The sequence below is a fragment of the bacterium genome (assembly GCA_035945995.1).
Classification (GTDB): Bacteria; Sysuimicrobiota; Sysuimicrobiia; order Sysuimicrobiales; family Segetimicrobiaceae; genus DASSJF01.
Map to the genome: position 1 here is coordinate 56,895 of DASYZR010000143.1, position 47,392 is coordinate 104,286.

Here is a 47,392-nt window from a genome sequence, read left to right on the forward strand (position 1 = left end):
GCCTGGCGCGCGGCCTCGCGGGCCCGCGCCGCCTGGATCGCCTTCGCCACCATCCGGCGCGCGTCGCCGGGGTGCGTCTCGAGGTACTCGCCGAGGGCCTCGCCGACCACCGATTCGACGATCCCCTTCACCTCGGGGTTGCCGAGCTTGGTCTTCGTCTGTCCCTCGAACTGGGGCTCGGGCAGCTTCACCGACAGCGCGGCCGTCAGTCCCTCCCGGACATCCTCGCCCTGGATGGTGATCTCGCCGTTCTTGATCAGCCCCTGGCGGCGCGCGTAGTCGTTGATCATGCGCGTCAGCGCCGAGCGAAAGCCGACGAGATGCGTGCCGCCTTCCGTCGTGTTGATCGTATTGACGTACGTGTAGACGTGCTCGAGATACCCGGCGTTGTACTGGATCGCGGCCTCGACCTCGACGCCTTCGCGCGTACCGCGGATGGCGATCGGCCTGCTGAGTCCTTCCTTGTTCTTGTTCTGCGCCGCCACCAGCTCGGCGATGCCGCCCTTGTGCACGAACTCCTGGCGGTCGCCCGACCGCTCGTCGAGCAGCGTGAGCACGAGCCCGGCATTCAGGTAGGCCAGTTCGTCGAGGCGTTCGGCGATGATCTTCGCTTCGTACTCAGTCTCGTCGAAGATGTCGGGATCGGCCTTGAACGTCACGCTCGTCCCGGTCTTCGCCGACTTGCCGGTCACGCGCAAGGGCGTGACGCGGCGTCCCCGCTCGAACCGCTGACTGTACTTGTGTCCCTCCCGCTGGACCTCGACCTCCAGCCACTCGGACAGGGCGTTGACCACCGAGACGCCGACACCGTGCAGGCCGCCGGAGATCTTGTAGCCGCCGCCGCCGAACTTACCGCCGGCGTGCAGCATCGTCATCACGACCTCGACCGCGGGCCGGCCGACCTTCGGGACGTTGTCGACCGGAATGCCGCGCCCATCGTCGGAGACGGTGACGCTGCCCTCCTTGCGGATGACGACGTCGATCCGGCCGCAGAAGCCGGCCAGCGCTTCGTCGACGCTGTTGTCGACGACTTCGAACACCAGGTGGTGCAGCCCGCGACTGCCGGTGCTGCCGACATACATGCCGGGGCGCCGGCGGACCCCCTCCAGCCCCTCGAGAACCTGAATCTGCTGCGCGTCGTATGTGCTGTGATCCATGCGGCGTCTGCTCCCTGGGTCCGGCCGGGTCCCACCAAACGGGACGTGGCAGACCGCCACGCCCCGAAAAGTTTCTACAATTTATTGTACTGGAAAAGCCCGGCTGGGTCAATTGGCTGAAACCAGCGCCACGACTGGGTTTCAGGCCTCGGATGGCCCGGTATCCAAACCCGGTTGGGTTCACCCATCGGGGCGGCGCAGCTCCTCCCCGGCATTGGTAACCCGCCGCACGAGGGTTACGGGGGAGATCGCAGACTGGTAGACGCCTCCCGTGGTCACGACGATCGCCTTGCGGTCGCGGTGCGGCACCTCGACCCGCATCCGGCCCTGGGCTCGCGCGCGCTCCATAAATCGCTCGTTGTCGGCGCTTCCCTCCATCATCCGCGCGTCGAAAATGCCGACGATATCCGGTATCAGGAGTACGACGTCACCGCCGACGTGGACGTACACCGCTCAACCCCCGGCGGGCGGCGGTCCCTCGCCGCCGGCGGCCGGCTCACCGCCCGAAGCACCCAGCGGCCGCATCGTCAGGTGAATCTCGGTAATGACTCGATCGCCGGCCCGAGCGTTGAGCGCCTCGATCAGCGACGCCCGCTGCATACCGAGCTCGTAATAGACGGCCGAATGGTCCGTCGCAACGATCAGCGTGTGGCCGCGAACGCCGAGCGCCCGGGCGTGACAGGCCCGCACCTCTCCAATGACCTCGGGCCACGCATCCAGAACTCCGCCCAGCCGCGCGCGCCGCGGCCCGATCAGCGCCGACAACGCGTCGCCGAGCAACTCCTTAAGCGCGTACATCGGCGCCGGCGGCGACTGTTCCACCGCGGACGATCAAGGTCCGGAGGGAAACACCGGCGGGGAGCGGAGCGACGGTGTGCGTCAGCAGCACCTGCGGTTCTGCGAGTTCGCGCAGCAGCGTGATCTGCCGGGCAGGATCGAGATCGGCCAGCACGTCGTCCAGCAGCAGAACGGGCCAGGTCCCGAGTTCGTCGCGCAGCAACTCCGCCTCGCCGAGTCGCAGGCTCAACGCGGCGGTATGCTGCTGGCCGCGCGACCCGAAAACACGGAGATCGATGCCGTTGACGGTGATGCGGAGGTCGTCGCGGTGCGGTCCGATCAGGCTGGTCCGCCGGCGCAGCTCCTCCCCTCGGCGTGCCGCCAGCGCCCGCGCCAACGCCTTCGCGTCGGCGGCACGCGGGACGGGCCCGCCGCTTTCGTTCGCGCCGGCCCCCGCAGGGTGGTCGTCGGCGGTGCAGACATACACCGCGTCCAGCCGCTCCGCGCCGGCCGCGATGCGCGCGTGCCGCGACGCGGCCCGCGCGGCGAGCGCCCGCACGAACCCGCGCCGGCGCTCCACTACCGTCGCGCCCAGCGCGACGAACTGCTCGTCCCACGGCTCGAGCGCCGCACTCCCGGCGCCCTCGGCCAACAGCCGGTTGCGCTGCCGCACGACGCGCAGGTACCGGGTCAGCGTAAAGTAATACGATGGGCTCGCCTGGCTCAACGCCGCGTCCAACAAGCGGCGTCTCGCACCGGGCGCTCCCCGAACCACGTCATCGTCCAACGGACCGGCAAACACGACGCCCAACCGCCCAAGTAATTGCCCCCGCTGCACGGCCACACCGTTCACCTTCGTCCGTTTCTCGCCGGTGGTGCGGTCGACCGCGATTTCGAGCGTGTCCGCACGCGGACCGCGCACCTCGGCCCGGACGTACGCCCGGTCCTGCCCAAATCGGATCAGATCGGTGTCGGCCGACGCACGCGGACTCCGGCCCATCGCGGCGGTATACACGCTCTCCAGAAGATTGCTCTTCCCCTGCGCGTTCGCTCCGATGAGTACCGTCATGCCGGAGTCGAACACCAGGTCGGCGCGGCCGTAGTTGCGGAAATCGCGAAGCCTGAGTTCAGCGAGCCACAACCAGATACTCCTTCCCGGCCACGGCGACGCGGTCGCCGGACGCGAGTTGCCGCCCGCGCCGGCGCTCCACGGCGCCGTTGACCTTCACGGCGCCGCCCTGAACCATCTGCTTCGCCCGGCCGCCCGTGTCGGCGGCCCCGGCCCATTTGAGAAAATCGCCGAGGCCAATCCGGCCGGTCTCGATCGCGATCGCCTGCGGACCGGCGCTACGAGTAGACGCGGACCGGCGCGAGAACGTAGACATACTCCGAGGTGTCCGTCGGGTGAAGCGCGCCGGGACTGAGCGGTCCGGTCAGATCGAAGTGAACATCGGCCGCATCGATATTCGCGAGAGCGTCCATCAGAAACTTGGCGTTGAAGGCGACCGGGATCGCGTCGCCTTCAACGCGGACTTCGATATCCTCTTGGGCCTTGCCGACATCCGGCGTGTTGGACGAGATCGTGAGCGTTCCTTCGGCCGCGTTCAGCCTGACCACATTGGCCGAATCTCTGGCTGTAATACTGGCCCGGCGGACGCCACGGAGGAGCCGCTCCGTGCCGACCGTGATTCGTTGCTTGAACTCCTTGGGGATCACCTGCTCGTAATTCGGGAACTGGCCGGCGATCAGCCGTGATACAAACCGTATTTCGGGCAGCGAAAAGATGAGCTGGTTCTCGTGCGACGCCACGGTAACGTCGCCTTCCACCGTTCCGAGTACCCGGACCAACTCCGCCATCGTCTTGCTCGGGACGATCGCACCGATCTTGGCGCGGCTCCCCGCCATCTTTGCTCGGCGGACGGCAAGCCGTCCCCCGTCGGTGGCAACCAGATGTCCCTGCGCACCGTCTACAACGAGATATACTCCGGTCAAAAACGGCCGTGTTTCATCCGTTGAAACGGCGAAACTCGTTTGCCGAATCATTGTTCGAAGCAGTCCGGCATCCAACTTGACAACGACATCACCTTCTCCGGACGGCATGAGAGGGAAATCTGCGGCAGGAAGTCCCAGGATCTCGAACCGTACGTTTTCGGACGTTATTATAGCTTTTGATTCCCCCTCGGCTACGACCACCTCAACGGGACCTTCAGGAAGATTGGTTACAATATCCATCAAAATACGGGCTGGAAGAGTAACGGCACCACCTTCCGTGGTGGTTCCGTTTACATACGCCTCGATTCCGAGTTCTAGATCTGTCGCAGCCAATTTTGCGCCGTTTTTCGTTGTTTCAAGAAGCACGTTACCAAGAATTGGCATGCTGGCTCGAGGAGAAATAGCCCGACCAACCGTTTGAACAGCTCTGAGCAGGTGATCCTGGGAGCAGCGGAGGTGCATTCAGCCCTCCTTAAAGAGAACTTTTCATATATAAAATTCGTCGTAATAGTAATAGAACCTGTGGATTATGTGAATATCGGCAGGAATCCCCGCCTCAACGAGATTTCGGCCTGTGGATAAGCAGATTGCCAGGATTTGAGGGAAATGCACCTTATCCGGACGATTCCGCTCTCGACGCTGGGGATCCGTGGACAGTTCCAGTTTGATACACACGCTATCCGCGGCCGGCCCCCCGTTCAATCCGGAAGCTCTCCACAAGACTCTGGATCCCGGCGTTGAGATGGCTGTCTTCGAGCAGCGCATGCTTTACCCGGTCGCATGCGTGCATGACCGTCGTGTGGTCGCGGCCGCCGAACTCTTCTCCGATTCGGGGAAGCGAAGCATCGGTAAGTTCACGGCTCAGGTACATGGCGACTTGGCGAGGGAATGCGACGCCCTTCGTGCGACGTTTCGCTTTCATTTCTTCGATCCGGATCCCGAAGAACTCCGCGACGGCCCGCTGGATCGCCGGAATCGTCACCGGGCGGATCCGCGCCTGCGGGAGAAGCTCCTTGAGCACGTCGGCCGCAAGGTCCACCGAAATGGGGGTGCGCGTCATCTCCGCATGAGCCCGGAGCCTGCTGAGCGCCCCCTCGAGTTCCCGGATGTTGGAGGAAATGTGCTGGGCGATGTACTGCGCGACCTCGTCCGGCACGGCGATGTGGTCCTTTTCGGCCTTCTTTCTGAGAATCGCCACCCGCGTTTCGAAGTCCGGCGGTTGAATGTCGGCGATGAGGCCCCACTCGAAGCGGGAGCGCAGGCGGTCTTCCAGGGTCGGAATCTCGCGGGGAGCCCGATCGCTGCTGATGATGAGTTGCCGGCTCGACTCGTGTAGGGTGTTGAACGTATGGAAGAATTCTTCTTGCGTCCGCTCTTTGCCGGCCAGAAACTGAATGTCATCGATGGCCAGGACATCGACGTTTCGGTAGCGTTGCCGGAATTCGACCATCTTGTCGTCGCGGATGGCGTTGATCAGATCGTTCGTGAATCGCTCCGAGGAGACGTACATCACGCGCGCCGCGGGCGAATGCGCGAGGACGTGGTGGCCGATGGCTTGGAGGAGGTGCGTCTTGCCCAGTCCGACGCCGCCGTAGATGAACAGCGGATTGTAGTTGCGGGCCGGCGCTTCCGCGACCGCCTTGGCGGCCGCGTGCGCAAAGCGGTTGCCGGCTCCCACGACGAAGGTGTCGAACGTGTATTTGCCGGTCAGGGCCTGCCGGGCATCGGCCACGGTTGTGTGGGCGCCGCTGTCCGGTCTGGCCGTTGATTGCGCGGCCGCGGCCGTCCGGGGCGCTTGCGCGACCCCGTCGCCTTCCGAGACGATGAAACGGATGTCGACGCCCCGTGTCAGGACTTCCCGAAGCGTTTCCGCGATGAGGCCGCGGTAGCGGCCCTCAAGCCAGTCCTTGGCGAAGGTGCTCGGCACGGAAAACACAAAGACGTCCTGTTCCAACGCGAGCGGCCGCATGGCCTTGACGAACGCCTCGAAACTCGGCTTGCTGAGCTGGCTTTCAATCCTGGCTAGGGCTTCCTGCCACACCTGGCCGATCGTAATACTCTGCACGTCCATTCGTTGAGCCCCTCCAGCCGGTCGTTCACGCCGGGTTGTCGGTCTTGACTATGCCTTGAACACCGAGCCAAGGAACGCGATGCCTTCTTCCGTGAGCGTGCGCTTGCCGGGATCGGCCGTACCGACGGTGAGGAGGCGCAGGCGCTGCAGCGACTGGAGTTCGCGGAACGCAGTGCTTTGACTCATCCCGAGCTCCTTGGCGATCGTGGACGGGCCCGCCGCCCCGATCTCGGCGATCAGCAGCAGGATCTTCTTCTCCCGATCGGTCAGGCGGACGGCGGCGGCCGCCGCCTGGTCCGCGGTGGGTTGGTCCGGGACCGGCGCCGGCGGGGTCACCGCCGGCGGGGCACCGACCCGCAGGGTGACCACGGTGCCGCTTTTCAAGTTGTCTTCGATCGTAATCATGCCGCCCAGGAACGCCAGTTGTTCGCGCGCCACCGGCAGGCCGGATCCGACGCCTTTGATGAGCCGCCGCATCTCGCGCGTCGCCGTCGTGAACCCCGGTTCAAATGCCCGCTCTTTGTCACGAATTCCCGGCCCTTGATCCGAGATCCGGATCGTATTGCCGTCGTCCATGATCGTGACGACGGCGTCCTTGAAGTACGCGTGGATCAGATTTTCCAGAATCTCCTTGATGACGACGAAGGGAATGCGCCCGCCGCGTTCGCGTGCGTACCCGTGGGTGCGTGCCGACAGCTCGCCGATGAGTTGGTTGAAGTCGTCCGACGAAAGCGAGATGACCTGCGGCGGTGCAAGCGGAGAGTCGTAGATCGCCACGCGAACCTCAGGCGCCTGCGCCTCGCTCGGCGTCTCATCCCCCTGTTGAGACACAAGCCGCAGGAAGAAGTCCTGCATCGAGACGAGCCCCCCGCATGCGCCAAGAGAAATTTGGCTGCATGCGGAGGCCCTCCTTTGTTTGCGCCTGACGTCCCAGGCTTTTCGAACGTGCCAGTGACGTGCCGGGGTGCGGTCAACTCTGTGGAGAGAAGACGGCCGCGTTTTCAGCGATTGCCCGCGCGGTCCCTCACTGCCGGTGTGTGCCGACGTTGTCCCATACGGGTAACGGCGAGTGGACGGTGTTATCCACAGGTATGGAAGATGTTGTGGATAATCCCGTCCGACTCCTGCCGGGATGCCAAAAAACTCCACGATCTGCATGAAAAGGGAAGCGGTGTCCGTTGTTGACCTGCTGGCTACCGTGAAAACTGTGGGTAATATGCGTTAATATTCACAAGTTATCACCAATTTGGCGAAATTCTCCCACGAATCGGCCGGCAGGGTTTCAGTTGCGCAGTGGTGCCGGGTGGGCCTTCTGATTCCCGCGGCATAGGGCGTCTTGCGGCTCGCTTCCGTGGACGGTGCTCAGGCTGTGTGCTATATTCATTTGGTCTCCGAGCCCCGGTTGGGGCCCGTACTCACCGTAGAGGGTACTATCGTGAAGCGTACGTTTCAGCCCAACCGCCGGCGCCGCGCCCGGACGCATGGGTTCCGGGTGAGAATGCGGACGCCGGGAGGGCGCAATGTGCTGCGGCGGCGGCGGCAGCGCGGCCGGCGCCGGCTTTCGCCCGCGTAGCGGGCCGGCAGCGTCCCCCGAGCCGATGGCCGCCAGGGCCGGCCGGCTGGTCTCGCATGCGGACTTTTCCCGGGTGTATCGCGAAGGCCGCCGCTATCCTGGCGAGACGCTTGTCCTCTACCTTCGGGCTACGGCGGCGGAACGCCGCGTCGGGGTGACCGCGGGACGCCGGCTCGGCGGCGCGGTCGTCAGAAATCGAGCCAAGCGCCGGTTGCGGGAGGCGTTTCGCCGCGTGGAGCCGCGGTTGTGCGGCCGCGGCGATATCGTGCTGGTCGCGCGCTCCGGGATTGCGCAGGCCGGGTTTGCGGAGATCGTGCAGGAGATGAACGCGTTGTGCGCCGCTGGGCGGCTCATATGCGGGGATGCCGGGTAGGGCGTATGATTGCGGTCGGGGTGATCCGCTGGTACCAGCGTTGGATCTCGCCGTACCTGCCGCCGTCGTGCCGGTTCACACCGTCATGCTCCGAGTACGCCGCGCAGGCGGTCGAACACCACGGGCTCGTCCGGGGCGGTTGGCTGGCCGTACGCCGGGTGCTCCGGTGCCATCCACTTCATCCGGGGGGCTACGATCCCGTCCCGGGGCGCCCTGCCGAAGCGCGGAGGCCTGAGGTTGTTTAAGCTGCTCAGTCCGGTCATCAACGTCCTGGCCGCGGTGCTCGCGGCACTCCACGGACTGACGCATGACTACACCCTGTCGGTCGTGCTGCTGACGCTGATCGTCAAGGCCGTGATCCATCCGCTGACGCGCGTTCAGCTGCGGTCGATGAAGGCGATGCAGGTGCTGGCGCCGCACATGGAGACGCTCCGCCGCAAGCACAAGGAAGATCCCAAGACGCTCAATCAAGAGATGATGGCGCTCTACCGCGCCCACAACGTGAATCCGATGATGGGCTGCCTGCCGATGCTCGTGCAGATGCCCGTGCTCTACGGACTCTTCGGCCTGCTGTCGCGCCGAGATCTGTTCGGGACCGCCACCGTCACTGGAATGCCGTGGCTCGGCATGGCCGACCGGCCGATGATGTACGTGCTGCGGGCGCTGCCGAACCATCCCGTGTACCTCGTGGCGCTGATCTTCCCCGTGCTGGTCGGCCTGACCACCTGGTACCAGCAGAAGATGAGCGTGACCGATCCGACCCAGGCCAAGCTGTTCGTTTTCATGCCGATCATGTTCGGGTACTTCGCGCTGAATTACGCGGTGGGGCTGTCCATCTACTGGACCGTGTCCACCACCGCCTACATCGGCGAATACTTCCTCGTCGTGGGCCCGCCGCATCCGAAGGCGGTTGAGCCGACGAAGTCACAGGCGATCGCGCAGTCCCGAGCCACCGCGGCGCCGGCACAGCCCGCCGCCAAGCCCATCGATCGCCGCGGCCGCGCCCAAGGCGGCCGGAAGGGGGCGAAACAGGCGTGAACTCGGCCGAGGGCTCCGGACGCACGGTCGAGGAGGCGATCCGGAACGCCCTTCGCACGCTCGGGGCCAAGCGTGAAGACGTGGATCTCATGGTGCTCGATGAGGGCAGCCGGGGGGTGCTCGGGCTCGGCTCCCGGGAGGCCCGGGTGCGCGTGACTCTCCTTTCGGCGATCGAAGCCGGCGACGCGGACGAAGCCGTCGCGGCGCCCCTCGTCGCGACCGACGATCCCGTGGCCGTGGCGCGCCGGGTGACGGCGTCGCTGGTCGACGCGATGGGCATGAGCGTCTCGGTGACGGCGCGGGAGGAGGAAGGCGCGGTGCACGTCACGGTCGCCGGGCCCCAGCTCGCCCCGCTGATCGGCCGGCACGGACAGACGCTCGAGGCGCTGGACCTGTTGGTCAACCTGATCACGATGCGGCGCGTGGGCCGGCGGGTGCCGGTCGTCGTGGACGCGGAACGGTATCGTGAGCGGCGCCGCGAGACGCTGCAGGCGCTGGTGCAGCGCGTCGCCGGCCGCGTTCGCCGGAGCGGCGAGGCGGTGCCGCTCGACCCGATGCCCGCATCGGAGCGGCGCTTCATCCACACGATGATGGCCGAGGATTCCAACGTGACGACATACAGCGAGGGCGATGGCGCGGAGCGGCACATCGTCATCGCGCCTCGGGGGAGCGTGCCGGCCGGAGTCGGCCCACGGCGTGCGCCGGAGGCGCGACGCGGCGAGCCGAACGCGGCCGACGAAGACGCCGTGGAGGACGCCGAGGGCTAACGCCACCGGTGGCGGCGCCTCACGGACCGGGCACGGTCCTCGCGGCGGGGGCCGCGGAGCTCGATCTGACGATTTCCCCCGACCGGTATACGTGCCTCGAACGCTTCCTCGCGCTGGTCGACGAGTGGCGCCCGCGCGTGCAACTGACCGGCGTGGACTCGACCGAGGCCGCGGCGGTGCTCGTCGTCGGTGCTTTCTGCATCCTGCCCTTCGTGCCGGAGTCCGGGCGCCTGGTCGATCTCGGCAGCGGCGCCGGCGTGCCCGGCGTGCCGCTCGCGATTCTGCGTCCGGGTCTGCGCGTCGTGCTCGTCGACGCGGCCAGGAAGAAGACGGCATTCCTCGAGATCGTCGCCCGGGAGCTCGCGTTGTCAAACGTCGATGTCGTGCAGATGCGCGCGGAGGCCCTGGGCCGGGATCCGGCGCATCGCGGGCAGTACGACGTCGTGACGGCGAGAGCACTCGCGCCGGTGCGCGTCCTCGCTGAGTACACGTTGCCGCTGCTCCGGGCCGGCGGCATGGCGGTCCTGCCGAAGGGCCCCGGCGCGGCGCACGAGGTCGGCGAAGCAGCTCGGGCGCTCACGCTGCTCGGCGGTGAGGCCGCGGTCCGTGCCGCGGGGTCCCAGCTGTGCTCCCCCACCGTGCTGCTGAAGAAGGTCGTCGAGGCGCCGGCCCGATATCCGAGGCGGGCGGGAGTTCCGGCGCGCCGGCCGTTGTAGGGAACCCGGCCCCGGCGTGGCGGACCGGCGCGATCGGGGGCCGTGCGTTCAGGCGAGCATCTGACCGTGTATACATCTATATATATACCCTTCCGGCGTGACGGCCGGGTGGCGGCCGGCCGCCCCGGGCCGGCGGCGGTCCGGCCGGGGGCGCCGGAGGATTTGCCGGACGATTGCGGGAACACGTCCCCGATCGCATCGACGCCGATCGGGGCAGGCATCGCACTTTCGACGCAGCACAAAGGAGTCGCAGCAACGCCGCACGCGTTCGCGATCGTGAATCAGAAAGGCGGCGTGGGCAAGTCGACCACCGCCGTCAACCTCGGCGCCTCCCTCGCGTCGTTCGGCCACCGCATCCTCCTCGTGGACATGGATCCGCAGGGCAACTGCACCAGCGGCGCCGGTATCGACAAGCGCGCGCTCGCATCGAGCACGTACGACGCGGTTGTCATGGGCGCGCCGCTCGACGGCGTGATCATCCCCACGCCCACGGCACGGCTGGAGATCGCGCCGGCCGACCCGCGCCTGGCGGCCGCGGAAGTCGAGCTGGTGCCGCAGATCGCGCGCGAGTCGAAACTGCGGTCGGCGCTGGCGCGGGTCGGCGATCGCTACGACCTGATCCTCGTGGACTGTCCCCCGTCGCTCGGTCTCCTCACGGTCAACGCGCTGGCGGCCGCCGAGGCCTGCCTGATTCCTGTCCAGTGCGAGTACTACGCGTTGGAGGGCCTGACACAGCTTCTGGACACGATCGGTCTCGTGCGGCGCCATCTCAATCCCCGCCTGCGGGTGGCCGGGGTGCTTCTGACCATGGTCGATCCCCGGACCAAGTTGTCCGATCAGGTGGGCGCCGAAGTCCGGCGGCACTTCGCGGATCTCGTGTTCAAGATCGAGATTCCGAGGAGCGTGCGGTTGGCCGAGGCCCCCAGTTACGGCCAGCCGGTGGGCGAGTACGCGCCGGGGTCGCGCGGAGCCGCCGCGTACCTTGCCCTCGCACTCGAACTTGCGGAGCGTGTCGGGCTGGCATCCCCTCCATCCGCAGTTCCCGGCCCACGAGCGATGGACCACATCCCTGCGCTGCGAGGTGACGGCGATGATTAGACGCGGACTCGGTCGTGGCCTCGATGCCCTCATCCCGGGGGCGTCGGCTGAAGCCGTCGGTGCCGCTTCGGAGATCGACGTTTTTCGCGTGATGCCAAACCCCTTCCAGCCGCGCCGGGACATCGCCGGCCAGGAGTTCGACGAGTTGGTGGCGTCTGTCCGGAAGCACGGTGTGCTCCAGCCCATCGTGGTGCGGGTCCAAGACGGAGGGTACCAGCTTGTGGCGGGCGAGCGGCGGTGGCGGGCGGCCAAGGAGGCCGGCCTCGTCACGATTCCTGCGGTCGTGAAGGAACTCGGCGACCGGGAGATGCTTGAGATCGCGCTGGTTGAGAACCTACGGCGGGAGGATCTCAATGCGATCGAGCGGGCGCTGGCCTACCGGCGGCTCGCCGAAGAATTCCAAATGAAACAGGACGAGGTCGCGGACGCTGTGGGCTCGAGCCGGCCGGCCGTGGCGAACACTCTCCGGCTGCTGGATCTTCCGGCGGAGGTTCAAGCATCAATCGGCCATGGCCGGATCACCGAAGGGCACGGCCGGGCGCTCCTCGCGCTTCTGGACCCGAATACGCTGCTCGACGTCTGGAAGGTGGTCGAGGAACGCTCCCTGTCGGTCAGAGAGACGGAGGCCGTGGTACGGGCGAGGACGCGTCGTGTTTCACGTGAAACATCGTCTCGCTCGGGGCGCCGCCGCGATCCACAGATTGTCGATCTCGAGCGGCAATTGCGGGAGCGCTATACGACCGGCGCGGCCATTCACGGAAGGGGTGGTCGCGGGACGATCGAGCTTCAGTACTACTCGTCCCAGGACCTGGAGCGGCTGATCGACCTGCTGCTCCGGTAACCGCTCACCACCCGCCGGCCGCTACACCGTGGTCATGTACTCCGATTGGTCGGGGGCGGGGACCGCCCTGCCCGCCATGAGCCTTCGAAGGGCGACCGACAACCGTCTGATGCCCTCGGTCAAGATGTCTTCCGATTTGTCCGCGAACGAAAGCCGTAACCCCGACGGCGGTGGAGTGTGCGGAAGAAACAGATCACCGAGCCCACAGGCGACGCCTTCCTTCAGCGCTTCGGCGAAGGCCTCCCGAGCCGGAATTTCAGCCGGCAGCGTGATCCAGAGATTGAACCCGGCGGCCGGCCGCGTCCACTCAATGCCCGGGGGCATCGACGCTTCCAGGACCCTGAGTACGGTATCCCGCCGGCGCCGGTACGTGTCCGTTGCGATTCGCAGATCGCGCGCGTACTGCTTCGATGACAGATAGCGCCAGAGTGTCCGCTGAATCAGCGGCGAAGTGAACCTGTCCATAACCAGCTTCGCCTCGATCAGCCGGGCCATCAACGGACCCTGGCCGACGACGCACCCGACGCGAAGTCCCGGGATGACCGTCTTGGAAAAGCTCCGGGCAAACAGGACGTGCCCGCCGGAGTCATAGGCTTTGATTCCCGGCGGGGGCTCGTTGTCATAGGTGAACTCACTGCAGGAGTCGTCCTCAAGGACGAGCAGATTATGTTGGCGCGCCATGGCCACGAGCCGCCGCCGGCGCTCGTCGCTCATGACCGTTCCCGTTGGATTCTGAGCGGTCGGAACCGTATAGATCAGCCTGGGTTGAAACCGGTCGATCAGCGACGCGGCGAGGTCGACGCGCATGCCGTCGGCGTCCACGGGTACACCGATCACCTTCGCGCCGCGGCCCTCGAGGATATCCAGCGCGGTCAGGAACGTTGGGCTTTCGACGAGCACGTGGTCGCCAGGCGCCACTAGGGTCCTGGTCACCAGGTCGATCGCCTGCTGTGATCCGGACGTAATCAGCACGTCTTCGGGCCTCGCCGTGATCCCTAGCGCTCCGCAATGGTCCGCGACCCACCCTCGCAGGTTTTGATCTCCCTGAGGAGAGCCGTACTGTAGGAACCTCGGGTCTTCGATCGCAAGGGCCCGATGCCACAGGCGGCCAAGCGCTCTCACCGGAAACAGCGTCGGGTCCGGAATCCCGCCGGCCAGAGGGATTACGTTGGACCGTACGGCGGGTTTCAGTAGCGCCTCCATCGCCGCAACGCGGGGCGCGCGCAGGTGAACGGGCAACGATGATTGCCAGGCCAACGCGTCTTGATCATGGACTGTTTCACGTGAAACGTTGCCGGCTGCAGCTGGCGTCGCAGGGATAACGGCGAACGTTCCGCGGCCGACAGTGGCCTGCACGAGCCCATCCGCGGCCAACACCTGATAGGCCTGCACGACCGTGATGAGACTTACGGCGAGCTCACGTGCGAGTTCGCGGACCGACGGGAGACGCTCACCAGGGGCTATCCGGCCCGATCGGATCAGCGCCGCGAGCTCGGCGTGTAGCTGGCGGTAAATCGGCACATCCGAATCCCGCGCCAGTTGGATTGAGCTCACGTTTGCCTCCAATCCTGTCCTTCTCGATGGTGCGTGCGTTGCGATATCGCGAACCCTTAACAGGCTAAGCCGCCAATATGGACTGTAGATAATAATATTGACTAAACTGGCAGCGTAGATTATAGATATGTTACTATGTTTGAAGAGGAAGTCAACTAGTGTTATTAATAATAAATAGCAACTGACGAATCGTTTGCTATGTCTGAGCCGAGGAAGGTGCTCGTAACGTGACGCGAGACGCGGCATGGGCGCTTCTGGTCGCCGAGACGCCCTCGGTCAATCTGCAAAAGCATATGCTGGCGGTCGAGGCAGTGATGCGCGCGTACGCCCGCCGGTTCGGGGAGGATGAGGACGCCTGGGGCCTCGCCGGTCTCCTGCACGATCTCGACTATGAGAAGCACCCGTCCGAGGAGGCGGGTCATCCCTTCGCCGGTGTCGAGATGCTGCGGGAGCGCGGGCTGGCCGAACCGCTGTGCCGGGCGATTTTGTCGCACGCCGACTACAGCGGCGTGCCGCGGGAGACGCGCATGGAGCACGCCCTGTTCGCCGCGGACGAATTGTGCGGCTTCGTGATCGCCGTGGCCCTCGTCCGGCCCTCCCGCGCGATCGCCGAAGTCGACGTCGCCTCGGTGCGCAAGAAGATGAAGGACAAGGCGTTTGCCCGCGCGGTGCGGCGGGACGACATCGTGCGGGGAGCCGAGGAGTTGGGCGTCCCGGTGGACGAGCACATCGGGGTCGTGATCGGGGCGCTGCAGGGAATCGCGTCACCACTTGGTCTGGACGGGGCTTCGGCCGGGAATGCGGCCGGCAACGCGTAAACCGCGCGGAGGGAGGCACGGAGATGGCAGAGGTCGGAACGGTCAAGCTGAAGCGGGGCCTGGCGCAGATGCTGAAGGGCGGCGTGATCATGGACGTGACGACGGCGGAGCAGGCGAAGATCGCCGAAGACGCCGGCGCCTGCGCCGTCATGGCGCTCGAGCGGGTGCCGGCCGACATTCGGGCCGAGGGGGGCGTCGCCCGAATGGCGGATCCGCTCAAGGTCAAGGAGATCATGGAGGTCGTCACGATTCCGGTGATGGCCAAAGTGCGGATCGGCCACTTCGTGGAGGCGCAGGTGCTCGAGGCCCTGGGCGTCGACTTCATCGACGAGAGCGAAGTCCTCACGCCGGCCGACGAGCGGTATCATATCAACAAGCACGTGTTCAAAGTCCCGTTCGTGTGCGGCTGCCGCGATCTCGGCGAGGCCCTCCGGCGCATCGGCGAGGGCGCCGCGATGATCCGCACGAAGGGCGAAGCCGGAACGGGGAACGTCGTGGAGGCGGTCCGTCACATGCGCGCGGTCATGGACGGCATCCGCATGCTCCAGGCGGCGCCGGAAGAAGAGCTCATGACGGTGGCCAAGGAACTCGGCGCACCGTACGAGCTCGTGCTCGAAACGCGCTCACTCGGGCGGCTCCCCGTCGTGAACTTCTCGGCGGGCGGGATCGCGACGCCGGCGGACGCGGCGCTCATGATGCAGCTGGGGTGCGACGGCAACTTCGTCGGCTCGGGGATCTTCAAATCCAAGGATCCGGCGCGGCGGGCGAAGGCGATCGTCGAGGCCACCACGCACTTCAAGGACGCGGACGTCGTGGCACGGGTGTCCGAGGGCATCGGCGAGCCGATGAAGGGTCTGGACGTCCGGAAACTCCCGGAGGGCGAGCTTCTTCAAACCCGTGGCTGGTAACGAGACACCGAAGGTCGGCGTGCTGGCGCTCCAAGGCGACGTCGTCGAACACGTGAAGATGCTCGAATCCCTCGGCGTCGAGGCCGTCGAGGTGCGGACGCCCGAGGACCTGGCCCGTGTCGACGCGCTGATCATCCCGGGGGGCGAATCCACCACGATCGGCAAGCTGGCCGTGGAGTACGGGCTGGACCGGGCGATTCCCGAACGGGTCCGGGAAGGCATGCCGGTGTACGGCACCTGCGCCGGCATGATCATGCTCTCCGAGACGGCGCGCGGCGGCGAGCCGCCGCTCCTCAGGGTGATGAACATCGAGGTGCGGCGGAACGCCTACGGCCGGCAGGCGGACTCGTTCGAAACGGACCTCGCGGTGCCGGCGCTCGGCGAGCGGCCGCTCCACGCCGTGTTCATCCGCGCTCCGGTCATCGACCGGGTGGGACCGGAGGCGAGCGTGCTGGCGTCCCTCGACGGAAAGCCGGTGTTGGTGCGCCAGGGCAACATGCTGGTCTCCGCGTTTCACCCGGAGCTCACGTCCGACGATCGCGTGCATCGCTATTTTCTGACGATGCTCCGGGACGGGCGCGAACGGGGAGAAAGGCGGTGTCGGTGATGCGGACCGGCGTTGGGCGCCGCATTCTGGCGGCGGCGGTGGTTCCGGTACTCCTGTGGACGGCATCCGGCGGCGCGGCCTCGGGCCAGGCCCAGGCCGGCGGCGCGATCCGCGTGGCGACCAACGCGGAGCCGAATACGTTCGACTGGACGTCCTCGACGGCAACGGCGACGCGCCTCGTCGCCTGGCACGTCTTCGAGGGGCTCTTTGCGATCGACCAGCAGTACACGGTGCGGCCGTTGCTCGCGGCGGGTTACACCGTGAGCCCGGACGGGCGGCGCTACACGATCAGGCTCCGCCGGGGCCTCACGTTCCACAACGGCCAGCCGGTGACGGCCGACGACGTGATCGCGTCGTTGCAGCGCTGGGGCAGGCTCAGCGGCGGCGGCCAGGAGACGTTCAAGTTCATCACGGCGCTGCGCGCGGTCGATTCGTCGACGGTCGAGATCGCGCTCTCCGCGCCCTTCACCCCGCTCATCACCAACCTCGGCGACCCGAAGCAGTCCGCCGTGATCATGCCGAAGGCGATCGCGGAACGGGCGGGATTACAACCGCTCGCCGAGCTGGTCGGCACCGGGCCCTACATCTTCAAGCAGTGGACGCGGGGACAGAAGATCGTGCTCGCGCGCAACCCGGGCTACATCTCGCGCACGGAGAACTGGGGCGGGCTCACCGGCCGCAAAGTTGCCTACGCGGACGAGATCGACTTCTACCCGGTCACGGACCCCCAGGTGCGGCTGGCCGGCGTGTCGACGGCACAGTACGACCTGGCCCTCGAACTGCCGCAGGATCTGTACCCGAAGGTCAAATCGAACGGCCGCCTGACCGCGGACATCGTCAAGGTGTTCAGCTGGCCCGGCGTGGTGTTCAACAAGGCGCACGGGCCGTTCACCGACGTGCGGCTCCGCCAGGCCGTGCAGGACGCGATGAAGGACTCGGACCTCATGGCCGCCGCCGCCGGGCCGAAGGCCTTCTGGCAGCTGGACCCGGGGCTCTTCTTTCCCGAGCAGCGCGACGTGCACAGCGCCGCGGGGGCGGACGTCTACAACCATCAGAATCTCGACAAGGCCCGCGAGTTGATGCGCGAGGCCGGCTACAAGGGCCAGAAGATCGTGCTGATGTCGACCAAAGACTATACCTGGATGTACAACATGGCCCAGGTGCTCACGCCGGAACTCCAGGCGGTGGGCTTCAACGTCGATTCACAGGTCTACGATTGGGCGACCCTCTTGAGCCGGCGGACCAAGCCGGAGCTCTATGACATGTTCATCACCGGCTTCTCGCCGTCGATCGACCCGACCGGCGTCATCTTCTTCGGCCAGAAGTGGCCGGGTTGGTACAAGAGCGCCGCACTGGACCGGCTGCTGGAAGAGTGGAGCCGCACGCCCGTCACCGCGGCGGGCGCGCGGAGCAGGGTCATGGATCAGATTCAAACCCTCTTCTATGCCGAGGTGCCGGTGGCCAAGGTCGGCAACGAGTTCGGCCTCGAGGTCTACAACAACGGCCGCCTGCACGGCTACACCGGCTATTTCGACGTCAGGTTTTGGAACACGTGGGTGACGCACTGAGAGTCCCCGCCCGGATCTGACCGCGCATGGCGCGCTACGCGGCCGGACGCGCGCTGGCGCTGGTCCCGGTGCTCGCCGTCGTCGGCGTCGCCGTGTTCCTGCTGATCCATCTCATTCCGGGCGACCCGGCCTCGGTGATCCTGGGCCCGGAAGCCTCGCCCGCGCAGATCGCGCAGCTGCGGACCGCCCTCGGACTGGACCGGCCGCTCTACGTGCAGTTTGCGGTGTGGCTGGAGCGCGTGCTGCGCGGCGATCTGGGCGACTCGATCTTCCTGCGGCAGTCCGTCACGCGCGCGATCTGGACTCACCTCGGGCCCACGATGAGCCTGACGGGACTGGCGGAGTTGCTGGCGCTCGCGGTCGCGATCCCGTCTGGCATCCTGGCCGCCTGGAAGCGTCACACCCGGTTCGACCAGGGCTTCATGATATTCGTGCTGCTCGGCGTTTCGATTCCGTCGTTCTGGACGGGGCTCAACCTGATCGCGTTGCTCGCGGTCGCGGTGCGGCTCTTTCCGGTCGCCGGCTACGTCTCGCCGGCGCACGGCATCGGGCCCTGGCTCGGCAGCCTGATCCTGCCCGCGGTGGCGCTCGGATTCACCCAGGCCGGCCTGGTCGCGCGGATGGCGCGGGACGCGACGATCGACGTCCTCGACGAGGACTACATCCGGACCGCGCGGAGCAAGGGCGTCCGCGAGCCGCGGGTCTTGACCCGCCACGCGTTCCGCAACGCGCTCATCCCGACGCTGACCGTCGTCGGCACGAGTCTCGCCAATCTCCTCTCCGGCGCGGTGGTCGTCGAGACGGTCTTCGTGCTGCCGGGCATCGGGAACCTCATCGTGCAGTCGATCGGCCGGCGGGACTACCCGGTCATCGAGGGCGTCGTGCTGTTCGTCGCGCTCGTCTACGTCGCCGTCAACCTCGCGGTCGACCTGCTGTACGCGGCGCTCGACCCGCGCATCACGTACTAGGGACGACGGATCGATGAACGCGTTCCTGAGGGCGCTCGTCCGCAGGCGCCCGATCGCCGCCGCCTCGCTCGCGGTGCTGGGGGTGATCGCGCTGGCGGCCCTGCTCGCGCCGGTGCTCGGCCTGCCGGCTCCGAACGGCATCGACATGTCGGCGCGGCTGGCGCCGCCCGGACCCGCCCACCTCTTCGGCACCGACAACTTCGGGCGGGATGTGCTGAGCCGCGTCGTGTACAGCGGCCGCGTCTCGCTGCTCATCGGCCTCGGCGTCATGGTGATGAGCACCGCGGCCGGCACGGTCACCGGATTGGCCGCCGGCTACTATCGGGGCGTCGATGCGCCTGTGATGCGGATCCTCGACGGCCTCATGTCGTTTCCCGCGATCCTGCTCGCGATCGCACTCGTCGCCGCCCTCGGCGTCGGCGCGCGCAACGAGATCATCGCCATCGCGCTCGTGTACTTTCCGCGGACCGCCCGCATCGTGCGTGCCTCCACTCTGCAGCTCAAGCAGCGCGCGTTCGTCGAGGCCGCCGTGGCGCTCGGTGAGGGCGACGCCCGGATCCTCGGCGTGCACATTCTCCGCAACGCGCTGACGCCGCTGATCGTCCAGTCGACATTCGTCTTTGCGGAAGCGATCCTCGCGGACGCCGCGCTCTCGTTTCTCGGGCTCGGGGTGCGGCCGCCGGCGCCGACGTGGGGCAATATGCTCGACGACGCGCACATCTACATCGACACCGCGCCGTGGTTCGTGGTGTTTCCGGGCGTGGCGATCGTGCTGACGGTGCTCTCCCTGAACCTGGTCGGCGACGCCGTGCGCGAGCTCGCCGACCCGCACGCCGCGGCCGGCCGGCGCGCGGCCCGAGGACTTCCCCGGGCCGCGCAAGAATAGGCCGGACACATGCCCCGTCCGCTCACCGTGTCCGCCGCCGGCGACGCCCTCGTCACGCAGCGCATCGCCTCCCGCGATTCCGCGCATCGGCGGCTCGGCGATCTCATCCGCGCCGCCGATGCGCGGTTCGTGAATCTCGAGGGGACGCTCCACGACTTCCAGGGCTATCCGCAGGCCGCCAGCGGCGGCACGTATGTCTGCGGCGCCCCGGCGATCATCGACGATCTCGTGGCGATGGGGTTTAACCTCTACTCCGCGGCCAACAACCACATGCTCGACTGGGGTGAGGGAGGGCTCTTCGGCACCCTCGCGACGCTCGACCGCGCCGGCGTCGTGTACGCCGGCCTCGGCCGGCACCTCGCGGAGGCGCGGATGCCGCGGTACCTTGAAACGCCCGCCGGCCGCGTCGCCCTGCTCGCCGTGACGAGCACGTTCCCGCCGGGCGCGCCCGCGGGCGAGCAGCGTCCCGATTGCCAGGGGCGGCCCGGCGTCAACCCGCTGCGGTTCGAGACGACGATCGTCGTGGACCGCGCGACGCTCGAGACCGTCCGCGGCATCGACCGGCGGCTTCGCCTGAGCGCAGCGCGGGAGCATTCCATCCAGCTGGGGTTTCAACGGCCCGATCCGGAAGGCATCACGACGGCGTTCGGACAGCGGTTTCGCGTGGGCGAGCCGCAGGGCGTCCGGACCGAGCCGCACGCGGGCGATCTCACCGGCAACCTCGCGTGGATTCGCGACGCGCGGCGCCAGGCCGAGTGGGTGCTCGTGAGCGTCCACGCGCACGAGCAGCAAGACGGCGTGCGCGAGCAGCCGGCGGAGTTCATTCCCGCGTTCTGCCGCGCGGCCGTGGACGCCGGGGCCGATCTCGTGCTGGGCCACGGGCCGCACGTGGTGCGCGGGATGGAGGTGCACCGGGGCCGGCCGATCTTCTACAGCCTCGGCAACTTCATCTTCCAGAATGAGACGCCGTGGCGGCAGCCCCAGGACTTCTACGACCGCCTCGGCCTGCCGGTCACGGCGACCCCGGCCGATCTGTTCGACGCGCGGGGCGCCCGGGGCGGGTTCGCGGCGGATCCGGCGTACTGGGAGAGCGTGGTCCCGATCATGCGGTTCGACGGCGACCGGCTCCTCGAAATCCGGCTCTATCCGGTGACGTTGGGGCACGGGCTGCCGCGGTCGCAGCGCGGGAGTCCCGTGCTGGCCGGGCCCGACCAGGGACGCGCCGTGATCGAGCGGGTGGCGCGCCTGTCACCGTCCTGCCGCATCGCGTGGGACGACGACGGCTTCGGGGTGGTGCGCTGGCCGGGAGGCTGACGGGCGCCCCCGGGTTCCGCCGTCCGTTCAGGCGCTGTGCTGCGCCCCCCGACCGATCCGGCCGCTGCGAATTTCTCCGCACACGTCAGCACCGCGCGAACGCGCGGCTGGACGGAAGCGTCTCCCGGTTCGATCTGCAGGCGCTGATACAGCTGGTTGATCTGGTTCTCGATGAACTTGCCGCGCAGGCGCAGCATGTCGGCGATCGCCGTGTTCGTGAAGCCGGCGGCCATCAGGGCCAGGATTTCCCCCTGCCGGGGCGTGACCTCGAAGCCGTCGCGCCGCCGCTCGGGGACCCCGTGCGCGAAGTGGGAATCGAGCACGACGAGACCGCGGGCTGTGCTTTCGATGGCCCGCGCGAGTCCCGCGAACGTCGTCGATTGCCTCAGGAGGTAGCTCTATCCGAGGGTGACCGTCCGGTCGAGATACGCGGGGTGTGAAACGGGTCACAGGGCGCGGCGTGTGGCCGCCGTGGGGGGGCCGGTTACCGCCGGGCGGACGCGGTGATGCGGGGCGACGCTAGTGGAGCAATCCGGCCGCGGCGCCGGCCAGCAGGGCGATGCCGAGGAGGACCCGGTACCACGCGAACACCCAGCTGGTGTGGTCCCGCAGATAGCGGACGAGCGCCCACAGTGCGGCGTACGAAGCCGCGGACCCGGACGCGAGCCCCAAGGCGAGGAGGCCCCAGCCGTGGCCGGTGAGCCCCGCCTTTCTCAGGTGCGCCAGTTCGTAGAGTCCCGCCAGCACGATCGCCGGGACCCCCAACAGGAACGAAAACCACGCGGCCGTGGCGCGCTCCATTCCGAGGGCCAGCCCGGCGGTCAGCGTCGAGCCGGAGCGCGAGACGCCGGGGATGAGGGCGAAGGCCTGCGCGATGCCGACGTACAGGCCGTCCGCAAAGGACAGGTCGTTCCAGCGCCGCCGTCCGCCCGCCCGGTCGTGCTGCCCGTAACGCTCCGCCAGGGCGAGCAGCACGCCCATGATCACGCAGGCCCACCCGATTACCGCAATCCCCCGGAGGGGCGAGTCGCACTGGTTGAGCCGCCGCTGCAGGAGGAGCCCCGCGACGCCGATCGGGATCGTGCCGACCACGATGCCGGCGCTCATCCGCAGCGAGTGATCGCGCCAATTGCCGGTGCCGAGCGCCTCGGCCGTCTGCCGTCCGATCCGCCTCAGATCGGGCCACAGAAACGTGACGACCGCGACCAGACTCGCCAGCTGCATCGCGGCCGAAAACGCGGATCCGGGATCCGGCCAGCCGAGCAGGGCCGGCACGATGCGCAGGTGTGCCGTGCTGCTGATCGGCAGCAGCTCGGTGATGCCCTGCACGATGCCGAGGACGAATACTTTCCACGCGCCGAGGTTCACGAAGTTGATGCTGACCTGAGCGGCCTGCGCGCAGGCGGTGTTGCTGAGTGGGGTCATCGCGGTCGTGCGCAGGTGGATGCAGACATGAGCATCTCAGTTCGCGCCGGTCGCGACCCCGCCCTCCACGTAGGGCTTCATCCGCGGGGCGACGAACGGCACGGCGCAGCGCACCGCAAGTGACGCCACGCCGTGACATCCAGGAGGGGCGCATGTCCGAGTTCGTCGCGTCGCGTCAAGTCGGAGAGGCCGTGGTGACGGTGATTTCGGACGGCACGCTCTGTTGGACGCCGAGGTTCCCGATCTCCGACGCGGAACGCCGCCGGGCGATGCCGGATGCGGACGAGACCGGCACGGTGACGCTGGGCCTCAACCTGGCCCACATCCGGCTCGGGGAGGCGTCGATCGTCATCGATCCCGGGTGCGACGATCCCGCCTCGGCGTGGGCGGGCGGGTTCTCCGCCAAATGGCCGGGGCTCACTCGGACCCCCGGGCTCGCCGCCGCGCTGCGCCGGATCGAGGTCGCACCCGATTCCGTGACCCACGTGCTGATCACCCACGTGCACGAGGATCATTTCGCCGGCGTGGCCATGGAGCGCGGACCGGATCTTGTGTTGCGCTTCCCCAACGCGCGGCACGTCATCGGCCGGCGCGATTGGGAGGAGCATCCGGCGCGGCGCGATCCGGAGAGCGCCCTCGTGCGGCGCCTGGGGCTCGCGGAAGGCCTCGGCCTGCTTGACCCCGTCGACGCCGCGCGTGAGGTGGCTCCCGGCGTGACGATCGTCCCCGCGCCCGGCGAGACGGCCGGCCACTGCATCGTCCGCGTCGCGTCGGCGGGGCGCCGATTCTACTATCTGGGCGATTTGTTTCATCTGCCGTGCGAGGTCGAGCACGTCGAGTGGGCGCCTCCCAACCGCGACGTCGCTTCACTCGCCGCGTCGCGCCGGCGCCTGCTCGCCGAGGCGGCCGGCCGCGACAATGTGCTGGTGTTTTCACACGATCGCTTCCCGGCCTGGGGCCGCGTGGTGCGGACCGCCACCGGTTACGCGTGGGAGCGGACGTGATGCGCGACGCCTACGGCCGGGAGCGCCCGGCTGAGCGGATCGCCTGCCACACGCGGTCCGGCGTCATCGGCATGTCGAGGGCGCGCACGCCGAGCGGCCGCAGCGCATCGTGCACCGCGTTCACGAGAGCCGGGGGCGCGCCGATTGTGCCCGACTCGCCGATGCCTTTCGCGCCCAGCGGATTGAGCGGCGAGGGCGTCTCGAGTATGTCCGACACGATCGGCGGAAGGTCGGCGGCCGTCGGGGCGGTGTAGTCCAGCAACGACGCCGTCAGCGGCTGCCCGTCGTCGCCGTAGCCGACGTGCTCGAGAAACGCCTGCGCGTACCCCTGCGCCAGGCTGCCGTGCACCTGCCCTTCAACCAACAGCGGATTGACCACCCGGCCGCAGTCGTTGACCGCGACGTACGCGAGGACGTTGACGACGCCCGTGTCGGGGTCCACTTCGACCACGGCGACGTGGGCGCCCGACGGCGTCATCACCCGCTCGGATTCGAACCGGGCGCTCGCGTCGAGCGGCTCGCCGGTTCGGGCCGCGATGTCACGAAACGTCAGCGACCGCTTCGGAACGCCCCGCACCCCGGCCCGGCCGCGCTCGAGGACGATATCGCGCGGCGCGGCCTCGAGGAGTCTCGCCGCCGCGGCCACGATGCGCGTCCGCAGCTGGGACGCCGCCACCGCCATCGCGGAGCCGCCGAGCGACAGCGACCGGCTCCCGAATGTGCCGACGCCCTCGGGGATCGCGCCGGTGTCGCCGTGGAGCACCGTGACGTCCTTGGGTGTAAGATCGAGCGCGTCGGCCAGGATCTGGCTCAGCGCGGTCGCGAGTCCCTGGCCGTGCGGCGACGATCCGGTCACGGCCGTCACGCGGCCGGACCGTTCGAGCCGTGCGATCGCGGTCTCCCACGTCTCGCCGCCGCCCGCGGTCTCGATCCACGTGCTGAGTCCGATTCCCAGCGGCAGCCCGGCCTCGCGCCGGCGCGCCTGTTCCCGCCGCCACCGGTCGTAGTCCGCCAGGCGCAGCGCCCGATCGAGCAGCGCCGGATAATTTCCTGAGTCGTAGACGAGTCCGGTCGCCCCCTTGTACGGGAACGTCTCGATGAAGTTGCGCCGGCGGACCTCGGCGGGGTCGAGGTCGAGGCGCGCCGCCACGAGATCCATCAGCCGCTCGATATAGTAGGCGCCCTCCGGACGCCCCGCGCCGCGGTAGGGGCCGCTCGGCGCCTTCGTCGTCGCGACCCCCCGCGTTCGCAGCCGCACGTTCCGGATCCGGTATGCGCCGAGCCCCACGAGTGTTGTGAGGGTCGGGATGATCGCGGTGACCGAATAGCAGTACGCCCCGAGGTCGGCCAGGATGTCGCCCTCGACCGCCGTAACGGTGCCGTCGGCGGCGGCCGCCGCGCGGAGGCGCGCCCGCTGTCCCCGCCCCTGGATCGTCGCCTTCAAGTTTTCGAGCCGGTCCTCGGCCCAGGCGACCGGGCGTTCCAGGCGCCGGGCGAGATACGCGGCGAGCGCCTCTTCCGGATAGTCGATGCCCTTGACCCCGAATCCACCGCCGACGTCCGGGGCGATCACACGGATCCGTCCCCGGTCGGCGCCCAGGATTTCGGCGAGGGTCTCCCGCGCGCCGTGCGGCGACTGCGTCGACAGCGCGATCTCAAACCGGCGGGACGCCGGGTCGTACTGCGCGACCACGCCGCGGCATTCGAGCGGCATCCCCGCGAGGCGGGGCTGCTCGAACGTGGCTTCGATCACCACGGCCGCCTCACGAAACGCCCCCTCTGGATCGCCCGCCCGCACCTCGCGGGAGAAAACAGCATTCCCCCCAAGGGACGCGTGAAGCACCGGAGCGCCCGGCGCCAGCGCGGCGTCGACGTCCACCACGGCGGGCAGCGCCTCGTACTCAACCCGCACCGCCTCCGCCGCGTCCTCCGCGGTATAGCGGTTGTCCGCGACGACCACCGCGACCGGCTGGCCGACGTAGCGGACGGTCTGATCGGCCAGGAGCGGATGAGTCGTCGGTGCGACGCCCGGGAACACGGGTGCAGCCGGAATCCGCGGCACCGGCGAGCCAAGATCGTGCGCGGTGAGCACCGCGACCACCCCGGGCATCGCCCGCGCCGTCTCCGCGTCGAGGCGCACGACGCGGGCGTGAGCGTATGGCGACCGGACGATCGCCGCGTGAACCATTCCGGGCAGCCGGATGTCGTCGAGAAAGCGCGAGGCGCCGGTCAGGAGGCGGTGGTCTTCCCGCCGCCGGAGCGGAGTGCCGACGTACGCCATGTGAGCGAGGTTCGTCCGCTCACGCGCCGAAGCCTCCGCGGCTCAGCGCGCGCGGGCGCGCGCCGCCGTGCGTAGGGAGCGAATTTGCGCGGCGGCCTGCGCGACCGCGTCGCCGAGGGCGTTCCGGTCGCCCGTCGCCACGGCGATCGGGTCTCCGACGTAGACCGTGATCGGCCGCGCGCGCGGGATGACGCGGCCGAGGGGGAGAGCGTCGTCCGTTCCAACGAGGGCGATCGGGACGATCGGCGCGCCCGTCCGCGCCGCGAGCATCGAGGCGCCTCGATGAAACGGCCGCACTTCCCCGGCCGGCGGAATCCCGCCCTCCGGAAAGACGATCAGCCATGCGCCGTGGCGGAGGGCCTCCGTCGCCCGGCGCAGCGCCGAGGCGTCGATCCCCTGGCGCCGGATCGGGATCGCGAGCGGGCCGTAGAGCCGCATCACCCACGCGACGCCCGGCATCCGCCAGAGTTCCTCCATGGCAAGGAACGCCGGCTTGCGCGGCAGCACCAGCGGCAGAATAATCGGATCGAGCCAGCTGACGTGGTTGGCGACGAGGACCGCGGGTCCCGGCGTCGCGAGGCGTTCCAGGCCGACGGCCCGAAGCCGGAACAACACGCGCGCCATGCCGCGCACCGCCCAGCGGATCAGTCGGTAGATCGGCCCGTTCAATCTCCGATCAGCATACGCGCCCCCGCCCCGCCCCGCAAGCGGCCGGATCACCGCAGTGGCCGGCGGCACCGGCCGGCGCGCGGCTGTTCGGCAGGGAGGCCGCGCCGCCGCCGAAGAAGAGGGGGCGGCGCGCGGACGCCGGCGGTGCACGCCCGCCGTGTCCGGCCAGCAAAAGGGGTGAGACTCGTGCCGGCGTGGGATCTGAGTGTTGCGGGGAAGGCGGCCATCGTCACGGGGGCGGGCAGCGGCATCGGCCGGGCTACGGCGCACGCGCTCGCCGCCGGGGGCGCGGCGGTCTGCGTCGCCGACCTCAGACCCGACGCGGCGGGCGTGGTCGCGTCGGAGATCGAACGGGCGGGAGGCCGCGCGGTCTCACTCGCGGCCGACGTGAGCCGGCCGGACGACGTGCGGCGGTTCATCGGCGAAGCCGTGCGGGCCTTCGGCCGGCTCGACATCCTGGTCAACAACGCCGGCCTGCAGTACATCGCGCCGATCCACGAATACCCGGAAGAGAAGTGGCGCCTGCTCATCGACGTGATGCTGACCGGCACGTTTTTGTGCACCAAGTACGCGCTGCCGCACATGATGGCCAATCGCTGGGGACGCGTCGTCAACATCGCCTCCATCCACGGCTTGGTGGCGTCGCCGTTCAAGAGCGCATATACCGCCGCCAAGCACGGGATCGTGGGATTCACCCGCGTCCTCGCGCTCGAGGTGGCGGAGCACGGCATCACCGCGAACGCCATCTGCCCGGGCTACGTGCGCACGCCGCTCGTGGAAGGCCAGATCGCGGATCAGGCGAGGGTGCACGGGATCCCGGTCCAGGAGGTCGTGGAGAAGGTCATGCTCGAGCCCGCGGCGATCAAGCGGCTGCTCGAGCCCGACGAGATCGCCGGGGCGGTGCGGTACCTGTGCAGCGACCTCGCGGCCGGCATCACCGGCACGACGCTCGCCGCGGATCAGGGATGGACCGCGCGCTGAGGGGGCGGCCGGCGTCCTGGGGTCCTGCGCCCCCGCGGCGATGAGCAAAATTGCGTTCCGGGACGCGACCAAGGCGTACCCTGGCGCCCCCCGCCCGGTGGTCGACGGGGTGACGTTCGATGTTCCCGAGGGCGCCGTGTGCATGATCGTGGGGACCTCCGGCGCCGGCAAGACCACGCTTCTCCGGATGGTCAACCGCCTCGTCGAGGCGTCCTCCGGCGCTATCCTGATCGACGGGCGCGACGTGCTCGAGGAAGATCCGATCGCGCTGCGGCGCCGCATCGGCTACGTCATCCAGCAGGCCGGGCTCTTTCCCCACATGACCGCGGCGGAGAACGTTCGCGTGACCGGCGAAGTCGCGGGGTGGGCGAAGGACCGCATGATCCGGCGGGCCGACGAGCTGCTCACGCTGGTGGGGCTCGATCCGGCGGAGTACCGGTCGCGGTACCCGCGCCAGCTGTCCGGCGGGGAGCAGCAGCGCGTGGGGCTGGCCCGCGCGCTGGCGACGGATCCGGGGATCCTCCTGATGGACGAGCCGTTCGGCGCGCTGGACGCGATCACGCGGAGCCGGATGCAGGCCGAGCTGCTTCGGATCCAGCAGGGGGTGCGCAAGACCATCCTGTTTGTGACCCACGACGTCGACGAGGCGTTCCGGCTCGGCTCCCTGATCGCCATCATGTCGGAGGGCCGGCTCGTCCAGGCCGGCACGCCCGTCGAGCTGCTGACGCGGCCCGCCGACGACTTCGTCCGGCGGCTCATCGGCGCCGACACGATCCTCCGCCAGCTCGAATACCTTCCGGTTTCCGCGGCCCTTGAACCGGTCCCGGGCGGCGATCGGCGGCCGGCGGCGCCGCTCGGGCCGGACGCCACGTTGCTCGAGGCACTGCTCGTCTTGCTCGAGACCGGAGCGCCCGCGCTGGCGGTGGTCGCCAACGGGACGCAGGAGCCGCTCGGGTACGCCACGCTGGCGGGCATTGGGCACGAAATCAACCGACTGAGGGCGGGGGGCGGCTGACCCGCGCGCCGTGCGCTTCCTCCTGAATCCGTCGAGCTACGCCCTCGGCGATCCGTCGAGCCTGCCGAACCTCCTGCTTCAGCACCTGGTGATCGTTGGGATCAGCATGGGGATCTCGGTCCTGATCGCGCTGCCGCTCGGCGTGCTGGTCGCCCGCTCCAGCCGCCTGTACTACCCGGTGGTCGGACTCGCCGGTCTCCTGTACACGATCCCGGGGTTGGCGCTCCTCGCGCTGCTGGTGCCTGCCACCGGGCTCGGCACCACGACGATCGTGATCCCGCTCGTGCTCTACGCGCAGCTGGTCCTGATTCGGAACACCGCGGCGGCGATTCAGGCCGTCGATCCGCTCCTGCTCGACGTCGGGCTGGCGATGGGCATGAACCGGCGGCAGCTGCTCGCCCGTGTCGTGACGCCGCTGGCGCTGCCCATCGTGCTGGCAGGCGTCCGGGTGGCCACGGTGACGACGATCGGCATCGCCTCCCTCGCGTCGCTGGTCGGCGCAGGGGGATTGGGCGACCTGATCTTCGGCAGCATCCAGAACGCCAACTACGACGAGGTGCTGGCCGGGGGCATCGTGATCGCCCTGCTGGCGGTGGCCGCGGATTTCCTCCTCCTCGCGGTTGAGACGGCCGCGGGCCGCTGGCGGGAGGCCGGGTCGTACCGATGACGGCGGCGCTGCTCCGGTTCGTGACCAATCCCAGCAACGACTACGCGGGGCACAGCGCGCAGTACCTCACGTTGTGCGCCGCCTCGTTCGTCGCGGCGACCGTGATCGGCGCGGTGCTCGGGGCGGTGATCGTGCGGCGGCCGGTCCTGGCCTTTCTCGCCGTCAACCTGAGCGGGCTCATGCGCGCGGTCCCGATCATCGCGTTCCTGGCCCTGGCGATTCCGTACCTCGGCCTGGGCTTCACCCCGGCGTTCGTGGCCCTGACCGTCCTAGGGGTCCCCCCGGTGCTGTTGAATACATTCGCCGGTCTTCGCGGCGTCGATCCCGCCGTCGTCGACGCGGCCCGCGGGATGGGGATGACCGGCCGGCAGATTGCCCTGCGCATTCAGGCGCCGCTGGTGCTCCCCGTGGTCGCCTCGGGGGCCCGAACGGCCGCCGTCCAGATCATCGCCACGGCCACACTCGCCGCCATCATCGGCGCGGGCGGGTACGGGGATTACATTCTGTCGGGACTCTACCAGGTCGACATCACGCAGATTCTGGCCGGCACGGTGCCGGTGTCGGTCCTGGCGATCCTCGCCGAGGTCGGACTCGGGGCGGCGCAGCGGGGGCTGACGCCGCGGGGACTGCGAACGTGGTCGCTCCAGCGTGGAATGCCATGATATCGGGAGGAGGATGTGCGTCATGTTGAAGCGTGGCGGTTCGTTCCGAGGTCAGATCCTGGCCCTGGTGATGGTCGGGGCGATGATGAGCGCGGTGGTGCCGGGCATCAGCCCGGGGGTCGCGGCCGCCCCCGGCAAGGGACACCTGACCGTGGGCGGCAAGCTCGACACCGAGGCCCAGCTGTTGACCAAACTGTACGTCCTCGTGCTCCGCAAGGCCGGATTCGACGTCACGGAAAAGTCCAAGCTCGGGACCAACGATATCGTCTTCAACGCGATTACGAGCGGCCAGATCGACCTGTACCCCGAGTTCACCGCGACCGGCCTGGCCCGCTTGAAGCTTCAGACGACCCACGACGACCAGCAGGACTACGCCCTCGTCAAGGCCGGCTACGAGAAGCAGTTTCACATTACCTGGCTCGCGATGTCCCCGCTCAACGACACGTACGGGATCTGCACCACGTCGGCCGGGGCCGGCCGGCTGGGGACCAAGGTGTCGCAGCTGGCGCAGGCGGCCCCCAAGCTCACCGTCGCGTCGCCGCCGGACGGCACCAGCGATCCGAACGTGCTTCCGGGGATGAAGGCGGCGTACGGGTTCACCTTCGGGAAGGTCATCGTCCTCGATGAGGCGCTGACGTTTCCCGCCGTCCAGCAGCGGAAGGCCGACGTGAACGTCTGCTACACGACGAGCGCCCTCATCGCGAAAGATCACTTCGTCCTGCTCGAGGACGACCGCCACCTGTTCCCCATCTATCACCCGGCGCCGATCGTCCGCGATGCGACGCTGGCGAAAGCGCCGTCCATCGCCGCGGCCCTCAATCGCCTGGCGCCCAAGCTGACGACGCAGGTCAGCCAGCAGCTCCAACTGCGGGTCGTGAACGGCGCCTCCGTCACGGACGCCGCGACGACCTGGCTCAAGAGCGCCGGCATGCTCTAATGCGGCTCGCCGGCAAGATCTGCATCATCACCGGCGCCGGATCGGGCATCGGGCGCGCGACCGCGCTGCTGTTTGCCCGCGAGGGCGCCGCCGTGACGGTGGCCGACGTCGACGCGCGGGCCGGCGCGCGCGTCGACGCGGAGATCGGGGCCGCCGGGGGCCGGGCCTTCGCGGCCCCGACCGACGTCACGGACCCGTCCGCGTGTGAGCGCACGGCGGCGCTCACGCTCGAGCGGTGGGCGCGCATCGACGTCCTGTTCAACAACGCGGGGATCGCCGGCGTCGGCACGGTCCACGAGACGCCGCTCGACCTCTGGGACCGCGTCATGGACGTGAACGTACGCGGCGTGTTCCTGATGAGCCGCGCGGTCGTGCCGGCGATGATGGCGCAGCGGGCCGGGTCGATCATCAATATGTCGTCCGCGATCGCGGAGACGGGGCTGGCCCGCCGCGCATCGTACGCCGCGTCCAAGGGCGCCGTGCTGGCCCTGACGCGCTCGATGCAGGTCGATTACGCGCCCTACAACATCCGGGTGAACGCGCTCCTGCCGGGGACGATCCTCACGCCGTTCGTGGAGCGCTACCTCCGCGAATCGTACCCGAGCTACGAGCAGGGGCTCGAGAACGTTCGCGCCCGGCAGCTCTCCGGCGACCTCGGCAGGCCGGACGACGTGGCCGCGGCGGCCCTGTTCCTGGCGAGCGACGAATCGCGGTTCGCGATGGGCTCGGGGCTCGTCATCGACGGGGGGCTGACGGGCTGCCGGTGACTCGCGCGCATCGCCCCGCTCCCCCGGCGGCCCCGGGCCGGCGCTGACGACGCCGACGTCGCGCCTCGAAGCGTTCAGCGACGGCGTCTTCGCGATCGCGATGACGCTGCTCGTGCTCGATCTCAAGGTGCCGCCGGCGGGCACCGGCGGGCCGCCGCTGTGGTCCGCGCTGCTCCGGGCGTGGCCCTCGTACCTGGCGTTCGTCACCAGCTTCGCGACCGTCGGGATCATGTGGATCAACCATCATCTCAATTTCACACTGATCCGGCGTACCGATCATACGCTCCTCGTGCTGAACGGCATCCTGCTGCTCGGCGTGACGTTCCTGCCGTTTCCCACCGCGCTGGCCGCCGCCTACGTCGGCCACGGCGAGCGGGTCGCGGCCGCCGTCTACACCGGGACGTTTCTCTTCATCGCCGCCGTCTGGAACGTATTGTGGCGCTATGCCAGCGGACGGTCCGGGCTGCTCGCGCCGGACGCCGACCCGCGGCTCGTGGCGGCGATCACCCGCGCCTACAACGCGGGCCTCCTCGCGTATGTCGTCGCGTTTGGCGTCGGATTCGTCCGGCCGCTCGCGAGTCTCGTGCTGGTCGGCCTCCTCGCCGTCTATTTCGCGCTGCCGACCCAGTATCATCGCTGGCTCGGCCCGCTGTAGCGTCAGACTGCCGGGCAGCATGAATCGGCGCGCGCGGCCGCGAAGCCACGCATCAGAGCGTACGTCCGCGCGGGTCTCGCCGAGGCGGATCGCCGGTTCACCGGGGGTGCCCCGAATGCCCAAGTACCGGTTACAGGACATGTCGTGGATGGAGGCCGAGGAGGCGTTCCGCCGGTCGGACACCGTGCTCATGCCGGTCGGCACGCTCCACGGACACGGCCCGACGCCGATCGGCATCGACGCGATCTCCGTCGAGGCGATCGCCGAGCGGGTCGGCCGGCAGACGGGGATGCTCACGCTCCCGCTGCTGCCCTACGGCGAGAACGACAAGATGCGCGACTACCCCGGGTCGCTCGCGATCAGCCAGAGCACCATGGAAGCGTTTTGCACCGACATCTGCCGCAGCCTTCACCGCAACGGCGCGCGGAAGGTCATCATGCTGAACGGCCACGGCGGCAACCGCGAGCCGTTGACCCGCGCCGGGCGAAACGTGCGCGACCTCGGCATGCTCGTCGCGATCGTCGAATGGTGGAACATCACGAAGCGCCTGCAACCCGACCTCTGCGCCGACGGCACCCACATCGTCGAGCTCGCGGTTGCCCTGGCGGCCGGCGGGCCCGAGATCGCGGATCTTCGCGGCGGCGGATACAAGGGGGAATGGGGCACGCAGCCGCCGCTGCGGAAGATGTTCGGGGACGCGATCAAGCCGCTCGGCTTCAACAACTTCGAATTTGGCGGCGCGCCGCTCATCATTCCCGTGGACGCCTGGGACGTCGACATCGCGAGCGCGCCCGAGGTCGACCCGCGCCAGGTCGAAGCGCTCCGGCGGCGGGGCGAGCAGATCCTCGACCGCGCCGCCGAATACGTGATCGCGTTCGCCGCGGAGTTCCAGAAAGTCGACGTCGCCCGCTCACTCGGCCGGTAAGGCGCGCCGGCGCGGCTCGCGGCTTCGCGCGCGCGGGCGGGCGATACGGCGGTCTTACGCGGGGAGAATCTTGACGGCCTTCAGCACGTGCGCCGCCGCGGCGGTGCGGGTGCCGACGCCCAGCTTCGCAAACACGTGCTGCAGGTGCTTGATGACCGTGTAGGCGCTCATGCCCAGGATCGTCGCGATCTCCGCGTTGGTCTTCCCCTGAACGACCCAGGTCATCACGTCCGCCTCCCGGCGCGTGAGTCCCAAAGGCAGGAACGCATGAGGCGAGAGAACGCTTGTCTGCTCCTCAAGGAGCAGCAGGCGTTCGTCCGCTCCGCCGACCAGTCGAACCACGAGGTTGTGTCCGGCGCGCCCGATCACCAGCGGCGCGCGGGCCGGCCCCGGGGCCGGTTCACCCGCCTCGGCGGCCTGTAGTTTGACCCAGCGCTCCAGGGCGTCGGGCAGGCGGTCCCCGCGCCGCGGCGGACCGCCGCAATAGGCGGCCAGCAGCCCCACCGCCCCCGCGTTGACCAGCCGGACACGACCCTCGCGCGTCAGCGCGACAAGACCGTGCGGCAGCCCGTCGAGGGCCCGGCGGGTGACCATCTGCTCCTCGCGCATGCGGGCGATCACGTCGGCGTTCCGGTACGCTTCGACGAGGTGGGGGCGGAGCAGATTGAGGAGCCGTGCTTCCCGGTCGGAGAAGTCCCGTAGGCGCCGCCCCAGGGCGATCCCCACCACAAGCGGGGGCCGGGCGGGCAGCGTGACGGCCGCCTGGTACTCGAGACGCAACGGCCGGAAGAATTCATTGTAGAGCGCGAGACGGTGAAACCGGCGCTGGGGAAGGAAGTCTGAGATCCGCGCAGCGCGGCCGTCGCCCGTTTCGCGATGGCGGGAAATGAGCGGGTGGTCTCCCATGTGCCGGAGAAAGGCAGGTTCGTATTCGGCGGGCACGGCAGGCGCCGACACATAGTCGTTCCGGCGCGCCTGCGGGTTGGCCTCGTTGTAGGAGATCGAGTCGGCGGGGACGACCCGGGGGAGCGCCGAGAGGATGTATGTCCGAAGCCCCGAACGATCGCGGAACGCGTACAGGCCCTGAAGGAACGACGACACCGCCTTGAATTCCCGCAGGCGCAGTCCTTCCATCTCCGCACCGCCCCGCTTGCCGTCTGGCCCGACTATACCAGATTCTTGGTACGCACGAGCACACGTTCGCGGAGGAATAGCCGGCGGTCGGCGGAATTTTGGCTCATCATGACGTGAAGCCCGCGCACCGCGTGTTTATCGAATCGCAACACGATTTGAACACAATGGCCGCATCACCCGCGAGGCGGGGGAAACGAAAGCGTCTGCGATGGGCGCAGAAAAAGGGGGCGACGGACCGTGGACACCAGGCAACTCGGCTTGACCTCTGGGAAGTGGGTAGTGGCGAACTGCGGGAAGTTCCCGAGCGAGAAGAACTGCCAGTTGGTGATCATGGCGCCGCAGAGTCAACGCCAGGACTTGATCGAGGCGGCGAGCGTGCACGCGGTCAAGAGCCACGGACACGACGACACGCCGGACTTGCGCCGGGAACTGGATCAGTTCCTCGACGTGGTCGACATCTGACACAGCGCGGCATTAGCCACGGCTCGACCATACCGAATCGGGGGTGACGGCGATGGGATACAGCGTGGAAGGGCGCTTGCTGGAAGCCTGCTCGTGCGGGGGGCCGTGTCCGTGCTGGGTGGGGGACGATCCGGACGGCGGGGCCTGTGATGGGTTGGTCTGCTATCACTACGACAAGGGCGAGATCAACGGCGTGAGCGTGGCGGGTCTTACGATGGCACTGCTCGCGCACATCCCCGGCAACATCCTGAAGGGCAACTGGCGGGTGGCTGTACACGTGGATAGCAAGGCCACGCCTCAGCAGAAGGAAGCGATCCTCGCGGCCCACACCGGCAAGCTGGGCGGGCCGATGGGGGACCTGGCCCCGCTGATCGGCGAGGTGGTCGGCATCTACGATGCGCCGATCGACTTCAACGTGGTGGAAGGCAAGGGCACCATCCGGATCGGCGACGTCGTCTCTGCGGAGATGCAGCCGTACACCGATTCGCAGGGCCGGCCGACCAAGCTTGTGGACAGTATCTTCAGCACGATCCCGGGCTCCCCGGCCTACCTCGGCAAGGCGATGTCGTACCGGGTGAATCTGCCCGCGCACAACATGCGGTGGGAGTTCAACGGGCGCAACGCGGTGCTGGGGATGTTCCGGTTTGAGGCGTAAGGCGGCGCGTCCGCCCGGCGGCGGCCGGCGGGCGGCCGCCCGGGTCCACGGGGTGGGGCCGTGATCGGCGCCGTCCGCACGCCGGAGGACGTCCGCTGGTACCGGCTGGCGGTGGGGACGCTTATCGTCGTCGCCTGGGCCGTGCTGGCGGCCTGGGGAGCGTCGCCGTTTGCGGGCCTGCTCGACCACCGGGAGATCGGGGAGGGCACGCTCTCCGGCTCCCGGCTGGTCGTGTTTGTGGCGGGCTGGACGCTCATGGTGATCGCGATGATGCTGCCCGGCAGCCTGCCCTTGATCAATCTCTTCGCGCGTCTCGTCGCCGCCCGCGCCGATCGGGCGCGCCTCCTGGCACGGTTGCTCCTTGGCTACCTAGGGGTGTGGGCGGTCTTCGGCACAGCGGCGTTCCGGGGCGACGCGTACCTGCACGCGATGGCGGCGCGCCTGCCGCAGCTCGGCGAGGCGGCGCCGTGGATCGGGGTCGCCGTGCTGCTCGCGGCCGGCGTCTACCAGGCGACGCCGCTCAAGGACAAGTGCCTCACGAAGTGCCGGTCGCCGTACACGTTTCTCGCGGAGCACTGGCGGGGCCGGGACGCGGCGGCCGAGGCGCTCCGGCTCGGCGTCCGGCACGGACTCTTCTGCATCGGGTGCTGCTGGATGTTGATGCTGCTGATGTTCGCGATCGGCGGGGTCAACCTCGGGTGGATGCTCGCGCTCGGCGCGGTGATGGCGGCGGAGCGGTCGTTCCGCTGGGGCCGGTACCTCACGGTGCCGGTCGGGCTGGCGCTGATGCTCGCCGCTGTCTGCCTGGTATACCGCGTGCCTCTTGTGATGAGAGTGTTCGGGGGATCGTAGCGGCTCTTCCGGCGGCCCCGATCAGGCCGTCTTCGTCGTCTGCTTGCCGATAAACCGCGTCCAGTATCGCCGGACGTCGTGGCCGCCGGCGCGCTGCAGCGCGCGCGCAATCTCGGCGCCTCCGCGATCTTCCAGCCGGACGGCCACCATCGTCTCACCGGACCGAATCCGATCGTTGTACCAGTACGCATCCTCGTGAGGAAGGCCTTCCGCGTCGGGTCCGGACCGCGGCTCGGGCGTGTCGAACAGCCACCCGGCCCACCCCTTGATGTTGCGGGTCGCCGCGGTCTGCGTTCGCACCCGGTAGTCGTCTTCACTCACCCCGAAGTGTCGGAGGACGCCGGCCGCCCGTTCGGCGGCCGCCGCGTCGGGAAAGAGGCCGAGCACGTACTCCACGTTGGTACCCTCCATCTCCGGCGTTCGCGTGCCATCATTTAATTTTCCCCACCGCGTCGGCGGATGTTCACTGCCGGCGGCCGGGGAAACCGCGCCGGCCCGTCGAACCCTCGGGCATCCTCGCGATAGGGAGGGGTACCCTGACCAACGAGGGGCCATGGACGCACGCTTCCTGACGTACGTCCTCGTTGCGGCGGTTCTCATTGTGACGCCGGGACCGGATATGGCCCTGGTCGCGCGCAACGCGGTGCGGGGCGGCTATCCCGCGGCCCGCGCCACGGCCTTTGGAGTCGGCGCCGGCATTTTTCTGTGGGGATGCGGCACGGCCGCCGGCCTCGCCCAGGCACTCGCGGCCTCGGCCGCCGTGTTCTCCGCGCTCAAGCTCGCCGGCGCGCTCTTCCTCGTTGCGCTCGGCGTCCGAAGCCTGCTGCGCGCCCGACGAGCGGCCGACGCGGCGGCCCTGGAGCGCCCCGCCGTCCCCCTCCGAGGCCGGCCCGCATTTGTCCAGGGGCTGATCGGCAACCTGCTCAATCCGAAGGCGGGCGCGATCTTCGTGGCCGTCGTGCCGCAGTTCGTCGAGCCCGGCGATCCTGCGACCCGGCTTGCGGCCATGACGGCGGCGTTCGTCGTCATGGTGACGGTCTGGCTCAATGTCTACGGGTTTGCGATTGCGCGCGCGTTCGCGCGCTTCGGGACCGGCATGCGCCGCCTGCTCGATGGAATCGCCGGCGCCGTCATGATCGGCCTCGGCGTACGGCTCGCCGTCGCGCGCCGGTAGCGCGTGGCGCTACGCCCGAAGGGCCGCCGGCGGCACCGTCCCCAATTCGTCGAAGAACCGCACGTAGGCGCGGGTGCCCCGGTCGAAGGTGCGCAGACGGAGAAACTCGTTCGGTGCGTGGACCAGATTGTCGGGCTCCCCGAAGGCGAAGAAGACCAGCCACGTCCCGAGCTCCCGCTTGACGAGATCCGCGACGGGGAGCGTGCCGCCGAGGCGCACCTGCACCGGATCCCTGCCGTAGGCCGCCCGCAGCGCCCGGGCCGCGGCCGCGAGTCCGGGATGCCCGGCGGGCATGAGGTACGGCCGCGCCTTGCCCGGCGACCGCGTCACCGTCACCGTGACGCCCGCCGGCGCGTGGCGGCGAACGTGCTGCTCCACCGCGTCGGCGATCTGGTCCGGGTCCTGATCGGGGACGAGCCGGCACGTGAGCTTCGCGTGGGCCTCGTTCGGCAGCACGGTCTTGCTGCCGTCGCCTTGAAAGCCGCCCCAGATGCCGTTGGCCTCGAGCGTCGGCCGGATCCACGTGCGCTCGAGCGGCGTATAGTCCGGCTCTCCAACCAGCTCGGCAACCCCCAGCGCTTCGCGGAGCGCGGCTTCGTCGAACGGGACCCGGGCCAGCTCGCGCCGTTCCGCCGCGGTCAGCGTGCAAACGGCGTCGTAGAAGTCCTTCACCGCGACCCGTCCGTCCGCGTCGTGCATTCCGGCGAGCAACGCGGCGAGCGCGTGCAGGGGGTTGGCGACCGCGCCGCCGTACGTGCCGGAGTGCAGGTCGGTGCGGGCGCCGCGCAGATCGATCTGAAGCCCGGCGAGTCCACGGTTCCCGAGCGTCAGGCACGGGGTGTCGACGTCCCACTGACCGCCGTCCGCGCTCACGGTGACGTCCGCGGCCAGGAGGTCGCGGTGGTCGTGGAGGAACGGCGCGAGGTTCGGGCTGCCGATTTCCTCCTCGCCCTCGAAGAGAAACTTTAGGTTGACCGCGGGGGATCCGGCCGCGTCGCGGATCGCCTCGAGCGCGGCGAGCGGAATGAACAGACTTCCCTTGTCGTCGCTCGCGCCCCGGGCGACCAGGCGGCCGTCGCGAAGGGCCGGCTCGAACGGCGGCGTGTCCCAGAGCGCGACGGGATCCACCGGCTGCACGTCGTAATGCCCATACAGCAGGATCGTGGGCAATCCGGCGCGCACCGGCCACGCGCCGTAGACGACCGGGTTCCCGCGTGTCGGCATGATCCGGACGTCGGGTACGCCGGCCGCGCGAACACGCTCCGCGAGCCACTCCGCGGCCGCGGTGATGTCCGGGCGGTGCGCCGGCAGCGCGCTCACGCTCGCGATTCGGAGGAATGCCTGCAGCTCGGCGAGGTGCCGGTCCCGGTGCGCCCCAAGATAGGCGTCCGCCGCCGCGTTATCCATCAGCGTCACTCCTTTGCGCCGGCGCGCCGTCCCCGGACCGCGACGCGCCGCCGTCGAGGTGCACGGTGAGCCAGCCGAGCAGGTGCCGCATTTCCTCCAGACGGTGGCGGGGTTGGCCGGCGGACGACATGCCGTGGCTCTCTCCAGGGAACCGGACGAAGAGCACCGGCGTGCCCTGCCGCTTGAGCGCGACGAAGAGCTGCTCGGCCTGTTCGATCGAACAGCGCAGGTCGTTCTCGCCGTGCAGAATCAGCAGCGGCGTCTTGATCTGACGCACGTACGTGATGGGCGAGCGCGCCAGGTAGAAGTCCGGTGACTCCCACGGCGCCCCGGGCCATTCCCAGCGGGCGCCGTGATAGGCGATGTCCCCGGTACCCCAGTGATTGTAGCGGTTGCAGGTGCTGCGAAGCGTTACCGCGGCCCGGAACCGCGGGGTGTGGCCCACGATCCAATTCGTCATGTAGCCGCCGTAACTGCCGCCGGCGACGCCGAGCCGCTCGGGATCGATCCACTCGTGGATCGCGAGCGCGCGGTCCAGTGCGCCCATCAGGTCCTGGTAATCGCCGCCGCCCCAATCGTGGTGCGTCGCGGCGAGAAACTTCTGCCCGTAGCCGTGACTTCCGCGGGGGTTCGTGAAGACGACGCCGTACCCCGCCGCGCACAGCAGCTGGAATTGATTCGAGAACGTGTGCCCGTACGCGCTGTGCGGGCCGCCGTGAATCTCGAGCACGGCCGGGAGGCGACGCCCCGTGCCGGCGTGCGCCGGTTTCATAACCCACCCGTCGACGACATCGCCCGAGGGCGTCTTGTACTCGAACCGCTCGGGCCGCGAGAGATCCAGGGTTTCGACCAGCGGGGTGTTCCACGCGGACAATCGGCGGAATGTCGCGGGGCCGCCGGGGCCCAGTTCCGCGACGGCGATCTCGCCCGGCGTGAGGGGATCGCACTCGACGCACGCGGCGCGGCGGGCGGCGCGGTCGAGTGCACACCCGACCAGATCGTGGTCTCCCCGCGTCTCGAGCCGGATCGTTCCGTCCGGCACCGCGACGGAGGCGACCTGGCCGGTGCCCCGTTCCGTCGTCAGGAAATAGAGCCGGGTCCCGTCGGGGGCCCAGGTGAGCCCTCCGGAGCCCGGCTGCGAGCGCACGTCGCCCGACATGTGACGGCCGATGCTGCCCTCATAGCCGCGCGTCACACAGGCCGGTTCGCCGCCGCCTGCCGGGACCACCCAAATCTGCGGAAGCGTGGCGCCGCCGAACTCGTTGTCGTGGCCGATGTAGGCAACCTGCGTGCCGTCGGGCGACCACGCCGGGCTCTCGGCCGGTCCGACCGTCCGGGTGAGACGGCGGGGCACCGCGGTTCCGTCCGTCGCCGGCACGATCCACACGTCGGCGGCTTCGACGAGGTCCGCGTCGGGCGACGCGTTGCCGGTATACGCGAGGAACACGCCGTCCGGCGACCACGCCGGCGTGAGGTGGTCGTAGTCGCCCTGCGTCACCTGCCGGACCGCGCCGCCCGAGGCCGGAGCGATGAAGACCTGTCTCCAACGGCCGTCCCAGAACCCTTCGCCGTCCTGTTTGTAGTGGAGGCGGGAAATCACCCGGACGTCACTGGGTTCGCGCCGTCCCGTCCCGGACGGAGGGTCCGCCGGCTCGGGTTTTCCCACAAACGCGACCCACTTGCTGTCCGGCGACCACGCGAGGTCGGCGGGCGACAACGATCCCGAGGTCAGAGGCCGGGCTTCGCCCCCGTCCACCGGGATGACCCAGATCTGCTTCGTCCCGCCGCGGTCCGACACGAACGCGATGCGGCTGCCGTCGGGGGACCAGCGCGGGCCGGCGTCCCGGCTTCGCGCGGTGGTGAGCCGGCGGGGTGCCGGAGGGATCGTGGCGCCCGCGGTCGAGGAAGCGGCCACGAGCCACAACTGCGTCTCGTAACCGTTGGTGGTCTCGTCGGCGACGGTGAGGGGACAGACCACCCAACTGCCGTCGGGCGAGAGGTCCGGCGCCCCCGCCACCTTCCAGCGCAGCATGTCCTCGACGGCGAACCGGCGCCTGCCGGCGTTGGATCGGCTGGGGGCCGCGGCCAAAGACTCCTCCCCTCCCGGGCCGCGTCGCGGCGGCCCGCGGAGATGAGGATACCTTCAACGCAGGCGGCCCGGGCGCCCTGCCCGGCCGGCTATACGCCGGCCGGGTGCGCGGTGAACCGGAAGTTCAGCGTCGCCTGATTCTCCGTCTTGAGCATCATGATCGCCGGCGGGTCGAACCCGAAGTCGGTCATCTGCACTTTCGTCTCCACGGTGCCCGTCAACGCGTTGCCGGCCAACCGCACCGTTCCCGTGAAGACGGCCGGTTTCGTGACGCCATGGACGGAGAGATTTCCATGAATCCGCACCGGGATATCCTGGCCGGCGACGGACGTCTTGGGGAGGCCTTCGATGGACGTCGGCGTGAACGTGGCCGCGGGATACGTATCGGACTCCAGCCAGTGGCGCCGGATCGCCGCGTCGCGGCGCGCGCTGTCCGAGGTCAGCTGGTTGATGTTGACAGTGATCGCGCCGAGGCGGCTCTGGTCCGGATGGACGCGATCGACGTAGATGTCGCCTTGGATTCCGTGCGTGACGCCGACCGCGAGATGGAACCGGTTGTTTTCGAAGAACGTCTCGCCGACCCGATACGACGCCTCGGACGCCTGCGGATCGATCACGAAGCGCGCGGTGCCGGCCGGCGCGGCGGCCGTCGCCGCGAGCGTCCGCGCAACCGGCACGGCCCGCCCCGAGAACTGCGACACCGCGGCGGCCGCGATCAGCACCAAGGTCCCGGCGACGACGGCAAATCTCTGTTGCTTCATCCTCTGGTCCTCCCGGCGGGTGTGGTGGCCACCCAGCGCACAAAGATCGTGCGCGGATGTCCGGGCGTTCGCGCGCCCTCGACGTCGAGTGTCTTGAACAACGCTCCGGAGGCGGCGGATCGTTCCCGGGCGGTCCGGTTGTGAAAGAACATTCACAACATCGAGCCTATCGGGGCTCACATACTAATGCGTCGTCTGCTGGAAACAGGCGGCATCGTACTGCGATACCGCGGTCGTGCTGTTCGAGTGGTCGGCCGATGCCGTGCCCGGGTTGCCGGCATAGTTGTTGCCGGCCGTTCCGGCCGAGTTGTACGGCGAGCCCGCGGCCGCCCCCGAGTTGCCGGGCGTCTGCGTGTATTGCTGACAGGTCGTGTTGGGCGCGCCGGGCTGTCCGGGTCCGTTGGGGCTTGGGGTTGCTCCCGCGGCAAGCGCTCCCACCAGAAGAAGCGCGAACGCAAGGCCGGCCGCAACGAGTCTGTCTCGCATAAGTGGATGCCTCCTTCGGCGGCATCGATCGGTGCCGCTTCAGGACGGCTATTTACCCGCACCGGCCGGCCGTGCGGGGGCTCCGCAGGAATTGTTACGGACGTTTTACATGTCGGGCGCGCCCAAGCTTGTGTTGCCGCACCCAGTCGATCTGCGCGGTGTGATGCCGGCCGTGCCAGGCATACGAGGCGACCGCGCGCCAGAGCGGGACCACCTCGCGGCTTTCCGGGTGGTAGAATGCCCGCTCGAACGCGTCGCCGGAAAGCGACCGCAGGAGATAGCCCCATCGCGCGTGCAGGCCGTCGAAGATCTGCAGCGAGGCCTCGACCCCGGCGCCCCGCGCATCGGCGAGGAGCGACCACCGGCTCTCGTCATACGGCTTGATCGTCGGCCGGTCCTCGGTGAGGGCGAGCTTGCAGCGGGCGTAGGCGTTGAGATGGCTGTCCGCCAGGTGATGCACGATCTGCCGGATCGTCCAGTTTCGGTAGGCCGTATTGAGTTGCCCGTCGGTAAGGCCGGACACCGCGTCGCGCAGGCGCGCCGGGGCGCGCTCGATCTCCCGGATCCAGGTGTCGCGCCGCCGGTCGTCGTGGCCCTCGTCCGCGACGAACGGACCGGCGGGATACTTCGGCGGCTCCGCCGCGCTGCGTGCGGTCACGTCGCGTCTCCTCGTGCGAGGCGTGTCGGACGGCGGCGGGCCTGCCGCCCGTTCCCCGCCGCATACGCCTAAAGAGGAGATAATTCCTCTATTGAGGAAATCCTGCCCGTGCTCCCATCCGCACCCGGCGTGAACATGCTCGATCTCGGCGGCCGGATCCGCGCCGAGCGCCTTCGGCGCGGGTTGTCTCTCGAGGACCTCGCCGGCCGGTCTACTGTGAGCCGGAGCATGCTGTCGGGCGTCGAGCGCGGAGAGAAGGTTCCCACCGTGCTTGTCCTCGACCGCATCGCGACCGGTCTCGGCACCAGCATCGCGCGGCTGCTTGGCGAGCAGCGCTCCGGCGCCGTGGCGGTGTTGCGCCGGGACGAGCAGGCCGTGGCGCGTGACCCAGGCGGTTTGGAGCGGCGCATTCTCTCGCCGGTGCTCCCGGGCCTGGAATTCGAATTCATGCGCACCACGATCGGACCGCGCGTCGATGCGGGGGAGTTCCTGCCGCACGCGCCGGGATCGCGCGAATATCTCGCCATCGAACGCGGCGCCCTGGTGCTGACCCTCGACGGTACGCCGTACGCTCTTCGAACGGGCGACAGCATCTGCTACGCCGGGGACTGCGTCCACGGATTCGTGAATCCCGGGGCGATCCCGTGCGTCTACTATCTGGCGATGGACGTGACCGGCGGCGCGCGGCGTGCGCATCGCGTCGCGCGCGCGCGCAATCGGAGACACTACCGTGGGCGACGGTAACGGCTCCGGCTCCCTCGCGATGGACGCCGAGGACTTCCGGCGGCTGGGCCACCGAGCGGTCGACCTCGTCGCCTCCTACCTATCGGACATCGGCGAGCGCCCTGTGTTTCACCCGATGGCGGTCGAGGAACGGCTGGCGCTGCTCGAGCAGCCGTTGCCCGAAGACGGCCTGTCCCCGGAGGCGGCGCTCGCCCGGTTCGAGCGCATGGTGCTCCCGCATCCGATGGGTAACGGGCACCCCCGGTTCTTCGGGTGGGTCAACGCGCCGCCGGCGCCGATCGCCGTTGTCGCCGAGCTGCTGGCCGCGGCGATGAACCCGAGCTGTGCGGGCGGCGACCACGCCGCGATCTACCTCGAGCGCTGCACGGTTCGGTGGCTGGCGGAACTGCTCGGGTATCCGGCCGAGGGCGGCATGGGGCTGCTCGTCAGCGGCGGGTCCACGGCGACGCTCACGTGCCTGGCCGCCGCGCGCCACAAGGCGGTGTCCGCCGCCGGCGGCGACGTGCGTGCCGCGGGGCTGCCGCCGCACGCGCGGTTTGTGCTGTACCTGTCCGAGGAAGGCCACAGCTGTCTTCGCAAGTCGGCCGAACTCCTGGGGCTCGGCACGAGCGCCCTTCGGATCGTCCCGGTGGACGCGGAGTGGCGTCTGGATGTCGCCCCCCTGCGGGAGGCGATCGTCGCCGACCGCGCGGCCGGGCGCGTGCCGTTCTGCGTCTGCGCGAGCGCGGGGACCGTCGCCACCGGCGCCATCGATCAACTGGCGGCCATCGCGGACGTGTGCGCCCGTGAGCGTCTCTGGTTTCACGTCGACGGCGCGTACGGCGCCCCCGGCGTCCTGGATCCGGCCGTGGCCGCCCGGTACGCCGGGATGGCGCGGGCCGATTCCCTCGCGATCGATCCCCATAAGTGGCTCTCCGTACCGGTGGAATGCGGGTGCGCGCTGGTGCGGGACGGACGATTGCTGCGGGAGGCGTTCAGTTTGATCCCCTCCTACCTGCAGACCGAGGAGGGGAGAGGCTTCGGAGGACTGCCCTGGTATGCGGAATACGGTTTCCAGCAGACGCGAGGGTTCCGGGCGCTCAAGGTGTGGATGACACTCCAGCATCTGGGACGCCGCGGCCTCGCCGCGCACGTGGCCCGGCACAACGCGCTGGCACAGTCTCTCGCCGCCCGGGTCGACGCCGCGCCGGATCTCGAACTGACGGCCCCTGTCACCCTGTCGATTGTCTGCTTTCGGTACGTGCCGCCGGGCTGGCCGGCCGGCGACCCGCGGCTCGACGATCTCAACAAGGCGATCATGCAGGAGGTTCAGGCCGGCGGGGAGGCGTTTCTCACCAATGCCGTGCTTCGGGGCCGTTTCACGCTGCGCGCGTGCGTCCTCCATTATGGGACGGGCGAAGCGGACCTCGACGCGCTGATCGATGTGGTGAGGCGGACGGGCCGCCGTCTCGCCGCCGGGGACGGAACCCCGTAGGGATGTTCCCGGCGCGGTGGATGGTGGCGGTCGGGATCAGAAGGCCGCCTGTGCGCGGCGCTCCACGAGCAGGATCGAGGTAACGACCTGTACGGCCTCCCCGCCCTGGTTCACGGTGGTGAGCCGTACTTTGACGACCCCGTGGTCCGGTCGGGACATCGACGGCCGCATGGCGATGACTTCGCCTTCCACCAGCAGCACGTCCCCCGGGCGGACCGGTTTCAACCATCGCAGCTCTTCGACGCCCACGCCGAGGATGCCGTTGGCCAGCCGCAGTTCCCCCGTGACGGCCAGCCGCATCGTGATCGCCGTGGTGTGCCATCCGCTCGCCGCCAGTCCGTGAAAGAGGGTGTGTTCGGCGGCGCGCTCGTCGAGATGGAACGGCTGGGGGTCGTATTCCTGCGCGAACGCCTTGATCCGTGCCGCGTCCACGGCGTAGGTGCCCGACCGGAAGCGCTGCCCGATCGAGAGGTCTTCGAAGTAGTGGGGACGGCGGCCGTTCATCGGTGATGGTGGGTGCATCGGCGTCAGCCTCCGGGGAATTGAGCGCCGGGCATATGACGTGACCTTCCGCGGCACATCCGCCGGACCCTTTTGGCGGACCGCACCGGAGCGAGGTCTCGTCGGTGGGCGCCGCCGGTCCTCGCCTCATGAGCGCCCCCGTGCGCTCGGCCCGTCGCGGCGGAGCAGGAGGACGAAGAGCGCCACGAGGAGCGCGTTCCGGCAGTTGAGCACGACGATCGCCCAGAGCGCGAAGGACGAGACCTGCCGGATCGCGAGATATTCGAGCGCGGTCGCCGCACAAGCGATCACGAAGAGCCGGCGCGCCGCCGGTCCGGCCGGCCCGCCGATGGCCGGGATGAACGGAACGAGCCAGACGAGGTACTGGGGCGACAGGACCTTTCCGGGCACGATGAACGCCAGGACAGCCGCGGCCGCCCACCGCAGGGGTTCCTGCATGCCCGATCGCCGGAACTGCCAGACGACCCCGCCGAGCATGGCGATCTGCGCCGGAATCGCGAGGGCCGCCGCCGTTCCGGCACCGGGAGCCACGAGATCCACAGCTGTGTGGCTGTAGCGCCACCCCAACGGGACCCCGACGACCTTGTCCGCCAGCATCAGCGCGCCGGCCCACGTCGTTTCGATCTCCAAACCGCGCCCCAGGTGGAAGGCGACGGAGGCGGCACCGCCCAGCGCATACCACGCGCCCCCGCCGGCCAGCATCGCCAGGGCGAACGCTGCGAGGCCGCGGCAGCGCGTGGAGCGCACGGCGGCGAGTTCGGCCGCGGCGGCCGGCGCCGCCAGCACGGCCGGGAAGATCTTCAGCAGCGCGCCGGCGGCGGTCAGCAGCCCGCCCAGGACGGGCCGGCCGCCGAACCAGTTCAGCGTGGCCGCCAGGGCCACGGCGGCCGGTGCCAGATCGTACCGGCTCCCGATGACCGGGTAGAGCGCGGCAAAAGACGCGGTGTACCATGCGAGTCGCGCCGGCACTTTCTCGCGGCCCTCGCGCGCGGCCGTGTACCACGCAACGAGGTGGACGGCCAGCGCATCGAAGAGCAGCATCTCCGCGGCAAACCACAGGACGTACGCGTCGAGCCGGTGCGTGACGAGGCGCGGGATCACGAAGAGCGGGACGGCGAGCGGCGGATACTCGATCGCAAAGTCACGGTATGGTACGGCGCCCGCGAGCGTCCGGGACGCGTAGTCGAAAAAGATGCGGTCGTCGTGCAGCGCCGCCGCACCGAGTTGCCCGAACAGGCCCACCCCGAGCAGCGGCAGAAGCAGGACGGCGGCGTGGACGGCGACGGCCAGGATGATCCAGCCGGTGATCGCGCGAGGTCCGCTCAGGCGCGTTCGGGTCGCTCCGCGGCGACGCGGACGAAGGTCGCCAGGATCCGAGCGGCCGCGGCCCACGTCCCGCGCGCGGTGCCGGAGACCTTGGAGACGCCGCCGGCGCGGCGGCGGTGGGCGACGGGAACCTCGAGGATCCGCAGGCCGGCACGGGCCGCGCGCATCTGCATCTCCAGATTCCAGCCGTAGGTCTCCTCCCGCATGCCGAGCCGATCGAGCGCGTCCCGGCGAATGGCGCGGAACGGGCACATGTCCGTGAACCGCGTTCCGTAGAGGCCGCGCACCAGCGCGCCGGCGAGACGGCCGGCGGCAAGCTGTGCCCACGTCATACTGCCGCGTTCGCGCCGCCCGAGGACGCGGGAGCCGACCACAAAGTCGCACCGGTCCTCGAGGATCGGCCGCACCAAGAGATCCATCAACTCGGGACAATCGCTGCCGTCCCCGTCCAGGAACACGACGATGTCGCAGGCGGCGTCGGCGGCACGGACGCCGGCACGGCATGCCCGCCCATAGCCGCGGCAAGGTTCGTGCACGACACGCGCCCCGGCGCCGCGGGCCCGGGCGGACGTGGCGTCGACGCTGCCGTTGTCGACGACGATGACCTCGCGCGCAAGGTCCGGCGGCACGGCGG

General features: G+C 69.1%; 52 protein-coding genes and 1 pseudogene (1 of these 53 running past the window's edge). 30 read left to right on the plus strand and 23 right to left on the minus strand.

The window, feature by feature from the left end; translation table 11 throughout:
• The 8 genes from gyrB to VGZ23_16515 form a co-directional block, all read right to left on the minus strand.
• Positions 1 to 1,157, minus strand: partial view of a DNA topoisomerase (ATP-hydrolyzing) subunit B gene (gene gyrB, locus VGZ23_16480; GenBank protein ID HEV2359189.1) — the 5' portion only. Its footprint begins 760 nt before the window's first position; the window shows 1,157 of its 1,917 coding nt (coding positions 1-1,157); its start codon is at positions 1,155 to 1,157; its stop codon lies beyond the left edge, outside the window.
• Positions 1,158 to 1,337: 180 nt separating this feature from the next.
• Positions 1,338 to 1,607 carry an extracellular matrix/biofilm biosynthesis regulator RemA family protein gene (locus VGZ23_16485; GenBank protein ID HEV2359190.1) on the minus strand — a complete coding sequence of 90 codons (270 nt, stop codon included), beginning with the start codon at positions 1,605 to 1,607 and terminating at the stop codon, positions 1,338 to 1,340.
• Positions 1,608 to 1,610: 3 nt separating this feature from the next.
• Positions 1,611 to 1,955 (minus strand): DUF721 domain-containing protein, encoded by a 345-nt coding sequence (locus VGZ23_16490; protein HEV2359191.1) that lies wholly within the window; start codon positions 1,953 to 1,955, stop codon positions 1,611 to 1,613.
• Positions 1,942 to 3,075 carry a DNA replication/repair protein RecF gene (recF, locus tag VGZ23_16495; GenBank protein ID HEV2359192.1) on the minus strand — a complete coding sequence of 378 codons (1,134 nt, stop codon included), beginning with the start codon at positions 3,073 to 3,075 and terminating at the stop codon, positions 1,942 to 1,944. Before recF ends, VGZ23_16490 begins: the two co-directional genes overlap by 14 nt.
• A complete protein-coding gene (locus VGZ23_16500; GenBank protein ID HEV2359193.1) occupies positions 3,062 to 3,319 on the minus strand; it encodes an RNA-binding S4 domain-containing protein in 258 nt (85 codons plus the stop codon). The genes recF and VGZ23_16500 overlap by 14 nt, the downstream gene beginning before the upstream one ends.
• Positions 3,282 to 4,388, minus strand: a complete 1,107-nt coding sequence (dnaN, locus tag VGZ23_16505) for a DNA polymerase III subunit beta (protein HEV2359194.1) — start codon at positions 4,386 to 4,388, stop codon at positions 3,282 to 3,284. The genes VGZ23_16500 and dnaN overlap by 38 nt, the downstream gene beginning before the upstream one ends.
• A gap of 214 nt (positions 4,389 to 4,602) precedes the next feature.
• Positions 4,603 to 5,997 carry a chromosomal replication initiator protein DnaA gene (dnaA, locus tag VGZ23_16510; GenBank protein ID HEV2359195.1) on the minus strand — a complete coding sequence of 465 codons (1,395 nt, stop codon included), beginning with the start codon at positions 5,995 to 5,997 and terminating at the stop codon, positions 4,603 to 4,605.
• A gap of 48 nt (positions 5,998 to 6,045) precedes the next feature.
• Positions 6,046 to 7,155: an ATP-binding protein gene (locus VGZ23_16515; protein HEV2359196.1), complete on the minus strand. Its 1,110-nt coding sequence runs from the start codon at positions 7,153 to 7,155 to the stop codon at positions 6,046 to 6,048.
• A gap of 277 nt (positions 7,156 to 7,432) precedes the next feature.
• Here VGZ23_16515 and rpmH point away from each other — a divergent pair, with 277 nt between their 5' ends.
• The 8 genes from rpmH to VGZ23_16555 all read left to right on the plus strand — a co-directional run bounded on the left by rpmH (position 7,433) and on the right by VGZ23_16555 (position 12,403).
• Entirely contained in the window at positions 7,433 to 7,570 is a 138-nt protein-coding gene (rpmH, locus tag VGZ23_16520) for a 50S ribosomal protein L34 (protein ID HEV2359197.1), read from the plus strand.
• Complete coding sequence (gene rnpA, locus VGZ23_16525; protein ID HEV2359198.1) at positions 7,518 to 7,943, plus strand: ribonuclease P protein component; 426 nt, start codon at positions 7,518 to 7,520, stop codon at positions 7,941 to 7,943. The genes rpmH and rnpA overlap by 53 nt, the downstream gene beginning before the upstream one ends.
• Positions 7,925 to 8,188, plus strand: coding sequence for a membrane protein insertion efficiency factor YidD (yidD, locus tag VGZ23_16530; protein ID HEV2359199.1), 264 nt, complete (start codon positions 7,925 to 7,927; stop codon positions 8,186 to 8,188). Before rnpA ends, yidD begins: the two co-directional genes overlap by 19 nt.
• Positions 8,181 to 8,981 carry a YidC/Oxa1 family membrane protein insertase gene (locus VGZ23_16535; protein ID HEV2359200.1) on the plus strand — a complete coding sequence of 267 codons (801 nt, stop codon included), beginning with the start codon at positions 8,181 to 8,183 and terminating at the stop codon, positions 8,979 to 8,981. The genes yidD and VGZ23_16535 overlap by 8 nt, the downstream gene beginning before the upstream one ends.
• The gene (gene jag / locus VGZ23_16540) at positions 8,978 to 9,748 is read left to right on the plus strand and encodes an RNA-binding cell elongation regulator Jag/EloR (protein HEV2359201.1); all 771 of its coding nucleotides are present in this window, start codon (positions 8,978 to 8,980) and stop codon (positions 9,746 to 9,748) included. The genes VGZ23_16535 and jag overlap by 4 nt, the downstream gene beginning before the upstream one ends.
• A gap of 8 nt (positions 9,749 to 9,756) precedes the next feature.
• Complete coding sequence (gene rsmG / locus VGZ23_16545) at positions 9,757 to 10,464, plus strand: 16S rRNA (guanine(527)-N(7))-methyltransferase RsmG (protein ID HEV2359202.1); 708 nt, start codon at positions 9,757 to 9,759, stop codon at positions 10,462 to 10,464.
• Positions 10,465 to 10,572: 108 nt separating this feature from the next.
• Positions 10,573 to 11,562, plus strand: a complete 990-nt coding sequence (locus VGZ23_16550) for a ParA family protein (GenBank protein ID HEV2359203.1) — start codon at positions 10,573 to 10,575, stop codon at positions 11,560 to 11,562.
• Positions 11,555 to 12,403 carry a ParB/RepB/Spo0J family partition protein gene (locus VGZ23_16555; protein HEV2359204.1) on the plus strand — a complete coding sequence of 283 codons (849 nt, stop codon included), beginning with the start codon at positions 11,555 to 11,557 and terminating at the stop codon, positions 12,401 to 12,403. Before VGZ23_16550 ends, VGZ23_16555 begins: the two co-directional genes overlap by 8 nt.
• A gap of 21 nt (positions 12,404 to 12,424) precedes the next feature.
• Here VGZ23_16555 and VGZ23_16560 read toward each other — a convergent pair whose 3' ends face one another.
• The gene (locus VGZ23_16560) at positions 12,425 to 13,969 is read right to left on the minus strand and encodes a PLP-dependent aminotransferase family protein (protein ID HEV2359205.1); all 1,545 of its coding nucleotides are present in this window, start codon (positions 13,967 to 13,969) and stop codon (positions 12,425 to 12,427) included.
• A 215-nt stretch (positions 13,970 to 14,184) separates the two neighbouring features.
• On the opposite strand from VGZ23_16560, the gene VGZ23_16565 reads away from it, so the two are divergent.
• Genes VGZ23_16565 through VGZ23_16595 form a run of 7 tightly spaced genes read left to right on the plus strand, consistent with a single transcriptional unit; the run spans position 14,185 to position 21,026 of the window.
• Entirely contained in the window at positions 14,185 to 14,775 is a 591-nt protein-coding gene (locus VGZ23_16565; GenBank protein ID HEV2359206.1) for an HD domain-containing protein, read from the plus strand.
• A gap of 23 nt (positions 14,776 to 14,798) precedes the next feature.
• Positions 14,799 to 15,683: a pyridoxal 5'-phosphate synthase lyase subunit PdxS gene (gene pdxS / locus VGZ23_16570; protein HEV2359207.1), complete on the plus strand. Its 885-nt coding sequence runs from the start codon at positions 14,799 to 14,801 to the stop codon at positions 15,681 to 15,683.
• 19 nt (positions 15,684 to 15,702) lie between these two features.
• The gene (gene pdxT / locus VGZ23_16575; GenBank protein ID HEV2359208.1) at positions 15,703 to 16,290 is read left to right on the plus strand and encodes a pyridoxal 5'-phosphate synthase glutaminase subunit PdxT; all 588 of its coding nucleotides are present in this window, start codon (positions 15,703 to 15,705) and stop codon (positions 16,288 to 16,290) included.
• On the plus strand, positions 16,290 to 17,858 hold the full coding sequence (locus VGZ23_16580) for an ABC transporter substrate-binding protein (GenBank protein ID HEV2359209.1): 1,569 nt from the start codon (positions 16,290 to 16,292) through the stop codon (positions 17,856 to 17,858). Before pdxT ends, VGZ23_16580 begins: the two co-directional genes overlap by 1 nt.
• 26 nt (positions 17,859 to 17,884) lie before the next feature.
• The gene (locus VGZ23_16585; protein HEV2359210.1) at positions 17,885 to 18,826 is read left to right on the plus strand and encodes an ABC transporter permease; all 942 of its coding nucleotides are present in this window, start codon (positions 17,885 to 17,887) and stop codon (positions 18,824 to 18,826) included.
• 13 nt (positions 18,827 to 18,839) lie between these two features.
• Complete coding sequence (locus VGZ23_16590; GenBank protein ID HEV2359211.1) at positions 18,840 to 19,712, plus strand: ABC transporter permease; 873 nt, start codon at positions 18,840 to 18,842, stop codon at positions 19,710 to 19,712.
• Positions 19,713 to 19,721: 9 nt separating this feature from the next.
• Positions 19,722 to 21,026 (plus strand): CapA family protein, encoded by a 1,305-nt coding sequence (locus tag VGZ23_16595; protein ID HEV2359212.1) that lies wholly within the window; start codon positions 19,722 to 19,724, stop codon positions 21,024 to 21,026.
• A gap of 143 nt (positions 21,027 to 21,169) precedes the next feature.
• On the opposite strand, the pseudogene VGZ23_16600 reads toward VGZ23_16595, so the two are convergent.
• A pseudogene (locus VGZ23_16600) lies at positions 21,170 to 21,349 on the minus strand (DNA-binding response regulator).
• Between the two features lie 196 nt (positions 21,350 to 21,545).
• Complete coding sequence (locus tag VGZ23_16605; protein HEV2359213.1) at positions 21,546 to 22,451, minus strand: undecaprenyl-diphosphate phosphatase; 906 nt, start codon at positions 22,449 to 22,451, stop codon at positions 21,546 to 21,548.
• Positions 22,452 to 22,603: 152 nt separating this feature from the next.
• Between VGZ23_16605 and VGZ23_16610 the strand changes: the two genes are divergently transcribed.
• Positions 22,604 to 23,455 (plus strand): MBL fold metallo-hydrolase, encoded by an 852-nt coding sequence (locus VGZ23_16610; GenBank protein HEV2359214.1) that lies wholly within the window; start codon positions 22,604 to 22,606, stop codon positions 23,453 to 23,455.
• 10 nt (positions 23,456 to 23,465) lie between these two features.
• Here the strand turns inward: VGZ23_16610 and VGZ23_16615 are convergent, their stop codons facing one another.
• Entirely contained in the window at positions 23,466 to 25,736 is a 2,271-nt protein-coding gene (locus VGZ23_16615) for a xanthine dehydrogenase family protein molybdopterin-binding subunit (protein HEV2359215.1), read from the minus strand.
• 42 nt (positions 25,737 to 25,778) lie between these two features.
• Positions 25,779 to 26,360 (minus strand): lysophospholipid acyltransferase family protein, encoded by a 582-nt coding sequence (locus VGZ23_16620; protein ID HEV2359216.1) that lies wholly within the window; start codon positions 26,358 to 26,360, stop codon positions 25,779 to 25,781.
• A gap of 231 nt (positions 26,361 to 26,591) precedes the next feature.
• Between VGZ23_16620 and VGZ23_16625 the strand changes: the two genes are divergently transcribed.
• From VGZ23_16625 to VGZ23_16660, 8 genes are all read left to right on the plus strand, one after another.
• Entirely contained in the window at positions 26,592 to 27,386 is a 795-nt protein-coding gene (locus VGZ23_16625; protein HEV2359217.1) for a 3-hydroxybutyrate dehydrogenase, read from the plus strand.
• A gap of 40 nt (positions 27,387 to 27,426) precedes the next feature.
• Positions 27,427 to 28,401 (plus strand): ABC transporter ATP-binding protein, encoded by a 975-nt coding sequence (locus VGZ23_16630; protein ID HEV2359218.1) that lies wholly within the window; start codon positions 27,427 to 27,429, stop codon positions 28,399 to 28,401.
• A gap of 10 nt (positions 28,402 to 28,411) precedes the next feature.
• Complete coding sequence (locus VGZ23_16635) at positions 28,412 to 29,068, plus strand: ABC transporter permease (GenBank protein ID HEV2359219.1); 657 nt, start codon at positions 28,412 to 28,414, stop codon at positions 29,066 to 29,068.
• Complete coding sequence (locus tag VGZ23_16640) at positions 29,065 to 29,730, plus strand: ABC transporter permease (GenBank protein ID HEV2359220.1); 666 nt, start codon at positions 29,065 to 29,067, stop codon at positions 29,728 to 29,730. The genes VGZ23_16635 and VGZ23_16640 overlap by 4 nt, the downstream gene beginning before the upstream one ends.
• A 22-nt stretch (positions 29,731 to 29,752) precedes the next feature.
• Complete coding sequence (locus VGZ23_16645; protein HEV2359221.1) at positions 29,753 to 30,667, plus strand: glycine betaine ABC transporter substrate-binding protein; 915 nt, start codon at positions 29,753 to 29,755, stop codon at positions 30,665 to 30,667.
• Positions 30,667 to 31,434: a glucose 1-dehydrogenase gene (locus VGZ23_16650; GenBank protein ID HEV2359222.1), complete on the plus strand. Its 768-nt coding sequence runs from the start codon at positions 30,667 to 30,669 to the stop codon at positions 31,432 to 31,434. The genes VGZ23_16645 and VGZ23_16650 overlap by 1 nt, the downstream gene beginning before the upstream one ends.
• A gap of 43 nt (positions 31,435 to 31,477) precedes the next feature.
• On the plus strand, positions 31,478 to 32,089 hold the full coding sequence (locus tag VGZ23_16655) for a TMEM175 family protein (protein ID HEV2359223.1): 612 nt from the start codon (positions 31,478 to 31,480) through the stop codon (positions 32,087 to 32,089).
• 115 nt (positions 32,090 to 32,204) lie between these two features.
• Entirely contained in the window at positions 32,205 to 33,014 is an 810-nt protein-coding gene (locus tag VGZ23_16660) for a creatininase family protein (GenBank protein HEV2359224.1), read from the plus strand.
• 54 nt (positions 33,015 to 33,068) lie between these two features.
• On the opposite strand, the gene VGZ23_16665 is transcribed toward VGZ23_16660, so the two are convergent.
• Entirely contained in the window at positions 33,069 to 34,148 is a 1,080-nt protein-coding gene (locus VGZ23_16665; protein ID HEV2359225.1) for a helix-turn-helix transcriptional regulator, read from the minus strand.
• Positions 34,149 to 34,385: 237 nt separating this feature from the next.
• Here VGZ23_16665 and VGZ23_16670 point away from each other — a divergent pair, with 237 nt between their 5' ends.
• The 3 genes from VGZ23_16670 to VGZ23_16680 are packed head-to-tail and all read left to right on the plus strand — an operon-like array spanning position 34,386 to position 36,117.
• Positions 34,386 to 34,610 (plus strand): DUF1059 domain-containing protein, encoded by a 225-nt coding sequence (locus VGZ23_16670; GenBank protein HEV2359226.1) that lies wholly within the window; start codon positions 34,386 to 34,388, stop codon positions 34,608 to 34,610.
• 52 nt (positions 34,611 to 34,662) lie between these two features.
• Complete coding sequence (locus VGZ23_16675; protein HEV2359227.1) at positions 34,663 to 35,265, plus strand: DUF1326 domain-containing protein; 603 nt, start codon at positions 34,663 to 34,665, stop codon at positions 35,263 to 35,265.
• 60 nt (positions 35,266 to 35,325) lie between these two features.
• Entirely contained in the window at positions 35,326 to 36,117 is a 792-nt protein-coding gene (locus tag VGZ23_16680) for a DUF2182 domain-containing protein (protein ID HEV2359228.1), read from the plus strand.
• Between the two features lie 21 nt (positions 36,118 to 36,138).
• On the opposite strand, the gene VGZ23_16685 is transcribed toward VGZ23_16680, so the two are convergent.
• Complete coding sequence (locus VGZ23_16685; protein ID HEV2359229.1) at positions 36,139 to 36,513, minus strand: hypothetical protein; 375 nt, start codon at positions 36,511 to 36,513, stop codon at positions 36,139 to 36,141.
• Between the two features lie 157 nt (positions 36,514 to 36,670).
• On the opposite strand from VGZ23_16685, the gene VGZ23_16690 reads away from it, so the two are divergent.
• The gene (locus VGZ23_16690; protein HEV2359230.1) at positions 36,671 to 37,291 is read left to right on the plus strand and encodes a LysE family translocator; all 621 of its coding nucleotides are present in this window, start codon (positions 36,671 to 36,673) and stop codon (positions 37,289 to 37,291) included.
• A 9-nt stretch (positions 37,292 to 37,300) separates the two neighbouring features.
• Here the strand turns inward: VGZ23_16690 and VGZ23_16695 are convergent, their stop codons facing one another.
• The 5 genes from VGZ23_16695 to VGZ23_16715 all read right to left on the minus strand — a co-directional run bounded on the left by VGZ23_16695 (position 37,301) and on the right by VGZ23_16715 (position 42,692).
• Positions 37,301 to 38,698, minus strand: a complete 1,398-nt coding sequence (locus VGZ23_16695) for a dipeptidase (GenBank protein ID HEV2359231.1) — start codon at positions 38,696 to 38,698, stop codon at positions 37,301 to 37,303.
• Complete coding sequence (locus VGZ23_16700) at positions 38,691 to 40,787, minus strand: S9 family peptidase (GenBank protein HEV2359232.1); 2,097 nt, start codon at positions 40,785 to 40,787, stop codon at positions 38,691 to 38,693. Before VGZ23_16700 ends, VGZ23_16695 begins: the two co-directional genes overlap by 8 nt.
• An 89-nt stretch (positions 40,788 to 40,876) precedes the next feature.
• Positions 40,877 to 41,548 carry a YceI family protein gene (locus VGZ23_16705; GenBank protein ID HEV2359233.1) on the minus strand — a complete coding sequence of 224 codons (672 nt, stop codon included), beginning with the start codon at positions 41,546 to 41,548 and terminating at the stop codon, positions 40,877 to 40,879.
• Between the two features lie 183 nt (positions 41,549 to 41,731).
• On the minus strand, positions 41,732 to 42,034 hold the full coding sequence (locus VGZ23_16710) for a hypothetical protein (protein ID HEV2359234.1): 303 nt from the start codon (positions 42,032 to 42,034) through the stop codon (positions 41,732 to 41,734).
• Positions 42,035 to 42,128: 94 nt separating this feature from the next.
• Positions 42,129 to 42,692 (minus strand): putative metal-dependent hydrolase, encoded by a 564-nt coding sequence (locus VGZ23_16715; protein HEV2359235.1) that lies wholly within the window; start codon positions 42,690 to 42,692, stop codon positions 42,129 to 42,131.
• Between the two features lie 108 nt (positions 42,693 to 42,800).
• On the opposite strand from VGZ23_16715, the gene VGZ23_16720 reads away from it, so the two are divergent.
• Positions 42,801 to 43,436, plus strand: a complete 636-nt coding sequence (locus tag VGZ23_16720) for an XRE family transcriptional regulator (GenBank protein HEV2359236.1) — start codon at positions 42,801 to 42,803, stop codon at positions 43,434 to 43,436.
• Positions 43,423 to 44,910 (plus strand): pyridoxal-dependent decarboxylase, encoded by a 1,488-nt coding sequence (locus tag VGZ23_16725; protein HEV2359237.1) that lies wholly within the window; start codon positions 43,423 to 43,425, stop codon positions 44,908 to 44,910. Before VGZ23_16720 ends, VGZ23_16725 begins: the two co-directional genes overlap by 14 nt.
• 36 nt (positions 44,911 to 44,946) lie before the next feature.
• Here the strand turns inward: VGZ23_16725 and VGZ23_16730 are convergent, their stop codons facing one another.
• The 3 genes from VGZ23_16730 to VGZ23_16740 form a co-directional block, all read right to left on the minus strand.
• On the minus strand, positions 44,947 to 45,432 hold the full coding sequence (locus VGZ23_16730; protein ID HEV2359238.1) for a MaoC family dehydratase: 486 nt from the start codon (positions 45,430 to 45,432) through the stop codon (positions 44,947 to 44,949).
• A 126-nt stretch (positions 45,433 to 45,558) separates the two neighbouring features.
• On the minus strand, positions 45,559 to 46,824 hold the full coding sequence (locus VGZ23_16735; GenBank protein HEV2359239.1) for a glycosyltransferase 87 family protein: 1,266 nt from the start codon (positions 46,822 to 46,824) through the stop codon (positions 45,559 to 45,561).
• Positions 46,755 to 47,392, minus strand: a 638-nt coding sequence (locus VGZ23_16740) for a glycosyltransferase family 2 protein (GenBank protein ID HEV2359240.1), incomplete at its 5' end; no start/stop codon positions are given. The genes VGZ23_16735 and VGZ23_16740, both read right to left, overlap by 70 nt.

Coding starts and splice junctions, on each gene's coding strand:
- VGZ23_16730 (HEV2359238.1), bottom strand. CDS start 45,432: ATGCACCCACCATCACCGATGAACGGCCGCCGTCCCCACTACTTCGAA.
- VGZ23_16710 (HEV2359234.1), bottom strand. CDS start 42,034: ATGCGAGACAGACTCGTTGCGGCCGGCCTTGCGTTCGCGCTTCTTCTG.
- VGZ23_16650 (HEV2359222.1), top strand. CDS start 30,667: ATGCGGCTCGCCGGCAAGATCTGCATCATCACCGGCGCCGGATCGGGC.
- VGZ23_16610 (HEV2359214.1), top strand. CDS start 22,604: ATGTCCGAGTTCGTCGCGTCGCGTCAAGTCGGAGAGGCCGTGGTGACG.
- VGZ23_16595 (HEV2359212.1), top strand. CDS start 19,722: ATGCCCCGTCCGCTCACCGTGTCCGCCGCCGGCGACGCCCTCGTCACG.
- VGZ23_16660 (HEV2359224.1), top strand. CDS start 32,205: ATGCCCAAGTACCGGTTACAGGACATGTCGTGGATGGAGGCCGAGGAG.
- VGZ23_16640 (HEV2359220.1), top strand. CDS start 29,065: ATGACGGCGGCGCTGCTCCGGTTCGTGACCAATCCCAGCAACGACTAC.
- VGZ23_16580 (HEV2359209.1), top strand. CDS start 16,290: ATGCGGACCGGCGTTGGGCGCCGCATTCTGGCGGCGGCGGTGGTTCCG.
- dnaA (HEV2359195.1), bottom strand. CDS start 5,997: ATGGACGTGCAGAGTATTACGATCGGCCAGGTGTGGCAGGAAGCCCTA.
- VGZ23_16675 (HEV2359227.1), top strand. CDS start 34,663: ATGGGATACAGCGTGGAAGGGCGCTTGCTGGAAGCCTGCTCGTGCGGG.
- pdxS (HEV2359207.1), top strand. CDS start 14,799: ATGGCAGAGGTCGGAACGGTCAAGCTGAAGCGGGGCCTGGCGCAGATG.
- VGZ23_16590 (HEV2359211.1), top strand. CDS start 18,840: ATGAACGCGTTCCTGAGGGCGCTCGTCCGCAGGCGCCCGATCGCCGCC.
- VGZ23_16690 (HEV2359230.1), top strand. CDS start 36,671: ATGGACGCACGCTTCCTGACGTACGTCCTCGTTGCGGCGGTTCTCATT.
- VGZ23_16630 (HEV2359218.1), top strand. CDS start 27,427: ATGAGCAAAATTGCGTTCCGGGACGCGACCAAGGCGTACCCTGGCGCC.
- VGZ23_16620 (HEV2359216.1), bottom strand. CDS start 26,360: ATGGCGCGCGTGTTGTTCCGGCTTCGGGCCGTCGGCCTGGAACGCCTC.
- VGZ23_16585 (HEV2359210.1), top strand. CDS start 17,885: ATGGCGCGCTACGCGGCCGGACGCGCGCTGGCGCTGGTCCCGGTGCTC.
- yidD (HEV2359199.1), top strand. CDS start 7,925: ATGCGGGGATGCCGGGTAGGGCGTATGATTGCGGTCGGGGTGATCCGC.
- rnpA (HEV2359198.1), top strand. CDS start 7,518: ATGTGCTGCGGCGGCGGCGGCAGCGCGGCCGGCGCCGGCTTTCGCCCG.
- VGZ23_16490 (HEV2359191.1), bottom strand. CDS start 1,955: ATGTACGCGCTTAAGGAGTTGCTCGGCGACGCGTTGTCGGCGCTGATC.
- VGZ23_16615 (HEV2359215.1), bottom strand. CDS start 25,736: ATGGCGTACGTCGGCACTCCGCTCCGGCGGCGGGAAGACCACCGCCTC.
- VGZ23_16500 (HEV2359193.1), bottom strand. CDS start 3,319: ATGTCTACGTTCTCGCGCCGGTCCGCGTCTACTCGTAGCGCCGGTCCG.
- VGZ23_16665 (HEV2359225.1), bottom strand. CDS start 34,148: ATGGAAGGACTGCGCCTGCGGGAATTCAAGGCGGTGTCGTCGTTCCTT.
- VGZ23_16605 (HEV2359213.1), bottom strand. CDS start 22,451: ATGACCCCACTCAGCAACACCGCCTGCGCGCAGGCCGCTCAGGTCAGC.
- VGZ23_16555 (HEV2359204.1), top strand. CDS start 11,555: ATGATTAGACGCGGACTCGGTCGTGGCCTCGATGCCCTCATCCCGGGG.
- VGZ23_16515 (HEV2359196.1), bottom strand. CDS start 7,155: ATGCAGATCGTGGAGTTTTTTGGCATCCCGGCAGGAGTCGGACGGGAT.
- VGZ23_16645 (HEV2359221.1), top strand. CDS start 29,753: ATGTTGAAGCGTGGCGGTTCGTTCCGAGGTCAGATCCTGGCCCTGGTG.
- VGZ23_16695 (HEV2359231.1), bottom strand. CDS start 38,698: ATGGATAACGCGGCGGCGGACGCCTATCTTGGGGCGCACCGGGACCGG.
- dnaN (HEV2359194.1), bottom strand. CDS start 4,388: ATGCACCTCCGCTGCTCCCAGGATCACCTGCTCAGAGCTGTTCAAACG.
- VGZ23_16705 (HEV2359233.1), bottom strand. CDS start 41,548: ATGAAGCAACAGAGATTTGCCGTCGTCGCCGGGACCTTGGTGCTGATC.